The sequence below is a fragment of the Chromobacterium haemolyticum DSM 19808 genome, from assembly GCF_000711885.1.
In the GTDB taxonomy this organism is placed as follows: Bacteria; Pseudomonadota; Gammaproteobacteria; order Burkholderiales; family Chromobacteriaceae; genus Chromobacterium; species Chromobacterium haemolyticum.
The window spans coordinates 1-56,081 of the sequence record NZ_JONK01000021.1 but is presented as its reverse complement, the minus strand read 5'-3'; the positions used below and the strand labels follow the sequence as shown (position 1 = coordinate 56,081).

The 56,081-nt window shown below is 62.2% G+C and carries 53 protein-coding genes (1 of these 53 running past the window's edge); 24 read left to right on the top strand and 29 right to left on the bottom strand.

Features of this window, described 5'->3' with window-relative positions:
• The 4 genes from BR71_RS13585 to BR71_RS13570 all read left to right on the top strand — a co-directional run.
• On the top strand, nt 1–281 hold the 3' end of the coding sequence (locus BR71_RS13585) for a LysE family translocator (protein ID WP_052370563.1). It extends 337 nt beyond the left edge of the window; the window shows 281 of its 618 coding nt (coding positions 338–618); the start codon falls outside the window, past its left edge; it ends in the stop codon at nt 279–281.
• Between the two features lie 57 nt (nt 282–338).
• Nucleotides 339–1,379 carry an allantoicase gene (alc, locus tag BR71_RS13580; RefSeq protein WP_052370562.1) on the top strand — a complete coding sequence of 347 codons (1,041 nt, stop codon included), beginning with the start codon at nt 339–341 and terminating at the stop codon, nt 1,377–1,379.
• 36 nt (nt 1,380–1,415) lie between these two features.
• Nucleotides 1,416–1,925: an ureidoglycolate lyase gene (locus BR71_RS13575; protein ID WP_043638238.1), complete on the top strand. Its 510-nt coding sequence runs from the start codon at nt 1,416–1,418 to the stop codon at nt 1,923–1,925.
• 111 nt (nt 1,926–2,036) lie between these two features.
• Nucleotides 2,037–3,404, top strand: a complete 1,368-nt coding sequence (locus BR71_RS13570) for a nucleobase:cation symporter-2 family protein (RefSeq protein ID WP_081555222.1) — start codon at nt 2,037–2,039, stop codon at nt 3,402–3,404.
• 166 nt (nt 3,405–3,570) lie between these two features.
• Here BR71_RS13570 and BR71_RS13565 read toward each other — a convergent pair whose 3' ends face one another.
• The 18 genes from BR71_RS13565 to BR71_RS13480 form a co-directional block, all read right to left on the bottom strand.
• Nucleotides 3,571–5,028 (bottom strand): sensor domain-containing diguanylate cyclase, encoded by a 1,458-nt coding sequence (locus BR71_RS13565; protein ID WP_052370561.1) that lies wholly within the window; start codon nt 5,026–5,028, stop codon nt 3,571–3,573.
• A gap of 386 nt (nt 5,029–5,414) precedes the next feature.
• A complete protein-coding gene (locus BR71_RS13560) occupies nt 5,415–7,115 on the bottom strand; it encodes a hydrogenase maturation protein (RefSeq protein WP_043638231.1) in 1,701 nt (566 codons plus the stop codon).
• A gap of 220 nt (nt 7,116–7,335) precedes the next feature.
• Entirely contained in the window at nt 7,336–8,076 is a 741-nt protein-coding gene (locus BR71_RS13555) for a LytR/AlgR family response regulator transcription factor (protein WP_043638228.1), read from the bottom strand.
• Nucleotides 8,064–9,776 (bottom strand): tetratricopeptide repeat-containing response regulator, encoded by a 1,713-nt coding sequence (locus tag BR71_RS13550; RefSeq protein ID WP_043638224.1) that lies wholly within the window; start codon nt 9,774–9,776, stop codon nt 8,064–8,066. The genes BR71_RS13555 and BR71_RS13550 overlap by 13 nt, the downstream gene beginning before the upstream one ends.
• 88 nt (nt 9,777–9,864) lie before the next feature.
• Entirely contained in the window at nt 9,865–12,021 is a 2,157-nt protein-coding gene (locus BR71_RS13545) for a UvrD-helicase domain-containing protein (protein WP_043638218.1), read from the bottom strand.
• A 119-nt stretch (nt 12,022–12,140) separates the two neighbouring features.
• On the bottom strand, nt 12,141–14,231 hold the full coding sequence (locus BR71_RS13540; RefSeq protein ID WP_043638213.1) for an acyltransferase family protein: 2,091 nt from the start codon (nt 14,229–14,231) through the stop codon (nt 12,141–12,143).
• A 69-nt stretch (nt 14,232–14,300) separates the two neighbouring features.
• Nucleotides 14,301–14,771, bottom strand: a complete 471-nt coding sequence (locus BR71_RS13535) for a DUF2269 family protein (RefSeq protein WP_043638209.1) — start codon at nt 14,769–14,771, stop codon at nt 14,301–14,303.
• On the bottom strand, nt 14,768–15,136 hold the full coding sequence (locus BR71_RS13530; protein ID WP_043638205.1) for a DoxX-like family protein: 369 nt from the start codon (nt 15,134–15,136) through the stop codon (nt 14,768–14,770). Before BR71_RS13530 ends, BR71_RS13535 begins: the two co-directional genes overlap by 4 nt.
• Complete coding sequence (locus tag BR71_RS13525) at nt 15,133–15,972, bottom strand: complex I NDUFA9 subunit family protein (protein WP_043638202.1); 840 nt, start codon at nt 15,970–15,972, stop codon at nt 15,133–15,135. The genes BR71_RS13530 and BR71_RS13525 overlap by 4 nt, the downstream gene beginning before the upstream one ends.
• A complete protein-coding gene (locus BR71_RS24475) occupies nt 15,969–16,340 on the bottom strand; it encodes a hypothetical protein (protein WP_052370560.1) in 372 nt (123 codons plus the stop codon). Before BR71_RS24475 ends, BR71_RS13525 begins: the two co-directional genes overlap by 4 nt.
• Nucleotides 16,341–16,441: 101 nt before the next feature.
• A complete protein-coding gene (locus BR71_RS13515; RefSeq protein ID WP_019102373.1) occupies nt 16,442–16,969 on the bottom strand; it encodes a GbsR/MarR family transcriptional regulator in 528 nt (175 codons plus the stop codon).
• A 119-nt stretch (nt 16,970–17,088) separates the two neighbouring features.
• Nucleotides 17,089–17,319, bottom strand: coding sequence for a DUF2061 domain-containing protein (locus BR71_RS13510; protein WP_019102374.1), 231 nt, complete (start codon nt 17,317–17,319; stop codon nt 17,089–17,091).
• A gap of 157 nt (nt 17,320–17,476) precedes the next feature.
• Nucleotides 17,477–18,319: an isopenicillin N synthase family dioxygenase gene (locus tag BR71_RS13505; RefSeq protein ID WP_019102375.1), complete on the bottom strand. Its 843-nt coding sequence runs from the start codon at nt 18,317–18,319 to the stop codon at nt 17,477–17,479.
• 144 nt (nt 18,320–18,463) lie between these two features.
• A complete protein-coding gene (locus BR71_RS13500; protein WP_043638199.1) occupies nt 18,464–19,270 on the bottom strand; it encodes a DUF3658 domain-containing protein in 807 nt (268 codons plus the stop codon).
• Nucleotides 19,267–20,049: a serine O-acetyltransferase gene (gene cysE, locus BR71_RS13495; protein ID WP_019102377.1), complete on the bottom strand. Its 783-nt coding sequence runs from the start codon at nt 20,047–20,049 to the stop codon at nt 19,267–19,269. Before cysE ends, BR71_RS13500 begins: the two co-directional genes overlap by 4 nt.
• Nucleotides 20,050–20,082: 33 nt before the next feature.
• A complete protein-coding gene (locus BR71_RS13490; RefSeq protein WP_052370559.1) occupies nt 20,083–20,793 on the bottom strand; it encodes a TIGR02117 family protein in 711 nt (236 codons plus the stop codon).
• Nucleotides 20,794–20,799: 6 nt separating this feature from the next.
• Entirely contained in the window at nt 20,800–22,296 is a 1,497-nt protein-coding gene (gene rng, locus BR71_RS13485; RefSeq protein ID WP_039755437.1) for a ribonuclease G, read from the bottom strand.
• A gap of 17 nt (nt 22,297–22,313) precedes the next feature.
• On the bottom strand, nt 22,314–22,910 hold the full coding sequence (locus BR71_RS13480) for a Maf family protein (protein ID WP_043638193.1): 597 nt from the start codon (nt 22,908–22,910) through the stop codon (nt 22,314–22,316).
• Nucleotides 22,911–23,158: 248 nt separating this feature from the next.
• Here BR71_RS13480 and BR71_RS13475 point away from each other — a divergent pair, with 248 nt between their 5' ends.
• The 6 genes from BR71_RS13475 (at nt 23,159) to BR71_RS13450 (ending at nt 28,659) form a co-directional block, all read left to right on the top strand.
• On the top strand, nt 23,159–24,340 hold the full coding sequence (locus BR71_RS13475) for a multidrug effflux MFS transporter (RefSeq protein WP_052370558.1): 1,182 nt from the start codon (nt 23,159–23,161) through the stop codon (nt 24,338–24,340).
• Nucleotides 24,341–24,516: 176 nt separating this feature from the next.
• Nucleotides 24,517–25,314, top strand: coding sequence for a 16S rRNA (adenine(1518)-N(6)/adenine(1519)-N(6))-dimethyltransferase RsmA (rsmA, locus tag BR71_RS13470; RefSeq protein WP_043638189.1), 798 nt, complete (start codon nt 24,517–24,519; stop codon nt 25,312–25,314).
• A 123-nt stretch (nt 25,315–25,437) separates the two neighbouring features.
• Complete coding sequence (locus tag BR71_RS13465; RefSeq protein ID WP_043638185.1) at nt 25,438–26,343, top strand: glutamate/aspartate ABC transporter substrate-binding protein; 906 nt, start codon at nt 25,438–25,440, stop codon at nt 26,341–26,343.
• Nucleotides 26,344–26,507: 164 nt separating this feature from the next.
• Nucleotides 26,508–27,248, top strand: coding sequence for an amino acid ABC transporter permease (locus BR71_RS13460; protein ID WP_043592404.1), 741 nt, complete (start codon nt 26,508–26,510; stop codon nt 27,246–27,248).
• Entirely contained in the window at nt 27,245–27,919 is a 675-nt protein-coding gene (locus BR71_RS13455) for an ABC transporter permease subunit (protein ID WP_196783807.1), read from the top strand. Before BR71_RS13460 ends, BR71_RS13455 begins: the two co-directional genes overlap by 4 nt.
• A 5-nt stretch (nt 27,920–27,924) precedes the next feature.
• Nucleotides 27,925–28,659 carry an amino acid ABC transporter ATP-binding protein gene (locus BR71_RS13450; protein ID WP_019101740.1) on the top strand — a complete coding sequence of 245 codons (735 nt, stop codon included), beginning with the start codon at nt 27,925–27,927 and terminating at the stop codon, nt 28,657–28,659.
• A gap of 190 nt (nt 28,660–28,849) precedes the next feature.
• On the opposite strand, the gene BR71_RS13445 is transcribed toward BR71_RS13450, so the two are convergent.
• From BR71_RS13445 to BR71_RS13420, 6 genes are all read right to left on the bottom strand, one after another.
• Nucleotides 28,850–29,191 carry a hypothetical protein gene (locus BR71_RS13445; RefSeq protein ID WP_043638181.1) on the bottom strand — a complete coding sequence of 114 codons (342 nt, stop codon included), beginning with the start codon at nt 29,189–29,191 and terminating at the stop codon, nt 28,850–28,852.
• A gap of 75 nt (nt 29,192–29,266) precedes the next feature.
• Nucleotides 29,267–29,626, bottom strand: coding sequence for a GIY-YIG nuclease family protein (locus BR71_RS23015; RefSeq protein ID WP_052370557.1), 360 nt, complete (start codon nt 29,624–29,626; stop codon nt 29,267–29,269).
• A complete protein-coding gene (locus BR71_RS13435) occupies nt 29,613–31,193 on the bottom strand; it encodes a TerC family protein (protein WP_043638178.1) in 1,581 nt (526 codons plus the stop codon). The genes BR71_RS23015 and BR71_RS13435 overlap by 14 nt, the downstream gene beginning before the upstream one ends.
• 253 nt (nt 31,194–31,446) lie before the next feature.
• Entirely contained in the window at nt 31,447–32,592 is a 1,146-nt protein-coding gene (gene ccsB / locus BR71_RS13430) for a c-type cytochrome biogenesis protein CcsB (protein WP_043638366.1), read from the bottom strand.
• Nucleotides 32,592–34,610, bottom strand: a complete 2,019-nt coding sequence (locus BR71_RS13425; RefSeq protein WP_043638175.1) for a cytochrome c biogenesis protein ResB — start codon at nt 34,608–34,610, stop codon at nt 32,592–32,594. The genes ccsB and BR71_RS13425 overlap by 1 nt, the downstream gene beginning before the upstream one ends.
• 202 nt (nt 34,611–34,812) lie before the next feature.
• Entirely contained in the window at nt 34,813–35,430 is a 618-nt protein-coding gene (locus BR71_RS13420) for a c-type cytochrome (protein WP_043638172.1), read from the bottom strand.
• Between the two features lie 91 nt (nt 35,431–35,521).
• Between BR71_RS13420 and yihA the strand changes: the two genes are divergently transcribed.
• On the top strand, nt 35,522–36,154 hold the full coding sequence (gene yihA, locus BR71_RS13415; protein WP_043638169.1) for a ribosome biogenesis GTP-binding protein YihA/YsxC: 633 nt from the start codon (nt 35,522–35,524) through the stop codon (nt 36,152–36,154).
• A gap of 312 nt (nt 36,155–36,466) precedes the next feature.
• On the opposite strand, the gene BR71_RS13410 is transcribed toward yihA, so the two are convergent.
• The 3 genes from BR71_RS13410 to BR71_RS13400 form a co-directional block, all read right to left on the bottom strand.
• Complete coding sequence (locus BR71_RS13410) at nt 36,467–37,339, bottom strand: septal ring lytic transglycosylase RlpA family protein (RefSeq protein ID WP_043638166.1); 873 nt, start codon at nt 37,337–37,339, stop codon at nt 36,467–36,469.
• Nucleotides 37,340–37,470: 131 nt separating this feature from the next.
• Nucleotides 37,471–37,935, bottom strand: coding sequence for a tRNA (cytidine(34)-2'-O)-methyltransferase (locus BR71_RS23610; RefSeq protein WP_081862658.1), 465 nt, complete (start codon nt 37,933–37,935; stop codon nt 37,471–37,473).
• A gap of 40 nt (nt 37,936–37,975) precedes the next feature.
• Entirely contained in the window at nt 37,976–38,686 is a 711-nt protein-coding gene (locus BR71_RS13400; protein ID WP_043638159.1) for a ComF family protein, read from the bottom strand.
• A gap of 144 nt (nt 38,687–38,830) precedes the next feature.
• Between BR71_RS13400 and bioB the strand changes: the two genes are divergently transcribed.
• From bioB to BR71_RS13350, 10 genes are all read left to right on the top strand, one after another.
• Entirely contained in the window at nt 38,831–39,814 is a 984-nt protein-coding gene (bioB, locus tag BR71_RS13395; protein ID WP_043638155.1) for a biotin synthase BioB, read from the top strand.
• Nucleotides 39,815–39,930: 116 nt separating this feature from the next.
• Complete coding sequence (bioF, locus tag BR71_RS13390; RefSeq protein WP_043638151.1) at nt 39,931–41,085, top strand: 8-amino-7-oxononanoate synthase; 1,155 nt, start codon at nt 39,931–39,933, stop codon at nt 41,083–41,085.
• A gap of 72 nt (nt 41,086–41,157) precedes the next feature.
• Nucleotides 41,158–44,007: a bifunctional diguanylate cyclase/phosphodiesterase gene (locus tag BR71_RS13385; RefSeq protein WP_081862657.1), complete on the top strand. Its 2,850-nt coding sequence runs from the start codon at nt 41,158–41,160 to the stop codon at nt 44,005–44,007.
• Nucleotides 43,997–44,626 carry a class I SAM-dependent methyltransferase gene (locus BR71_RS13380; RefSeq protein ID WP_043638145.1) on the top strand — a complete coding sequence of 210 codons (630 nt, stop codon included), beginning with the start codon at nt 43,997–43,999 and terminating at the stop codon, nt 44,624–44,626. Before BR71_RS13385 ends, BR71_RS13380 begins: the two co-directional genes overlap by 11 nt.
• Nucleotides 44,627–44,650: 24 nt before the next feature.
• Nucleotides 44,651–45,415 carry a pimeloyl-ACP methyl ester esterase BioH gene (gene bioH / locus BR71_RS13375; RefSeq protein WP_043638142.1) on the top strand — a complete coding sequence of 255 codons (765 nt, stop codon included), beginning with the start codon at nt 44,651–44,653 and terminating at the stop codon, nt 45,413–45,415.
• On the top strand, nt 45,412–46,314 hold the full coding sequence (gene bioC / locus BR71_RS13370) for a malonyl-ACP O-methyltransferase BioC (RefSeq protein WP_043638138.1): 903 nt from the start codon (nt 45,412–45,414) through the stop codon (nt 46,312–46,314). Before bioH ends, bioC begins: the two co-directional genes overlap by 4 nt.
• 4 nt (nt 46,315–46,318) lie before the next feature.
• Entirely contained in the window at nt 46,319–46,864 is a 546-nt protein-coding gene (locus BR71_RS13365; protein WP_052370556.1) for a GNAT family N-acetyltransferase, read from the top strand.
• A gap of 15 nt (nt 46,865–46,879) precedes the next feature.
• Entirely contained in the window at nt 46,880–47,779 is a 900-nt protein-coding gene (locus tag BR71_RS13360) for a patatin-like phospholipase family protein (RefSeq protein ID WP_043638134.1), read from the top strand.
• Between the two features lie 90 nt (nt 47,780–47,869).
• Nucleotides 47,870–48,523 (top strand): glutathione S-transferase family protein, encoded by a 654-nt coding sequence (locus tag BR71_RS13355; protein ID WP_043638132.1) that lies wholly within the window; start codon nt 47,870–47,872, stop codon nt 48,521–48,523.
• 123 nt (nt 48,524–48,646) lie between these two features.
• Nucleotides 48,647–49,504 (top strand): sterol desaturase family protein, encoded by an 858-nt coding sequence (locus BR71_RS13350; RefSeq protein ID WP_043638130.1) that lies wholly within the window; start codon nt 48,647–48,649, stop codon nt 49,502–49,504.
• A 293-nt stretch (nt 49,505–49,797) separates the two neighbouring features.
• On the opposite strand, the gene BR71_RS23605 is transcribed toward BR71_RS13350, so the two are convergent.
• Nucleotides 49,798–50,511, bottom strand: coding sequence for a glycine zipper 2TM domain-containing protein (locus BR71_RS23605; RefSeq protein ID WP_081862656.1), 714 nt, complete (start codon nt 50,509–50,511; stop codon nt 49,798–49,800).
• Between the two features lie 514 nt (nt 50,512–51,025).
• Here BR71_RS23605 and BR71_RS13340 point away from each other — a divergent pair.
• The 3 genes from BR71_RS13340 to BR71_RS13330 all read left to right on the top strand — a co-directional run bounded on the left by BR71_RS13340 (nt 51,026) and on the right by BR71_RS13330 (nt 55,662).
• A complete protein-coding gene (locus BR71_RS13340) occupies nt 51,026–52,402 on the top strand; it encodes an amino acid permease (RefSeq protein ID WP_052370555.1) in 1,377 nt (458 codons plus the stop codon).
• A 353-nt stretch (nt 52,403–52,755) separates the two neighbouring features.
• On the top strand, nt 52,756–54,132 hold the full coding sequence (locus tag BR71_RS13335; protein WP_043638128.1) for an amino acid permease: 1,377 nt from the start codon (nt 52,756–52,758) through the stop codon (nt 54,130–54,132).
• A gap of 216 nt (nt 54,133–54,348) precedes the next feature.
• Nucleotides 54,349–55,662 carry a sodium-dependent transporter gene (locus BR71_RS13330; RefSeq protein WP_043638126.1) on the top strand — a complete coding sequence of 438 codons (1,314 nt, stop codon included), beginning with the start codon at nt 54,349–54,351 and terminating at the stop codon, nt 55,660–55,662.
• Between the two features lie 90 nt (nt 55,663–55,752).
• Here the strand turns inward: BR71_RS13330 and BR71_RS13325 are convergent.
• Nucleotides 55,753–56,081 (bottom strand): transposase (locus BR71_RS13325; RefSeq protein ID WP_043637785.1); only part of this gene is annotated, 329 nt, incomplete at its 5' end.

Genomic DNA, 56,081 nt, shown 5'->3' with positions numbered 1-56,081 from the left:
CCCATGCCTTTCTGCTGGGCATCAGCAATCCCAAGGACATCGCCTTTTTCGTGGCGCTGCTGCCGCAGTTCATCGACGCCCAAGCGCCGCTGGCGCCGCAATTGGGGTGGATGGCGGCTGGCTGGGTGGTGGTTGATTTATCGTGCAAGACCGCTTACGGCGTGTTGGCGCAGTTGTTCTTCCAGCGTATGGCGGTGTTGCGCATCGTGTTTCTCAAGGCTTCGGCCTTGTTTTTCCTCGCCTTGGGGCTGGCGCTGATCTGGGGCCGGCTAGCGGCGTGAACGGCGGACGGCGCGGCCTGCCGGCGCGCGTCGACGCACTGAGAAGGAGAAAATCTGATGGCGCTTGTCAATCACCCGGCGGGAACGGTGCTGCACGCACCGGCGGCCGATGTGCCGGAGTTCGCTCGGCGTTACGCTAACTTGGCCGCCGCCGATTTCGGCGCCAGGGTCCTGACCTGTTCTGATCAGTGGTTCGCCGCGGCGGAGCGGATGCTGCAAGCGTCCGAGCCGGTGTTTATCGTCGGCGAGTTCGACGATCACGGCAAATGGATGGACGGCTGGGAAACCCGTCGCCGCCGCAACGGAGGCTACGACCACGCGGTGATCAAGCTGGGCCTGCCCGGCGTGATCAAAGGGCTGGACATCGATACCAGCCATTTCAGCGGCAACTATCCGCCGGCGGCTTCGGTGGAGGCCTGCCGATCGGCCGACGATCCTGACGAACGGACAGAGTGGGTGGAGATTCTGCCGGCCGTGTCCTTGGGCCCCAGCGCTCATCATTTCATCGCGATTGAGGATGCGCGCGACTGGACCCATTTGCGCTTGAATATCTATCCAGACGGCGGTGTGGCGCGCTTCCGCGTATACGGACAACCCGCCTGCGACTGGGCGCGGCAGGACCCGGCCGCGCTGCATGAGGTGTCGGCGCTGGCAAAGGGCGGCCGCGTCGTCGCTTATAACGATGCCCATTTCGGCGTGCCCTTCCGGCTGATCATGCCGGGGCGCGGCGTCAATATGGGCGACGGCTGGGAAACCCGCCGTCGGCGGGAGCCGGGCAACGATTGGTGCATCGTTGAGCTGGGGCATGCGGCGCTGGTGGAGAGCATCGAAGTCGACACCGCTCACTTCAAGGGCAATTACCCGGACCGGATCTCTGTACAGGCCGCCTATGTCCACCATGGCACCGACCAGTCCGTCGTGACCCAAGCAATGTTTTGGGACGTTTTGCTGCCGGAGCAGAAAACGGAAATGGATCGGCAGCATTTTTACGGCAAGGAGTTGCTGCGCGATCTGGGCGCTGTCACGCATGTGCGCCTGAACATTTTCCCTGACGGCGGGGTCAGCCGGCTGCGAATCTGGGGACGGTTGGCGGATTGAGCCGCCTTGGTCCGCCACCCCACGAAGGAGCGCGGCATGACGATTTTAAGCTTGGAGCCTTTGACCAAACAGGCTTTCGCCCCGTTTGGCGATGTGATTGAAGCCGATGGCAGCGATTGGTTTCCCATCAACCAGGGCAGTACTCGCCGCTATCACCGGCTGGGTCTGATCGATGTCGCCGGCGACGGCGGCCTGCCCGGCATCAGCATGGCGCGCGGTGACGCGCATCATCTGCCGCTGGAGATCCGCATGCTGGAGCGGCACCCGCTGGGCAGCCAGGCTTTCATCCCTTGCAACGGCGTCCCTTGCGTGGTGGTGGTGGCGCCGGCTTGCGTCGGCGACCGGCCGGACGAAAGCCGGATCCGAGCCTTTCTGGCGCGCGGCGATCAGGGCGTCAACTACCATCGCGGCACTTGGCATCACCCGCTGACTTGTCTGGAGCGGGCCGGAGATTTCATCCTGCTGGACCGCATCGGCGCCGGCGACAATTGCGACGAGGCAATGTTGTCGCAGTCCTATCTCATCCAATCGGTCGGCGCGGGCTAGCCTGCGTCGACCTCTTTTTTTAGCGGTCAAGGAGTCGATTGTGTAATACCAGCAAGTCGTCAGGGCGGCGATGTTTTAAAAAGCGGCCCGACATCTACAAAGGAGACGAGCATGGATTCCAAGCTGTCGGTGCACCCGGTGGATCAACGCCTGCCCTTGGGCAAGCTGTTCACCCTGGGCCTGCAACATGTGTTGGTGATGTACGCCGGTGCGGTGGCGGTGCCGCTGATCATTGGCAGCTCCCTGGGCTTGCCCAAGGAGCAAATCGCGCTCTTGATCAGCGCGGACCTGTTCTGTTGCGGGGTGGTGACCTTATTGCAGTGCGTGGGCGTCCGCGGGCTGGGCATCCGCCTGCCGGTCATCATGGCGGTGACTTTCGCCGCGGTGGGGCCGATGGTGGCCATTGGCAGCAATCCGGCATTGGGCCTGCCCGGCATTTTCGGCGCCACCATCGGCGCCGGAGTGCTCAGCTTGTTGGCGGTACCGCTGATGGGGCGGTTGATCGGCCTGTTTCCGCCGCTGGTCACCGGGGTGGTGATCACGGCCATCGGTCTGTCCATCATCCCCGTTGGCATTGACTGGGCCGCCGGCGGCAGAGGCAACCCGGACTACGGCCATCCGCTCTATCTTGGGGTATCGGTGGCGGTGCTGGTGTTCATTCTGTTAGTCACCCGTTATCTGAAGGGCTTTTTCTGCAATATCGCGGTATTGCTGGGTTTGTTGTTCGGCTTTGCCCTGGCCCTGCTGCTGGGAAAGGTTAATTTGGGCGGCTTGGGCGAGGCGTCCTGGTTCGCGCCCATCACGCCCTTCCATTTCGGCATGCCCCGCTTTGAGCTATGGTCCATCCTGACGTTGACCGTGGTGATGCTGATCATTTTTGTGGAGTCCATGGGCATGTTCCTGGCCCTTGGGGACATTGTGGAGCGTCCGGTGGACAGGGCTGCCTTGGTGAGCGGTTTGCGGGTGGATGCGTTGGGCACGGTGATAAGCGGTCTATTCAATTCCTTCCCGCATACTTCGTTTTCCCAGAACGTGGGCCTGGTGGGCGTCACCGGCGTCAGCAGCCGCTGGGTGTGTGTAATGGCCGGCGGCATTCTGGTCGTATTTGGCTTGGTGCCCAAGATGTCGCTGATCGTGGCGTCGATTCCGCCCTTTGTGCTGGGCGGGGCCGGCCTGGTGATGTTTGGCATGGTGCTGGCCACCGGGATCAAGATTCTGGGCAAGGTGGATTATCAGACGCAGCGGCATAATTTACTGGTGGTGGCCATCAGCCTGGGCTTGGGCATGATTCCGACGGTGTCGCCCGGATTTTTTCGGCACTTGCCGGAAGTGCTGGCGCCCTTGCTGCATAGCGGCATCCTGTTGGCCACGGTCAGCGCGGTGGTGCTGAATGTCTGGTTCAACGGCCTGGCGCGGCCACGGGAAACAGCGTCGAAAGGTGCCGCGCTTGGGGAGGCCGCATGCCAGCGGCCGTGTTGAGACGGCCCGGGTTCAGAGCCTGTTCAAAGTCTGCTGCGCTTTATCGGGATGAATAGAAGAAGGCGTTGAAACCCGCTTCGACATGCTAATGTGCCCTGTGCGCATTCCGCTTTCTCAGGGTTTTTCGCCTTATCTTGTCTTTGCTCGCGAGATCGTAAACAGGCTCTTAGGCGGTTTCAGCGCCGGCCGCCGCGATCTCGCGCTTATTCCCGTACATCTTCCGGTCCGCCACCGTCAGCAGCTCATCGATCAACAAGCCGTCCTCCGGGTAATAGGCGATGCCGATGCTGACGCCCACCGAAATTAAATGATCGTTGACCTCGTAGGGTTGATGGATCACCTGCTTCAGGCGATTGACGATTTTGTCCGCCTCGCGGTTGGATTCGATATCTTCCATCAATACCACGAATTCGTCGCCGCCCAGCCGGGCCACCGTGTCTTCGCTGCGCAATTCTTCCTTGATGCGGGCTGCGATCAGTTGCAGGATGCGGTCGCCTGTGATGTGGCCGTAGGTGTCGTTGACCGGCTTGAAGCGGTCCAAGTCAAGGAACAGCAGCGCCAGCCGCTTGCCGCTGCGATCCACGCGCGAGATGGCGTGCTGCAGCCGGTCGTAGAACAGGTTGCGGTTGGCCAGTCCGGTCAGGCGGTCGTGGTTGGCCAGGTAGAATAGCTGGTTTTCCCGCTGGCGGCGGCCATGCGCCAATTGCAGATAGTGATGGGACACCAACAGCAGGCCGGTCAGCAGAGCCAGTGACAGGACCAGCAGCATGCCCCATTCGAATGTGCCGATCTGCCGCCAGCCCAGTTGCTGGTTGATGGTGAGCAAGAGCGGCTGGTTGGCGCCGCCCAGCGGGTGGCGGGCTTCCAAGCGTGGGAACAGCAGGGTTTCCAAGGCACTGGCGCGCTCGGGGCCGCGCAGCAGCGCGGGTTGGCCAGGGGGCGGATCGTTGCGGTGGAACAGGCGAACTTCCACGCCTTCCCGTAGCGATAGCGGGCTGGGCAGCAGGCTGTCGGCGCGTATCGCCATGGCGGCGAAGTGCGCTGGCGCCAAGGAGGCGGCCAGGGGCTTGCTCAGCATATCGTCCACGGCGCGGATGAGCAGGTAGCCGGCCGGGAGGCCGGGCAGTTTGATCTGACTGGAGATTTCCATCCGGCCGCTTTCCAGCGCGTTCTGTAGGGTCTGACGCGCGGCTTGCAGCCGGCCCAGGTCCGCGGCCAGCAGGTTGGGCTGGGGCATGGGTTCGATGAAGGCGAGCGGGAACAGGCCAAAGCGGCTTTCCCAGCCGTCGCCGCTGGCCGCGGGCATGGGGAGCGTTTGGCCGTATAGTTGCTTCAGACGTTGGCCGAACATTGGCAACTGGTCGGGGCTGATGCGTTCGATGTGACCCAGCCACTGGATTTGCGGATAGCGGCGCAGTAATTGCCGGGCAAGCCTTTTTTCGGATGGCAGATCCTGGCGGCGATCCAACGCGCTAAAGGTGGCGTAGCTGTCCAGCACGGTTTCATGGCTTTGCAGTTTTTGATTGAGCTGTTCGGACAGCAGCAGAGCGTCGCGGTTGAATTGTTGTTCGGCGCCTAGCAGCGCGTGACTGGCGATCGACAGAGCGACTAGCGCACTCAGCACCAGCCATATCGCGATGCATCCTGCATAAACCAGCCGTGTCCGCATGTAGCAACCGTTAGGAAGGGGGAAAGAGGGGATGTCAGATTTTATAAGAAGGCGCGGTTATTTTTTAGCTTTGACTGATGAAAAAGCGGTTTTTAAGTAGTTGTACGTAAAACAATGCTGTTGTTTTTCGTCATGAAATTGAAATCAAACGGCCCGTTGAGGCGGGCCGTTTTGAGGGTGGGAACAGCGTGATGGGTTTTAGACCCTGTTTACGATCTCGCGAGCAAGGGCGGGAGAGGGCGAAAACGGCTGAGAAAGCGGAATGTACGAGTGGCACATGAGCATTTCGAAGACGGTTTCAACGCCGTATCGCCAACGCGCGGCAGATTATGAACAGGTTCTTAGCGCGTCCGGGCCCAATCGGCGACCAGACGCTGCGGCGTGCCGCAGGCTTTACGCTTGAGCACGAAGTTGCGGCATTTTTCCAAAAACTGGCCGCGGTTTTCCACCATGTCCTGGCGCATTTCCAGCAGCTCGGTCTGGCGGCAGCGTTCCATCCGCTCCAAGTCCAGCTCGGCCTTGCGCGCGCGCTGCGGGCGGAAGCGGTCGTCGTTCAACGCCAGCCCGGCGGCTTGCCGCAACCAGACGCCAAAGTCGTGCGGGTCGTGCGGGCCGATGTCGTGAACCATGCCCAGGCGCCAGGCTTCGCGCGCGCTCAGCGGCAGGCAGGCGTCGGTGAGCAGGCGGGCCTGTTCTTCGCCTACTGCGCGCGGCAGGCTGTAGGTCCAGTATTCCGAGCCGTACAGGCCCATGGTCTTGTAGTGGGGGTTAAGCACCACGCCGCCGCGGGCGAACACCAGGTCGGCGGCCAAGGCCAGCATCACGCCGCCGGCGCCGGCGTTGCCGGTCAGGCCGGACACCACCAGCTGGCGCGCGGTCAACATTTCCTGGCAGACGTCGTCGATGGCCTGGATATTGGCCCATGCCTCCAAGCCAGGTTCGGGCGCGGCCTGGATCACGTTGAGGTGGACGCCGTTGCTGAAGCTGCCGCGGCCGCCGCGCACCAGCAGCACGCTGGTGTCCTGAGCTTTGGCCCAGCGCAGCGCCTCGCTCAACCGTTGGCATTGTTCGGTGCTCATCGCGCCGTTGTAGAACTCGAAGGTCAGTTCGCCTACGCGGCCGTATTCGCGGTAGCGGATGGGCTGGTAGTTTTCCTCGCAGTGAGGGTGGGTGTTGATGGACCAGTCCAGCCGCGGCACGCCGTCCAGCAAACCGGCCAGCACATGTCGCGCCGGGCGCTTGAAGGTTTCCTCGCCGGCCTCCGGTTTGCGGCGCAGCGCGCCCAGCCACAGGCTGTGCTCGCCGGCGCCCACCAGCACGGCGTCGTCGTGCACCGCCAGCAGTTGACCCGGCTGGCCGGCGCGGTAGTCCAGATGGGCGTCGTAGACGTAGTAGTCCCCGCCGGCCAATTGCGTCAGCACGCCGGGCTGGCCGTCGGCGGCGTCGATGCGGCGCTTGATCTCTACGGCGGGCTGTTGCCACAGGAAAGCGCGGTCGCTTTGCTTCATATTGGGTTGCAGCCGGCCGCGCACATGCGCTTGGCCGTAGTCCAGCGGCGCCGGTTCGAAGCCGGTGCCGAATTTTTCCACCACGTCGCGGATGCAATACATGGCGGCGTCGCTCACCGGGCCGTTGTAGAGCTCGGATTTACGCGTTTCCGGCGGCATGTCGAACTCGCAGCTGGACCAGATCGGACCCGCGTCCATTTCCGCCACCGCTTGCAGCGCGGTGACGCCCCAGCGTTTTTCTCGCAGGGTGATGGCCCAATCCAGCGCTGAAGCGCCGCGGTCGCCGACGATGCCGGGGTGGATGATGACCACCGGCCGGCTGCTGTCGCGCCACAGGGTTTCCGGCACCCGGTCCTTGAGGAAGGGGCAGATGACGATGTCGGCGCCGGATTGCTGAATATTGGTGCTGACTTCCTGCTCGTTGGTGAACAGTTGCACGCTGACTTGGTGGCCGGACTGGCGCAATTCCAGCCAGGCGCGCTGGGTGAGTCCGTTGAACGCCGACGATAACAGGATGATTTTCAATGACCGCATGACCGCTCCTTGCCCTAAATGGAATGCATGGCCGGCGGCGGAGCGCCAGTTCGGCCATGTGCTTGGGCGAGGATGATAGTTTTAGTCCGAATAATGACAAATGATTAATGTCAAGCTTGATGCGATTGAAAATCAGAACGCATTATTCTGTCGAAAATAATGACAGATGCTGTGTTTTTGTGAGCTGTGTATTTTTGCGGCGGATTGAGAGGGAGGGGGCCTAGTCCTGCTGGTTCAGGCATTGCTTGATGCCGGCCAGTTGCCGCCGGCTGACCGGCAGAGGTTGGCCGATATCGGCCAGGCGTACTTGCCATTGTTCTTCGCCGTCGGCGTTGGCGCGGAACAGTTCGCGCAGCGCGTGACGCATTACCAGGCAATTGCGATGGATGCGCACGGCGGCGTCGCCCAGTCTTTGCTCCAGCGCGATCAGGGTTTCGTCCAGAAGGTATTCCGCGTCCGGGGTCACCAGGGTCACGTATTTGAGTTCGGCTTTGAGATAGCGGGCCTGGGAGAAAGGGATGGGCAGCAGGCGGTCGCGCTGGCGCACGGTGAAACTGGCTTCCGGCTGCGGCGCTTCGCCGCGCTGGCGGCAGGCGCGTTCCAGCGCCTGGCGCAGCCGTTCGCGACGCACCGGTTTGAGCAGGTAGTCTATGGCTTCCAGTTCAAAGGCGTTGACCGCGTACTGTTCATGGGCGGTGGTGAAGATCAGTTGCGGCGCCAACGGCTGGCGGCGCAGCTGCTGGGCCAGTTCCAGGCCGGAAACGCCGGGCATGGAAATATCGGCCAGCACGATATCGGCCAGGTTCTGCGCCAGCCAGGCCATGGCCTGGCGGCTATCGGTCAGGCAGTAGACGTGTTGCAGCCCTTGTTCCCGCAAGAGCTGGCGCAGTCGTTCACAGGCCAGCGGCTCGTCGTCCACCACCAGTGCGCGCCAGTCTTGCCAGGGGCTTACAGCACCCATTGCGGCTTGCCCAGCTTTTCCACCAGCATGCGCCAGGCTTGAAGGATTTTCTGGAACTTGTTGTTGGTGGGGGCGATGTCGCGCACCTTGCCCAGCATGTCGTGGGCGCGGCGCATATGGCTTTCGTGCCAGCCTTGACGGTGGACGTAGGCCATGGTGGCGTTGATCAGGTTGAGCATGACCTGAATGTTTTGCGGCATTTCCTCGTGGGCTTTGACGAAGCGTTCGATGGCGGAGTCGAACTGGCCGGCCTGGGCTTCCCGCACCGCTTGGTTGTTGAGCTCCAGCACCGATTGCACGTTGTCCGCGATCAGTTGGCGGCCGTCTTCGCCCAGGCCCACTTCTTCGAACATGTCCCCGAAGCGAGCGAGCAGTTCCTCGTCGTCGTGATGGTTGCGCACCAGATCGCGCATCACATTGTTGCCGGCGTCCTTGTGCCCCTGGGCGTAGCAGGCGCGGGCGAACTCCATCTGCGCGTCGCTGCTGAGCTTGGGCGCCAGTTGGCGGAATTTCGCTTCGGCGTCGCTGAACAACTGCCGGGCCTTGTCGCGGTTGCCTTTCTTGTTTTGCAACTGGCTGTCCACTACGGAAGCCATCCATTCGCCTTCTTCGTTGTAGCGGTAGTCACGGCGGAGGTTGGACAAGGTGCGGCCGACATTGGCGGTGTCGCCGCGCGCCAGTTGCACCCGCGCCAGCGCGGCGTAGTGGGTGGGGCTGCGGTGCCAAGTGTATTTGGCGATGTCCAGCGTGGTCTGGCAAGCGCCTTCCGCCACTTCCAGCTGATTGTTGAGCAGGGCCACTTCCGCCAGCTGTTGCTGGCGGCGGAATACTACCGGGGAGATGTCGGTGGCCTGCTTCAAGGTGGCCTGGGCTTCGTCCAGGTTATGGTTGCTGCGGTAAAGTTTGGCCAGCCAGTCGTAGGCTTCCATCACCCGGTCGTTGTCGGTGAGCACTTCTTCGAACAGCAGCCTCGCTTCGTCGTAGGCTTTCAGCCCGGTCAGCGATTTGGCCAGACCCATCTTGGCCCAGGGCACCGGCTTGATGCGCAGCACGTCCATGTACAAGGAGCGCGCGCTGTCGAAGTCGCCAATCTTCAGCGCCAGCGAGCCCTTGAGTTTCATGAAGTCCAGCGTGAACTCTCCGCGCTCGCTGATCAGACGCGAGCAGACTTCGATGGCGCTCAGGTATTCGTGGCGCATGATGGCCTCGTCCACGAGACGGAAGGCTTCGCGGCGGCGCATCGCCTTCTCCAGCCGTTCGCGCAGCACTTCGCCGGTGAAGGGTTTGAGCAGGTAGTCGTCCGGCCCCAGTTCCGCGGCGGAGATGACGCGCTGGGAGCGGCGCTCGCCGGTGACGATCATGAAGACGCAAGACTGTTTGATCAGGTTGCGTTCCTTGACCTCTTCAAACAGGTAGAGGCCGTCATAGCCGTTGCCCAGATCGTAGTCGCACAGGACCACGTCGAACTCGTATTTTCCCATCTTGGCCAGCGCGTCGCCGGCCTTGCTGGCGTACTCCACCTTGTCGGCGCCGAAGGAGGATAGGGTCATCGCCAGCGCGCGCTGCATTTCCGGCAGGCTGTCGATGATCAGGAACAGGCGCTTGCTGTACGGGTCATCGTAGCCTTTTCGCGGCGAGGCGCCGGTCTTGCCCGCGGCGACGCTTTGGAAAGTGGTCGAGTTTGTGTTGGCTGTGCTCATCTCGCTATCTTTGACGATTCTCCGCAAACTGTCATTAGTGTGACTTATAAAAATCGCTCAAGCGGCCGCCGCTGCGGCGGGAAGAGGCTCAGCCGGCGCTTAGTTTGGCGTAGCGCAGATCCAGCCACTTCACGCCGTGTTCGGCGAAGTTGATTTGCAGACGCACATCCTCGCCGCCGCCTTCGGCGTTGATCACCACGCCGCTGCCGAACTTGGCGTGCTCGACGGATTGGCCGATGCGGAAGCCCTGGCTGTTGTCAGCGGCCACGCGGCCGACTTTGGGGACCGTGCGCCAGGATGTGTTTGTCGATGCATTTGTCTTGGCCGGCGCTTTCACTTTAGCAGATAGGTCGTGGGTGAGCTCCGTCGGGATTTCGTCGACGAAGCGAGAGCGGATCGGATAGCGGCTCTGGCCGTGCAACATGCGGCTTTGCGCGTTGGACAGATAGAGCCGCTGGCGGGCGCGGGTGATGGCCACGTACATCAGCCGGCGTTCCTCCTGCAGGCCCTTGCCGTCATTCATGCTGTTTTCGTGCGGGAACAGGCCTTCTTCCAGGCCGGAGACGAATACGGCGTCGAACTCCAGTCCCTTGGCGGCGTGGACCGTCATTAGCTGCAACGCGTCGCTACCGGCTTCGGCCTGGTGCTCGCCGGCTTCCAGGCTGGCGGCGCTGAGGAATTCGGTCAGCGCCTGCGCCGGATCGTCCGGCATGAAGCCCGCGGCGGCGTTGATCAATTCGTCCAGGTTGGCCAGCCGTTCTTCGCCTTCCTTCTTGTCCTGTTCGTACATTGCGCGCAGGCCGGAGTCGTCTATGGCCAGGCTGACGGCCTCGGCCAGCTTCAGTTCGCGGCTGCGCTCGCGCATGCGCTCCACCAGCAGTACGAATTCGCCCAGCTTGGCGGCGGTGCGGCCGCCGCCGGAGGCGCAGGCGGCCTGCCACAGCGTGACGCCTTGCTCGCGGCTGACCGCCTGCAGGCCTTCCACCGTGCGCGCGCCGATGCCGCGCGCCGGCACATTGATCACGCGCAACAGCGCGTTGTCGTCTTCCGGGTTGGCGATCAGACGCAGATAGGCCAGCGCGTGCTTGACTTCCTGACGCTCGAAAAAGCGCAGGCCGCCGTAGATGCGGTAGGGAATCTGGGCGTTGACCAGCACATGCTCCAGCAGTCGCGACTGGGCGTTGGAGCGGTAGAGAATGGCCATGTCGGAGAGGTTGAAACCATCGCGCTTGAGGCTGCGCACCTCGTCGGTGATGAATTCGGCTTCCTCGCCGTCGGAATAGGCCTCGAACAGACGGATCTTTTCACCCTCGCCGGCGTCGGTCCACAGATTCTTGCCCAGCCGGCCGTCATTCTGCTCAATCAGCGCGTTGGCGGCGTTGAGGATATTACCCATCGAGCGGTAGTTTTGCTCCAGGCGCACCGGCTCGCTGACCGAGAAATCGTTGAGAAGGGAACGCATATTGCCCACTTCCGCGCCGCGGAAAGCGTAGATGCTCTGGTCGTCGTCACCGACGGCGAACAAGGAACCGTCGTCGCCGGCCAGGAGCTTGAGCCAGGCGTATTGCAGATGGTTGGTGTCCTGAAACTCGTCCACCAGGATGTGGCGGAAGCGGCTGCAGTAGTGCTGGCGCAGGGCCTGATTGGCGTTCAGCAGTTCGTAGCTGCGCAGCAGTAGCTCGGCGAAGTCCACCACGCCTTCGCGGCGACACTGGGCGTCGTAGGCGGCGTACAGTTCCACCAGTTTGGCTTCGTAGGGATTGAGCGCCGGCGGCAGCTTGTCGGCGCGCAGGCCGGCTTCCTTGCTGCCGTTGATGAAGCTTTGCACCGCGCGCGGCGGAAATTTCTCGTCGGACAGTTCCAGGCTTTTCAGCAGGCGCTTGATGGCCGCTTGTTGGTCGGCGGAGTCCAGGATCTGGAAGGTCTGCGGCAGGCCGGCGTCGCGGTAGTGCGAGCGCAGAAAGCGGTTGCACAGGCCGTGGAAGGTGCCTATCCACATGGTGCGCACGTTCACCGGCACCATGCTCGCCAGCCGGGTTTGCATCTCGCGCGCGGCCTTGTTGGTGAAGGTCACCGCCAAAACGCCGCTGGGGCTGGTTTGCCCGGTGGACAGCAGCCAGGCGATGCGGGTGGTCAGCACCCGGGTTTTGCCGCTGCCCGCGCCGGCCAGCACCAGCGCGCTCTTGTCGGGCCAGGTGACGGCGCGCAGTTGTTCTGGATTGAGGCCGGCGAGGAGATCTGTCATGGCGAGGTGTCTATCTGGTTCAGGCAAAACGCCATTTTACACTAGGCGTCGACGTCGTCGGCATTGCGTGGGGAAAAGCGAAAATGGCAGCCAAGAGGCTGCCATTCGCAGGGGCGGGTTTAGCGCTCGGCGCTTCTTGCCCAGTCGAAGCTGGGACGGAAGCTTTCCGTCAAGGTCAGCGCCATGCTGGCGGTGATGTGGTCCTTGTCTTGATAGCGCACTTTGCCATCACGGCTGGCGAAGCAGGTTTTGGCGTCGCAGAACTGGTCCAAAGGCTCCCACAGGCGGATATTCGCGTGACGGGCGGCGACGCGTTGCAATAGCTGAACAATTTGCAGGCGACGGCTCTCAACTTCAGCACGCCGAACATCGCAGGCCGCAGCGCCCAAGCGGGCGACGCATTCCGGCGGCGACTTGCTCATCTCCGCTTCCGGCAGCACCAGGACGATCTTCAGTCCCAGGCCGGCCATGTCTTGCGCGTTGCGGTTCAACGATTGTTCCAGGACTTGCAGCGAGGTGGCGCGGTCTAGCGGAGCGACGCCGGCCTTCATGCCGCCGGATAGGTTGGGAGTGCCGTCAAGGCCTGCGGCAACCAGCCCGGTCATGGCGGGCCTGCCCGGCAAGTCTTGGGCGGTGTAGCTGTTCCAGCGCGCATTGAGGAGTACGCCGGTGACGCCTTGGGCCGCCAACTGAGGTAGTTCCGCGCGCACGGCTCGGGCGAAGTTGAGGCACCAACTACGTTTTTTGCCTTCGCCCACGGGCATGGCGTCGGCCAGGGGCGGGCAGCCGTGGTAGACCCGGCGCAGGACGGCGACGCCGCTCTCTTTGGCCAGTGTGTCGTACAGCGGCATCAGATGATCGGTATGGGAGTCGCCCCAGGCCAGCAGTTTAAGCGGAGCGCCGGGCGAGCCGATCAGGCATTGCGAGCGTGAGGGCAAAGGGGCACCGTCGGCCGGCATGCCGCAATCGCCAACAAAATGAAAAGCGTCGCGTTTGGCCTGCAGAATATTTTGCTGCCCCGGCCAAGGGAAGCGCTTGGGCAGGTACATAGCGGCAGTCCCCAGCAGCCACAGGCCGAGAGTGATGCTCAGGCCGGTCCGCAGCGTGGATTTGACGTCGCGCAGCTTTCGCCATTGCCCTCGGCGCAGTGGTTGCTCCACATAGCGGTAGCTCAGCCAGGCCAGAGCCAGCGCCAGGACGCCGCCCAAGAGCATGTCGCGGGTGAGGTCGCGCTCGCCCAGGCCCCAGTAGCGGCCCAGCGCCAGCAGTGGCCAATGCCACAGATAAAAGCCGTAGGACAGCAGACCGATGCTGGTCCACGGACGAGAGCCGATGCAGCGGCTTATCGGGTTGGATGCGTCCAGCATGCCGGCCAGAATGAATAGCACGCTGCCGATGACCGGCAGTAACACAATGACGCCGGGAAAGACCATACGCTCATTCAGCAGCGCGATTGACCCCAGCAACAGCGCCAGGCCGAGAGCAGCGATGGGCAAAGCCAGACGCCGGCCTCCGCGCGGGGGCGGTAGCAAAGCCAGCAAGGAGCCGGCGGCGAATTCCCAGGCGCGGGCGGGCATCAGATAAAAGGCTTGCGGCGTATCGCGATAGCTTAGCCATAAGCTCAAGCACAGTGATCCAAGCAGGACCGCACCCAGCGCCAAGCGCATTCGCGAGTCGGTAACATGGCGATCCGCCTTGCTCAGACGGAAAACGGCCCATAGCAGCAAGGGCCAGACCAGATAATATTGCTCCTCCACCGCCAGCGACCAAGTGTGAAGGAAGACTTTGAGGTCGGCGTCGGAGTCGAAATAATCGAAGGCGTGCTTGAGAAAGTGATGGTTAGCGGACAATGTGGCAACCGCACGCACTTCTCGTCCCAGTTTTATCTGGTCGTCCGGCAGCATCACGAAATAGGCTACAACCAGGCTGGCGGCCAGCACCAGCGCTAGGGCCGGAGCCAGTCTGCGGATGCGACGCGCGTAGAATGCCTTGAAGTCAATGCGGCCTTGCGCCAGCAATTCCTGACGTAGCAGGCCGCTGATCAGAAAACCGGAAATGACGAAAAAAATGTCTACGCCGACAAAGCCGCCGCCGAATCCAGGCAGGCCGATGTGGAAGGCGACCACGCTGAGCACGGCCAGTGCGCGCAAGCCGTCGATGTCCGGCCGGTAAGCTTTGGCATCGATGCAGGAATGAGGAGTGAGCGACATATTGCAGAGAGATCAAGCCGTGATTCGGGCTTGAATAATAAAAACCAGGCATTTTATCTGCTTTTCAACTCAACCAGCCGGTTTTATCACCATAAGGGAGTATGTGCTAAGCATGGCCAGAAAGGCCGGATAGCCCAGGCATTCCCAATAGCGGGCGTAACGCCAGTAGCGCGCCGGCAGCGGTTGGCCGGCGGCGACGGCGGCGCGCGCCATCGTCGCCATGCGGATTTGCAGCCGCAGTACCGGCAGCCAGCACAGGCCGGCGAACAGGAACAGTCCTATGGAGGTGAGCAGCCAGCCGCTGGCCAGAGGCCAACCGGCCTGCCGCGCCAGCCACAGACCGGACAGCGGCTGAAAAATCACTGCTGGAGTGGTGAACCACCAGTCGGCGCGCACCACAAGCCGCGCTACCTCGGCCTGGGCTGCGCTCTGGCGGCCGCGGTTGACGAAGAACATGTAGAAGGCGGAGCCGAAGCCGGTGCCCACCATCAGGGTGGCGGACAGGATATGCAAGGTTTTGACCACGAGATAGACGTTCATGAGAGAGTCTCCCGGCGAGCGCCCAGCCAAAGCAGCATGGCCAGAATGGGCAGGTTTTTCATTAATGGCGCGAACGGATGCAGCCAGTTTTCCGGCAGCCAGATCGCCAGCGTAAGGCTATAGCCGGCGACCGCGGCGGCCTGGGCCCGCCACAAGGCGCGGCAGGGGCGCAGTAGGGTCAGCAGACCGAAGGCGAGGTCCAGGCCGCAGGCGGCGAGAAAGAGCGGCGCTGCCCAGCCGACGGGTAGCGGCAAACGCTGCAGCATGACGATGGACGCGTCCCAGGCGCTGAGCGGCGGCTGTAGGCCGCTCCACAGCCACAGCGCCGCCAGCGCGTATTCAATATTGCGTGTGGACGGATTCATGGCGCTTCCCGGAATTGGCTGCTGGCCAGCGGGGCGCGTTGCAGCAGCGCGCCGAGGGCGGCCGGGTCGCCGCAGCTGCCGCGGTTCAGCATGGTCAGGGTATCGCGGCTGATCAGGCTGGCCGGCCAGCGTTCGGCCAGCGTCGCCAGCGCCCGGCTGGCTTGAGGCGGCAGGTTGAGTATGTAGGCGGGCGAGGGCAGACCTTGCAGTTGGCGCAGCTGGCGCAGATAGTCAGCCAGCGTCAGCGCTTCGGCGCCGACGAAATCGACGACGCCCTCCGGCGCTTCATCGGCCGCGGCCAGCCTCGCCAGACCGTCGATCACGTCGTCGCGCGCGACCGGCTGCACCTGTTGGCTGCCGCCATCGGGCAGCAGCCACAGCGGCAGCCGCGCCAGTTGCAGCAGCAGACGGCTGCTGGCGCCTTGTGGACCGTAGATCAGCGAGGGGCGCGCGATGCGCGCCTCCAGGCCGCTGGCCAGCAGGGCGGCGTCGCCGCGGCCCTTGCCGGCCAGGAACAGGGTGTCCGCTTGCGGATCCGCGCCGAGGGCCGACAATTGCACCCAGCGGCGGACATCGGCCTGATAGGCCATGCTGGCCAACTGCAGCGGCCCCAGGTGATGAATGGCTTCCAGCGCGCCGGCCGGGCGGTCCAGCAGTTGGCCGGCGGCGTTGACCACCACGTCGACGTTTTCCAGCCAGTAACGCCAGTCGGCGCGCGGCTGGCGCAGATCCAACTGGCGACGGCTGGGCGCGCTGACGTGATGACCGTCTTGTTCCAGGCGCTGACGCAGCGGCCGGCCGATGAAGCCGCTGCCGCCCAAGAGCAGTATCTTCATTGCGTAGCCTCCCGGGGAGCGGCCGGCGCGGTTTGGACCTGATGGGCGCCGGGACGCGGCGCCACTTGTCGCCACACCAGACGCAACAGCACCAGCATTTGCGCCACTACGCCCAGCAAGGCCCACATCAGGATGCCGCGGATGTCCAGCCATAAGGAGGCGGAGGGGACGTCAGGCGCGAACAGCAGCACGGCTAGCAGCGGGCCGGCCAGGATCAGGATCAAGAAGGCGCGTTGCCAGAACGGGCCGCCAGCGCCGTGCTCGCAAAGCGCTTGGGTCACTTGCCGCAAAGGCCCGGCCAGCAGCCACCAGCACAGCAGGCCGCACAACAGGGGGATGATGATCATGCTGATGATGAATCCGCTCATGGTGTTCTCCTTGGTTTCTGAAATTTCTGTCAAAACAGAAATATAGTGGCAAAAAAAAGGGCGGGCATTGTGGCTGCGCCGATCCAACCCGCGCCGTGTGTTTACTTGTCCCGGCCCAGCAGCTTCTGGATGCTGGCGCCCATCTTCAATACCCGGCTCAGGGTGGCGGTGGACAGCCGCAGCATTTCACGGGTCCAGGAGGTCAGCGTGTCCATGAACTGCCAGGTGTTGCGGATGCGTTCCTGCGCCAGCGGGCTTTCCTGCTGAAAGTCCGGGCTGTCCATGCATTCCTTCAGCACCAGCAGCGTGGGTTCGATTTCGCGGCGTTGCCGCTCCGCCACGATGATGCGGAACAGTTCCCAGACATCGCCCGAGGTCTCGAAGTGGTCGCGGCGGTCGCCCAGCACATGCACGGTGCGGATCAGTTGCCAGTTTTGCAGCTCTTTCAGACTATTGCTGATGTTGGAGCGGGCCACGTTGAGGGTGTCGGCCAGTTCCTCGGCGTTCAGCGGGCGTCCGGTAATGAACAGCAGCGCGTGTATTTGAGCAACGGTGCGGTTCACGCCCCAGCGGGTGCCCATTTCGCCCCAGTGCAGCACGAAGCGTTGAGATACGGGTGTCAGTTCCATGGGGTTAACAATATTTGTTTCCGAAATTTCTGTCAACACAGAAATTCATTGGCATGATGAAAAAAAGGGAGCGGAGGGGAAGGGGCCGTGCCCGGTGAGCGGGCACGGCGTCGAAGAAGTCAGTGCTGATGGAACAGGGCGTTGTGCCCGGCAGCGCCGGTTTCGGCGGCTTGGGCCTTGCGGCCGCGGATGCGGTCCCACACTTTTTCGTGGAAGTAATAAGCCACGGTGTTGACCAGCGGTTCCACCAGGGCCAGCAGGCTGGAAACGCCGATATTGCCGGTCAGTAGATAGGCCACGCTGAAGGCGACAGTGAAATGGCAGATGGCGAAGGTGATGGTCTTGAGCATGGCTAGGCTCCTCGGTGAGAATTAACTGAATGATAGTCATTCTCATTTATGTGTGCCAGTTGATTCTTTTGCTCAAGTCGATAGCGTAACACTAATGAATGTTTGATCTTAATTGTGGAATCCGCCGGCGGAGAGTGGGGCTTCCGCCGGCAGGGGCTTACTGTTTGACGCCCAGTTCGCGTAGGCGCTCGTTCAGATAGCTGTCCGCGGTGTAGCGGTTGGACAGCACGACTTCCGGCCGCGGGTGCAGGAACAGCGGCAGCGAGATGCGGCTCTTGGTCGCGCCTTCGCCGGTGGGGTTGACCACGCGGTGCTGGGTGGACGGGTAGTAGCCGCCGGAGGCTTCTTGCAGCATGTCGCCGATATTGACCACCAGGGTGCCGAAATCACAGGGCACGTCCAGCCACTCGCCTTGCTTGTCCTGTACTTGCAGGCCAGGTTCGTTGGCGGCGGGCAGGATGGTCAGCAGATTGATGTCGCCGTGGGCGGCGGCGCGCAGCGAGCCGGCGGGTTCCCGGCCGGTGAGTGGCGGATAGCGCAGCACGCGCAGCAGGGTCTTCTGGCTGTCTGCGATCATGTGGGACAGCGGTTCGGTGTAGCTGGCGGCGATGTGGGCCGGGGTGTATTGCTGCACCCAGGACAGCAGTTCTTGAGCCAACTGGTTGGCGACGGCGTAGTAGCGGTCGGCATCCGCCTTGAGTTCCGGCGGTACACGGCCCCACGGGTAGATGTGGAAGTATTCCTTGATGTCTTTCAGGCTTGAGCCCTTGGCGGTTTCCGACACCTCCGGGGAAAACCAGCCGTCCTGGCGCTCCATGGAGAAGGCGTAGTCGTATTTGGCCTGGCTGTTGAAGAAGGCAAGCCAGTCCGCATAGATTTTTTCGACCAGGTCCTGGGGTACCGGATGATTGACCAGCACGCCGAAGCCGGTTTCGTGCAGCGAACGGGTGAATTGTTCCGCGGCGTCCGGCGCGTGGTAGTCGACAACTCTGACATTCATGGGGTGGGGTTCCTGAGGATGCAGGACGCTGCCATTCAATGGCGGGGCAGGCGTCAAGGGCTGGGATTTTACCCGCGCGGCTGTGCATCACCAAGCGCTTGCTGTAGTCCTTCAGGGCAGATGTCGCGCTGTAGCAACTGGGCTTCAGGCGCAGCGGCGGATTCGCGGGGAAGAACCCGCTGTTCCAGCCGCGCTTTCGGCGCAGAGCCGACCCGCGCGCAGCAGTTGCTGTACGCGCCAGAACAGAAGGTCGGATGAAACCAGTGCGTCCCGGATGCGGATGAACGCGGCGCCGACCAGGCGCTGGATAGCGAGCGGGTCCGCGCCGGCCTGTTCCAGCAGCAGCGCATCGTAATGCTCCAGCGGCGCTTCAACGATGGTGTTGTCCTGCCAGCGGCGTAGTCCCTGGCCGCGTTCGCGCCAGTGGCGCCATTGCGCGGCCAGCGCTTGCCGTTCCGCGGCGCTGAGCGGGCGTTGCAGCGGCCGGCAGGCGGCCAGCTGTTCCAGCGGCAGCATGGCCAGACTCCATTCCGCCATCTCGTCGCCGGCTTGCCATGCCGGTTCCGGCACGGCGATGACGGACAGCGGGCAGTGCGCCGGCAGTTGTTCTGCCAACAGCGCCAGCGTCAGGTGGTCGCCGGCGTTGCGGCCCAGCCAGATGGTGAGCGGGCGCGGCTGTTCCAGAAGCCGCAGCAGCGCCTTGCGGCTGGCCTGGTGGCGGAGCAGCCAGCCGTCCTCGTATTCCGGCAGCCAGGGTTGAGCTTGTAGCAGTTGTTGGTGCCAGGCCAGGCGCAGGCCTTGATCGATGGCGTCGGCGTCCAGAAGCGGGCCGGCGCTTAGATCTTCGATGAAGGGTAGGACTTCGCCGTTGAGCAGGCCGTCGCGTCGCAGCGCGTTCAGCATGCCGGCGGCGGAGTCGCCGACAGCGAGGTGGGCCCGCTCAGCGCTCATACGCGCTGATCCATATCCAGCGCCGGGGTGCCTTCGCAGGCGCGGGCCACCACGCGGGCGGGCACGCCGACCACGGTGGTGTGGGCCGGCACGTCTTCCAGCACCACGCTGCCGGCGCCTATCTTGGCGCAGGCGCCCACCTGGATGTTGCCGAGGATGGAGGTGTTGGCGCCGATCAGCACGCCGTCGGCGATCTTGGGATGGCGGTCGCCGTGTTCCTTGCCGGTTCCGCCCAGGGTCACGCCCTGCAGCATCGAGACGTTATCGCCGATGACGGCGGTTTCGCCCACCACGACGCCCGTGCCGTGGTCCAGCATCACGCCCTGGCCGATGCGGGCGGCCGGGTGGATGTCGGCGCCGGTGACTTCGGAAATGCGGTTTTGCAGAAACAGCGCCAGGGTTTTGCGCTCTTCCCGCCACAGCCAGTGGGTGATGCGCTGGCACTGGATGGCGTGGAAGCCTTTGAAATAGAGCAGCGGGGTGGAGTAGTTGTCGCAGGCCGGATCGCGGTCGAAGCAGGCGCTGATGTCGGCGCGCGTGGCGGCGCTGATGGCCGGGTCGGCGTCCAGCGCTTCTCGGAACAGTTCCATCAGCGCGCGGGCGTCCATCACCGGGCTGGCGAGCTTGCTGGACAGGTGAAAGGCCAGCACGTCTTCCAGGGTATTGTGGCGCAGCACGGTCATGTGCAGGAAACTGGCCAGCATGGGCTCGTCTTGCGCGGCTTGTTCGGCTTCCTGCCGGATGGCGAACCAGAGCGGATCGCCGTTTTCTTCGTTCATTTTGCGAAACTCCCTTACGCCGAGGCGATCGTCTCAGCGGTCTTTCAATTGCCAGAATAGTGCGTGGTCGAATGGGGACCACCAGGCGGTGCGCACGCCGCTGGCCGCCAGCGCGTCGCGCACCCACTGGTTGCAGGTGGTCAACGGGCTATAGCGGCCGTTGGCCAGATAAAACGCATCCTGATCATGATAATGATAGCCCTGCATCCAGAGGGCTTTTCCGATTGCGTCGCGGGCGACGGAGGCCTGGATGAAGCCGGCCAGCCGCCGGTATTGTTCCGGCGCAAGCATCAGGCGCCGAGTGGCGGCGCCTTCGCGCGGCATCGGCAGATATTCCACATGCAGTACGGCGCCGTCCAGCCCGGACAGGGCGTAAAGCGCTTTGCCTGGGGTGAGGTCCGACCAGTCCCGTGTTTCCAGGAAAAAGCTGCGGCTGCCCCAGCCTATGCCCACATAGGGCAGTTTGTCCAGATTGGGCCCGGCGCGCGGATGCTCTGGGGAGAAGGTCTCGTCCCAGTTCATGCCGGGGCCGCTGCGCGGCAGCAGCAGGCCAGCGTGCACACCATTGCTGTCCAGGAAAACCGGAATGCCGGCGTCGCTCTGCCGCCAGTCACGGTTGACCGGGAGCAGCCCAAGCGTCAGCGCGGCGAGCAGGTAGAGCGAAATTAGCGCCAGCAGGCCCAGCGCCGCGCGGGACAACAGGCGCGGCAGCCGGGCCGCCAGACGAAACGGGCGGAATGACATGGCGGCTTACAGCAGGACGACGTCGAATTGCTCCTGGGTGTAGGTGGCTTCCACCGACAGCGAGATCGGCTTGCCGATGAAGTCGATCAGCATCGCCAGGCTTTGCGATTCTTCGTCGATGAACATGTCGATCACCGATTGCGCGGCCAGGATGCGGTAACCCTTGGCGTCGAACTGACGCGCTTCGCGCACAATCTCGCGCTGGATCTCGTAGCACACGGTTTGCGCGGTCTTGATCTCGCCGCGGCCCTGACAGGTGGGGCAGGGCTCGCACAGTACGTGGGCCAGGCTTTCACGGGTGCGCTTGCGGGTGATTTCCACCAGGCCCAGGCTGGTAAAGCCGTTGAGGGTGACGCGGGTACGGTCGCGCGCCATCGCCTTGGCCAGCTCCGCCAGCACCGCGGATTGGTGCTCGTCGTTGTCCATGTCGATGAAGTCGACGATGATGATGCCGCCCAGATTGCGCAGCCGCAGCTGTCGGGCGATGGTCTGGGTGGCTTCCAGATTGGTCTTGAAGATGGTTTCGTCGAAATTGCGGTTGCCGACGAAGCCGCCGGTGTTGACGTCAATGGTGGTCATCGCCTCGGTCTGGTCGATGATCAGATAGCCGCCGAACTTCAGGTTGACGCGGCGCGCCAGCGCCTTGTCGATCTCGGCCTCGATGCCATGCAGCTCGAACAGCGGGCGTTCTCCGCTGTAGCGTTCTATCTTGTCCACGGCGATCTGCACGTATTGCTCGGCGAACTCCACCATGCGGCTGTAGTTTTCCGTGGAGTCCACCACCACCTGGTCGGTGAAGCCGCTGACCATGTCGCGCAGCACGCGCACCGCCAGCGGGAGGTCTTCGTAGAGCAGGCTTTGCGCCGGAAGGTGCTGGGATTTGTGGCGGATGTCGGACCACAGCTTGGACAAGTAGCCGATGTCGGCGGCCAATTCGTCGTCGCGCGCGGTCTCTGCGCTGGTGCGGATGATGTAGCCGCGCGGGCTGTTGGCCGGTAACAGTTTTTCCAGCCTGGATTTCAGATTGTGGCGCTCGCTTTCGCTGTCTATCTTCTGCGATACGCCGATGTGCTCTTCCTGCGGCAAGTGCACGAGGAAGCGTCCGGCCAGCGAGATCTGGGTGGACAGACGCGCGCCCTTGGTGCCAATCGGATCCTTGATCACCTGCACCAGCACGGTCTGCCCCTCGAACAGCATCTTCTCGATGCGTTGGGGTTCGGTCGGGTGCTGGCGCTGTTCCAGCACGTCGGCGATATGCAGAAAGGCGGCGCGTTCCAAGCCGATTTCAATGAAGGCGCTCTGCATGCCGGGCAGCACGCGCTTGACCTGGCCCAGATAGATGTTGCCGACAATGCCGCGGCTGGCTGCGCGCTCCACATGCAGTTCCTGAACCACGGCGTCTTCCAGCACCGCGACTCGGGTTTCCTGCGGGGTGATGTTGACTAGGATTTGTTCCTTGGGGCGCGGCAGATCGCGCGGCAGGGGTATCGATTGATGCAGCATGGTGGTCCCCCGGGCGCTCATGGAAACTGGAAGCCGAATTCGCTCAGCAGCGCCGCGGTTTCGAAGATAGGCAGGCCCATCACGCCGCTGTGGCTGCCGTGGATGCGCTCGACGAAGACGCTGGCTTTGCCCTGGATGCCGTAAGCGCCGGCCTTGTCGAAAGGCTCGCCGCTGTCCAGGTAGCGCTCAATGTCCTGCTCGCTGAGCGGGCGGAAGAACACCTCGGTGACCGAGGTCTTGAGCCGCACCTTGTCGCCTTCGCGCACCGCCACGCTGGTGATGGCTTGATGGCTGCGGCCGGAGAAGGCCCGCAGCATGCGGCGGGCGTCGTCGGCGTTTTCCGGCTTGCCGAAGATTTCGCCGTCCATCGCCACCGTGGTGTCGGCGGCCAGCAAGGGCCGGGACGGCAGTCCGCAAGACACCACGACCTGCCAGCCGGCCTCGGCCTTGGACAGCGCCAGCCGTTCTGTGTAAGCGACGGCGGATTCGCCGGGCCGCACCGATTCGTCGATATCGGCGTGGATGCGCTCCAGGTGCATGCCCAACTGTTCCAGAATTTCGCGGCGGCGAGGGCTGCCGGAGGACAGGTAAATCCGGGTGTCATTTGCGGTCATGATAGTCTGCTCATTTGTTCTTTCGGTCGCTGTCTAGGTTACCAGACGCGTGATGCCGCAACCATCGAATCCATCAGGCGCCAGGCTTTTTCAGGCCGCCGCGGTCCGTGTTACATGGCGTCAATTTGCTGTTTTTAAAGGCGCGGAAGCGGTGCCCAGGCGGGTTTTTTTCCTGCGCCCTGCTGCGGCGGGGCGCTCTCCCCGGTATCATGGCGGCTTGCTTCCCCATCCCCTGTCGTCATACCCCGATGCCCAACCCTAGCGCTTCTCCGTTTGCCCGCGCCGCTACCTTGGCGGCCATCTTGTTGATCTTGTTCAATCCCTTGGGCATCGATCTTTACCTGTCGGCAATGCCGGCGATGCAGCTGCATTTTCAGGCCGATGTCGCGATCAGCCTCAGCGTGTTCATTTTCAGCCTGGGGCTGGGGCAGTTGCTGTTCGGCCCGTTGGCGGACAGGATAGGCCGCAAGCCGGTGGCTTTGGGCGGCCTGCTGCTGTACGCCGCGGCCGCGTTTCTGGCTAGCCGCAGCGACAGTCTGGGCGGTTTTCTGGGCTTGCGCGCGCTGCAGGGCTTGGGCGCTAGCGCCAGTTCGGTGTGCGCGTTCACCCTGGTGCGAGATTGTTTTTCCGGCAATGCCGCCGCGCAGCGCTACAGCCTGCTCAATGCCGCTCTGAACGTGGTGCCGGCGATGGCGCCCTTGCTGGGCGGCTGGCTGACTGTGCGCTGGGGCTGGCAGTCCTGCTTCCTGGCGCTGGCAGGCAGCGCGGTGCTGGCGGCGGCGTGGCTGGCCTGGAAGATGCCGGAAACCCGGCCCGCTGTTGCCAGCGCCGACAGAGGGCCGGCGATCAGCATGCGCCAAGTGCTGTCCACGCAGGCGCTGCGCCGCTATGGGGCTTGCTGCTGCGCGGCGCTGGCTTTGATCGTCAGCTATGTGACGCTGGCGCCGGCGGTGCTGATTGAGCGCGGCGGGGTGGACGCCACCACCTTCGGTTTGCTGTTCGGCGGCAACGCCCTCTTGGTGATGGCGGCCAGCTTCCTTGGCTTGAAGCTGATCGGCCGCTTTGGTCAAAAAGCGATGTTGCGCTACGGTCTCAACATCATGTTGCTGGCGGGGGTCATGTTGTTGTCGCTATCCGGCCTGCCGGGCGCTTGGCACTATATGTTGCCGATAGGCGTGCTGAGCGTGGGCTTCGCCTGGACATTGGGGCCGGCCAGCGGCATGGCGATGGCGCCGTTCTCTCAGGGCGCCGGCCGCGCCGCCGCCTTGTTGGGCTGCGGGCAGATGTTGTTCGCAGCCGGCGTGTCGGCGGGCCTGGCCGCTTTGCCGTTGCCGGGCGAATGGGCGCTGGGCGCGATGGTGTTGCTGTTGGCCGGATTGTGCCGTTGGCTGACCCGGCCCGCCGCGGCGATTCGGGAAAATCCTCACTGATTTTCAAGTGTTTGGCATGTATTGTGAGATTTGTGGCGCAGGGGCGGCTTTAGCTCTTGTCGGGCAGCCTACAATCGGCAGACAATTGGCCAAAACTTGAGAATTGACTTCGACAATGAGGCGCGACGGCAAGCTGTCCGGCGCTTCTCCGTTCTTTGTACTGATTAGCAGATTTCATGAACAAACATATTCCGCGCAAGCGCTTCGGCCAGAATTTCCTGCAGGACGCCAGCGTCATCGCCAACATCGTGCATGCGGTGAATCCGCAGCCGGACGATGTGGTCATCGAGATCGGCCCCGGACTGGGCGCGATCACCAAGCCGCTATTGGCTGCACTCAAGCATCTGCATGTGGTGGAGATCGACCGCGACATCATCAGCCGTTTGCAAACGGAGTTTCCGGCGGAGCGTTTGAGCATTCATGCCGGGGACGCGCTGGCGTTCGACTTCGCCTCGGTGGCGGAGGGCAAGCTGAAGATCGTCGGTAATCTGCCTTACAATATTTCCACGCCCCTGCTGTTCCATCTGGCCACTTACGGTCAGAAAGTCACCGACATGCATTTCATGTTGCAAAAAGAGGTGATCGAACGCATGGTGGCGGAGCCGTCCACCGCCGACTACGGCCGATTGACGGTGATGTTGCAGTATCGCTTTGAAATGGAGAACATCCTGCATGTGCCGCCGGAAGCGTTCTGGCCGCCTCCGAAGGTGGATTCCGCCGTGGTGCGGATGATTCCGGCACCGGGCCGTTGCGGCGTGGCCGACGATGAGGCGCTGCTGGAGCAGGTGGTGACCACGGCGTTTTCGCAGCGGCGCAAGACGCTGAAGAACAATTTGAAGGGTCTGCTGGACGCGGATGGCTTCGCCGCGCTGGCGCTCGATCCCGGGCTGCGGCCGGAGAACCTGCCGGTGGGGGATTACGTCCGCCTGGCCAATTATCTGAGCGCGAAAGGCCTCAAGGCCAAACGCCAGTAACAGGGCGTTGAAAGTAAAAAACACGAGCGGGCGTTCAGCGCCCGCCGCACTACAAAGAGTCGTCTGTCCCCGTCCTTGTTGGCGGGGGCTGTCTATCACAGGAAGTGAAAAAGGAGAAACTTCATGCGTATTCGCTCCACCCTGATCTGTGCCGCCACTTTGGGCGCCTTCTGCGCCGCTCCGGCCATGGCCGCCGAACTGACCGGCACTCTCAAGAAAATCAAGGATTCCGGCGTGATCGTTTTGGGCAACCGCGACGCGTCCATTCCGTTTTCCTACTACGACAATAACCAGAAGCCGGTGGGCTACTCGGTGGATTTGGCCAACAAAGTGGTTGAGCAGGTGAAAAAAGAGCTGAAAATGCCGAACCTGCAGGTCAAATACAATCTGGTGACGTCGCAGACTCGCATCCCGCTGGTGCAAAACGGCACAGTGGATCTGGAGTGCGGTTCCACCACCAATAATGTGGAGCGTCAGAAGCAAGTGGCGTTCTCGGTGGGCATCTTTGAAATCGGCACCCGTCTGTTGACCGCCAAGACCTCCGGCATCAAAGACTTCCCGGATCTGAAGGGCAAGAACGTGGTGACCACCGCCGGCACCACTTCCGAGCGCCTGATCAAGGCGATGAACGCCGATAAGAAGCTGGGCATGAACATTATCTCGGCCAAGGATCACGGTGAATCCTTCCTGATGCTGGAGTCCGGCCGCGCCGCGGCCTTCATGATGGACGACGCGCTGCTGTACGGCGAGATGGCCAAGGCCAAGAACCCGGCCAACTGGGTGGTCACCGGCAAGGCGCAGTCCTACGAGATCTACGGCTGCATGCTGCGCAAGGAAGATCCCGCCTTCAAGAAGGTGGTGGACGCCGCGCTGAGTAACACCTTCAAGTCCGGCGAGGTCAACAAGATCTACGCCAAGTGGTTCACCAGCCCGGTGCCGCCCAAGGGGCTGAACCTGAACTTCCCGATGTCCGATGAATTCAAGGAGCTGATCGCCAAGCCGACCGACAAGTCTGCCGAGCAGATGTAAGTCGCGGTTGGCGCGTCGCCGCCCCGTGCTCCCCGCCGTTTCGCGGGAAGCACGGGGCGTGCGGCCGTACCCGCTTTCTTTGTGTGTGGCCGGGCGTTTAAGCCGGGCCGCGGCCCGCCGGCGCGGATGAGCGCGCCGGCGGGCTGGCGTTGTGGGAGTGAAGCATGAATTACCACTGGGACTGGATGGTGTTTTTCAAGTCCACCGGGGTGGGTAGCGAAATCTATCTGAACTGGTTCGTGTCCGGCCTGGGCTGGACCATCGCCGTGGCGTTGGCCGGCTGGGCGATCGCCCTGGCTTTGGGCTCGGTGCTGGGCGTGATGCGCACGGTATCGAACCGGTGGGTGGCGGGCATCGCCACCGCCTACGTCGAGTTGTTCCGCAATGTGCCCTTGTTGGTGCAGTTGTTCGTCTGGTACTTTCTGATCCCGGATCTGCTGCCCGAGGGTGCGCAAACCTGGTTCAAGCAGGACCTGGCGCCGGCCACTTCCGCCTTTCTGTCGGTAGTGGTGTGTTTGGGGTTGTTCACCGCGGCGCGGGTGTGCGAGCAAGTGCGCACCGGCATCGAGGCTCTACCGCGCGGTCAGCGCAACGCGGCGCAGGCGATGGGCTTCACCTTGCCGCAAGCCTACCGGCACGTGCTGTTGCCCCAGGCCTTCCGCATCATCATTCCGCCGCTGACCAGCGAGTTTTTGAATATTTTCAAGAACTCTTCGGTGGCTTCGCTAATCGGCCTGATGGAGCTGCTGGCGCAAACCAAGCAGACCGCGGAGTTCTCCGCCAACATCTTTGAGGCCTTCACCCTGGCCACCATCATTTATTTCGTGCTCAATATGAGCTTGATGACGCTGATGGCCTGGATCGAGCGGCGCGTGCGCATTCCCGGCATGATGGGGGGCAAATGATGGAATTGGATTTCAGTCAGATCGTTCCGGCGCTGCCGGGTTTGTGGCAAGGCATGCAGCTGACCCTGAAACTGCTGGTGATGGCGGTAGCGGGCGGCGTGGTGTTGGGCACCTTGCTGGCCCTGGCCCGGCTCTCCGAGCACCGGGTGTTGTCGCCGCTGGCCAAGTTCTACGTTAATTACTTCCGCTCCATCCCCTTGCTGCTGGTGATCTCCTGGTTCTATCTGGTGGTGCCGATGGTGCTGAACTGGATTACCGGCAGCCTGGAACCGGTGGGCGCGTTCACCTCGTGCCTGGTGGCCTTCGTGATGTTCGAGGCGGCGTATTTCTCCGAAATCGTCCGCGCGGGCATTCAGGCCATCCCCAAGGGCCAGGCCGGCGCGGCCTACGCGCTGGGGATGAACTACGGCCAGGTGATGCGGCTGGTGATCCTGCCGCAGGCCTTCCGCAAGATGACGCCCTTGCTGCTGCAGCAGTCCATCATTCTGTTCCAGGACACTTCGCTGGTGTACGCTGTGGGTTTGATGGATTTCCTGAACACCGCCCGCTCCAAGGGCGATGTCGTCGGTTTGCCGCATGAGTTCCTGCTATTTGCCGGCGCGGTGTATTTCGTGATCAGTTTCGGCGCTTCCCTTTTGGTGAAGCGCATGCAAAAAAGGTTGGCTGTATGAGCGCAATGATTTCCCTGAAGCAAGTCAGCAAGTGGTACGGACAGTTCCAGGTCCTGACCGATTGCACCACCCAGGTCGCCAAGGGCGAGGTGGTGGTGGTGTGCGGGCCGTCCGGTTCCGGCAAGTCCACCTTGATCAAGTGCGTCAATGCGCTGGAGCCGTTTCAGAAGGGCGAGATCGTTGTCGACGGCATCTCGGTGGGCGATCCCAAAACCGACCTGCCCAAGCTGCGCAGCCGCGTTGGCATGGTGTTCCAGCACTTCGAACTGTTCCCGCACCTGTCCATCACCGAGAACCTGGCCATCGCTCAGGTCAAGGTGCTGGGCCGCGGCCAGGACGAGGCGCGGGACAAGGGCCTGAAGCTGTTGGACCGCGTGGGCTTGAAAGCGCACGCCGACAAGTTTCCCAGCCAGTTGTCCGGCGGCCAACAGCAGCGGGTGGCGATTGCGCGCGCGCTGGCGATGGACCCGATCGCGATGTTGTTCGACGAGCCCACCAGCGCGCTGGACCCGGAGATGATCAACGAGGTGCTGGACGTGATGACCGAGTTGGCGCACGAGGGCATGACCATGATGTGCGTGACCCACGAGATGGGCTTTGCCCGCCGCGTGGCCAACCGCGTGATCTTCATGGATCAGGGCCACATCGTGGAGGATTGCGATAAGGACGAGTTCTTCGGCAATCTGGACGGCCGCTCCGAGCGGGCTCGTCACTTCCTGTCCAAGATCTTGCAGCACTGATTCCAATCCCATTTAACACCGATAACTTTGTCGGCTTCACTACGCGGGGCCTTGCCGTACTCTCTTGTACTGTCTGCGGCCTCGCTTGTTCGCCTTCGCGTTTTCGGTTCTAACTGGAACTGGAGTGAGCCCAGCTAGGCCGCAAAGACAAAGCCCGCCATTTGGCGGGCTTTGTCTTTGGACGAGACGATCAGTTGCCGTTCTTGATCTGCTGGCTGACCTGGTTTTCCTCCTGGTTCAGCGTTTTTTGTTCCTGCTTGGTGATGTGGCCGTGGTCCAGCTTGGCCATGCCTTGTTCTTGCTGGCGGATGTCGCGGTCTTCACCGTGCAGCTTGCGCGCTTCGTCGCGGCTGATCTTGCCTTCCTTCAGTTCGTGGTGGATGCGGCGGTCCTGATGGTGCAGGCGCTGATTGACTTCCTCGCGGCGTGGATGTTCTTTCTGCCATTCTGATTCGGCCCGGGCCTGGGCGGCGAACAATAAACTGGCGGCGAGCAGGCTGGCCAGCATGAGGGGGCGAGCGTTCGTTTTCATCTTGATCTCCTGGAATGGCAATAACTGCCAGATGTCAGCCTAGGGCAGAAGACGGTAAGTATCTGTTAAGGCTGGTTAATCTGTGTTGCCATTGGCGGGCGCCGACATGAAAACCGTGAAATCTCCGTCCGCGGGCGCGTGGAGGTTCAGGAAGTCCAGCTTGGCTGCGCGGTCCAGCCGCTTGAACGCGTACTCGGCCTTCAGGGCGTCGGAGCGTCCGGTGCAGACTAGCACCAGGGCCAGCGCTTGCGGCGGATTGAGCCGAGTGTAGCGCGCGCCCTTGCCGGCGGCGTGCTGGGCGTAGCGGCGCGCCACATCGGTGGTGACGCCGGTGTAAAGCGCGCCGTCCTGGCAGCGCAGCACGTATAAAAACCAGGGCCGGGGGGAAGCCCGGCCCTGAGTGCCTCGCGCGGCGGCGGACTTAGATGCTGGCATCCAGATTGACCAGCGGGCTGATCAGCACCCGCTCGGTGCGGTTGCCCTTTTGCACGGTGACGCGCAGCTTCCATTCGCCGACGGTGATTTCATCGCCCTCGCGCGGAATGCGCTCCAGGCAGTCCATCAGCAGGCCGGCCACGGTGTGGAAGTCTTCGTCCTCGAAGTCCCCCAGCACGATGTGCTGTTCCAGCGTCACCAGTTCCAGGCTGCCTTCCACATCGAAGCTGCCGTCGGCCTGCTGCAGGATGGCCGGCAGTTCGTGACGCTCGTGCTCTTCCGGAAACTCGCCGGCGATGGCCTCCATCAAGTCCTTTTGGGTGACGATGCCTTCCAGGCTGCCGAACTCGTTGACCACGAAGGCCATGTCCGCCGAATGTTGGCGGAAGCTCTCCAGCGCCTTGAGCACGGTGACGGTTTCCGGCAGCACCAGCGGCTGACGCAGGGCGGCGTCGATGTTCATCTCGCCGCCGTCCAGCAACTGGGTCAGCAGGTCTTTGCGCGCGACGATGCCCAGCGGCTCGTCTATGCTGCCGTCCCGGATCACCACCAGCCGGGAGTAGGGGCTATCGCGCAGCACTTTGCGCTGGGCATCCTGGCTCTGGCTCAGGTCCAGGCGGTGGACATCGGCGCGCGGCGTGGCGATCACGCGGATCGGCCGCTCGGCCAGGGTCAGCACGCTGTGTATCATCGCGCGCTCGTTTTGGGCGAAGGCTTCTTGCGGTTCGGCGTCCTTGCTGTCTTCCACCTTGCCTTCATCGGCGCTGGGGCTGGTCAGCTTGCTGCCCATCAGGCTCAGCACCGCGTTGGCGGTGCGTTCGCGCAAGGATTGGTTGCGGTTCAGGTAGCGGATGCGGTTGGCCTGAGAGACCTGGTTAAAGGCCTCGATCAGCACCGAGAAGCCGATCGCCGCGTACAGATAACCCTTGGGAATATGGAAGCCGAAGCCTTCCGCCACCAGGCTGAAACCGATCATCAGCAGGAAGCCCAGGCACAGCATCACCACGGTGGGGTGGGCGTTGACGAAGGCGGTCAGCGGTTTGCTGGCGGCAATCATCATCAGCATGGCGATGATGACTGCCAGCATCATCACCGGCAGGTGTTCGGCCATGCCGATGGCGGTGACCACCGAGTCGATGGAGAATACCGCGTCCAGCACCAGGATCTGGGCGACGACGGTGCCGAAGGCGGCGTAAGCCTTCTGGCCATTGCTCTTCACTTCATCCACGCCTTCCAGGCGTTCGTGCAGTTCCGTGGTGGCTTTGAACAACAGGAATACACCGCCGCCCAGCATGATGAGATCTCGCCCCGAGAAGGGTTGGCTGAGCACATGGAACAGCGGCGAGGTCAGCGTCACTAGCCAGGAGATGCTGGCCAGCAGCACTAGACGCATGATCAGAGCGAGCGACAGGCCGGTGATGCGGGCGCGGTCGCGTTGGTGCGGGGGGAGCTTTTCCGCCAGGATGGCGACGAAGATCAGGTTGTCAACGCCCAGCACCACCTCCAGGATGATCAGCGTGAGGAGGCCAAGCCAGGCGGAAGGGTCAGACAGCCACGAAACGTCCATGATGAAAACGAAGATTCCTTATAAATAAAAACGGGGTAAAAATAGCACAGTCGGAGCGCGATTAACAAAAATCCGTCGCGACCGGCCGCGCCGGCAAGAGAAAAACCCCGCGTCGGCGGGGTGGCTCGGGGGGAGGTTTAGAACACGCTCACGATCTCGCGAGCTTGAGCGAGACACGGTGTTGAGGCGGAGAAAGCGGGGTGTATCTGTTTACACCCCGTGCCACCAAGAGCAGCAGATCGCAAGCAGGCTCTTACAGGCCGCCGTAGGAATGCAGGCCGGCCAGGAACATATTGACGCCGAGGAAGGCGAAGCTGGTGACTAACAAGCCCACCACCGCCCACCAGGCCAGCGGCGCGCCGCGCCAACCCTTGACCAGGCGAATGTGCAGCCAGGCGGCGTAGTTCAGCCACACGATCAAAGCCCAGGTTTCCTTGGGGTCCCAGCTCCAGTAACCGCCCCAGGCGTCTGCGGCCCACATTGCGCCCAAGATGGTGGCGATGGTGAAGAACAGGAAGCCGACGGCGATGGCTTTGTACATCACCTCGTCCAGCACTTCGGCCGGCGGCAGCTTGTCCTTGAGCCAGCCCTTCAGTGAGAGGAGTTCAGCGATGCCGAGCATGGCGGCGATGGCGAAAGCGCCGTAGCCGACGAAGTTGGCCGGCACGTGTATCTTCATCCACCAGGATTGCAGCGCCGGGATCAAGGGTTGGATCTCGTGAGCCTGGCGGTCGAAGGTGTACCACAGGATGAAGCTGACCGAGGCGCAGATCACCAGCAGCACGAAGGCGCCCATCTGACGCGCCGCGTACTTGGCTTCGTAGTACAGATACATCAGCGAGGTGATCAGCGTGAACAAGACGAAAACTTCGTACAGATTGGACACCGGGATGTGGCCGATGTCCGGACTGATCAGGTAGCTTTCGTACCAACGGGTGAACAAGCCGGCCAGGCCCATCACCGACGCGGCCCAGGTCAGGCCGGTGCCCATGCGGTTGAGGGTGTCGGAGCGAGTCAGCAAGCCGATCCAGTACGAGAAGGCGGCTAGGAAAAACAGCGTGCACATCCACATGATGGAGGATTGGCTGGACAGCATGTACTTGAGCAGGAAGGCGGTCTGCCCGCGCGCGAGCTCATGCTGATAAACCTGGATCGCCAGCAACGAGATACAGCCCGCCAGCGGGAAGAACCAGCGCCAGGATTTCCAGAACCAGCCCAGGCCGATCAAGCCCAGCGCCGAGCCGGCCAGGATAGCCTGCTCATAGCCGTCCATGTAATGGTTGTACAGCGCGTAGCTATAGCCGGCGGCGCCCAGCACCAGCAGCGCGTAGAGCCAGTCGGCCAGGCTCAGCCGTTTCAGCAGCGGCTGTTGCGAGAAAGAAGCGTGGGCCAGTTCCATCATGCACCTCGTACCAGCTGTTTGATTAGTTGAGTATGGCGCGCAAAGTCGCCGTCCAGATCGCGATTATGCCGGTTTGACGTCATCGCTACCCGTACTTTGGAACCGTTGACGCGAATCCATAGACGCAGCTCGCGCACGTAGAACATCAGGATGATGCCGAAGACCAGCAGCACCGAGCCCAGATAGACCAGGGTCTTGCCGGGCGAGCGGGTCAGCTGCAGGCCGGAGGCTTGCACCTGCTCGAAGCCTTCCAGTTGCAGGAATACCGGCGCGCCGTAGTCGTGCAGCGAGCTGACCGCCACCAGGCTGTCCAGCAGGAAGCGGTAATGCTCGCTGTCCAGCTTCATCGCCGGCAGGCCGGCTTTTTCGTCCGCCACCGCCATCACGTCCGCCACCGCGCCTTGCAGGATCTTGATATAGGTTTGCGCCACGGCCTGGCGTTTGTCTTGCGGCACGCGGGCGTCCAGGAACTTCTCCAGGCCGACGAAGCCGCTGTCGCCGAAGCGCGCCAATACCCATTTGACGCTGTCGGTGAACTGCTGCTGCATTGCCGGGCTGATAGCGTCGCCTTTCAGCGCCTTGTGCGCGGCGCGGCGGGCGATTTCGTCGTAACGCGCCGGGTCCAGCAAGGCGGCGCGCAGGCGCATGAAGCGCTCCACGCTCATCTCTTCATCCAAGGGGATGCGCACGTATTGGAACGGTTCGGCCACGGTTTTGCGCACGCCGGCCATCTGATAGCTGGCGCCGTCTTGCTGAATCGGGGCCATGTAATGCATGAACTCCACCGCTTGACCCTGGGCGTCGCGCAGTTTGAAACTGATCGACGGCCCCTGGTTTTTCAGCTGCTTGTCTTGCTTTACCTCGCGCGCGTCGTGCATGCGCTGCGACAAAGTGCGCTGCTCGTCCTGAGGCTTGCCGATGTTTTCTATGTTGAATACGCGCAGTTCCCCCACTTCCAGCGTGTAGTCCTTGCCGTTGGCTTTCAGGGGTTGGCTGGACATCGACACCGCTGGAATCTCGGTGGGACGCGCCTGCGGCGCGGCCAGGTTCCAGGCCTTGAACTTGAGCGGGGAGGCGCCGTCGCCGAAGCTGGACTGGTAGATGGCGATGCCGTCGACGATCAGCGGATGGTTGACCTTGACGGTGGCCTCGGTGGTTTTTCCGCTGGCCTTGTCTGTGACGACGATGTCGCTGGCGAACAGCTTGGGCATGCCGTTGCTGTAGTAGTCGACGTGAAACTTCTTCAAGGTGATGATGAAGGGCAGTTCCTGAACCAGGTAGCCGTTGCCGGCGTTGAGGAAGGTAACGTCGGCGCTCTTGTTCTCCGCAATGGTGACATTGCCGCGGAAGGACAGATTGTTCGGGCCCAAGCGGCTGACCGCCGGAATCTGGTTTTGCGGCACATCGCGGGTTTCGGGCACCACTTTGCCGGTCAGTTCGCCTATTTTCAAGGGCAGGTTGCCGTCCAGAAGGCCGCCTATGCAGATCACCACCAGCGCGATGTGGGCGAAGAAATAACCAAGCTTGCCGGCCGCGCCTTTCTTGGCCGCCAGCACCAGGCCGCCGTCGGTGCGCGCTTGCTCCTTGAGGCGGAAGCCTTGCGCCTGCAAGTAGGCGCGGGCGGCCTCGGTGTCGAAGCCTTCCGCCTGGAAGCTGACGCTGTGTTTCATCGCCGCCAGTGAGTTGTCGGAGGCTTTTTCACGGTAAGCGCGCATCTCCTTGATGAAGCCGGGACCGTTGCGCAGAATGCACAAGCTGGTGGACAGCACGAGGAAGGCGAGGATGGTGAGGAACCACGCCGAATGGTAGACGTCGTACAAGCCTAGCCATTCAAACGCTTGAAACCAGAATTGCCCGAATTCGAAGGCATAATTGGGATAGGGTTCGTTCTGTTTCAGAACCGTCCCGATCACCGAGGCGATGGCCAGTATCGTCAGCAGGCCGATGGCGAAGCGCATCGAGCTGAGCAACTCATACCAGGCATGAGCCAGGCCGTTGCGGCTAGTTTTTTTCATAGTGGCGTAAAGTGCAAAAAGGAAAGCCCGTGGACGGGTCTTCCCTTTTGAGCCGGGGGTGCCGGACAAAGTTGCCGGCGCGTCTCGAAGTGCGGACGGCGCCGTCTGGCGCAAGCGGCGCGGAGTTCCCTACACGGCGCGGCCCTGCGGGCCGTCATGCCCGGCCGGCCGCGCAAGCGGCGCGGTCGGGCGGCATCGGTGCTCAGCGCAGGCCGGAAATGTATTCGGCCACGGCCTTCATTTCCGCGTCGCTCATGCGGTTGGCGATATCCTGCATCGGGCCGTTCTTGCGGTCGGCGCCGGCCTTGAAGTCTTGCAACTGCTTGACGATGTAGCCGGCGTGCTGGCTGCCCAGACGCGGGTACTGGTCGGGCAGGCCCTTCCCGGCGGGGCCGTGGCAGGACATACAGGCGGGGACTTGAGTGCCGGCGTTGCCGACGCGGTAGATCTTGGCGCCCAGCGGCATTTGCGTTTTGTCGGAGGCCTCGCGGTCCTTCGACTTTTGCTCGCTGTAGTAGGCGGCGACATTGCGCATATCGTCTTCGGACAGCGTGGAGGCCATGCCCAGCATGGTCGGGTTCTTGCGCACGCCCGCCTTGAACGCCTTCAACTGGGTGTACAGATAGTGCGCGTTCTGACCCGCCAGCGTGGGGTTGGCCGCGGCTACGCTGTTGCCGTCAGTGCCGTGGCAAGCCGCGCAAACCGTTTCTACGATCTGTTTGGCCTTCACCGGGTCCGCCTTGGCGGCAACCGGCGCAGCCGCCAACGCGTTTCCGGCCAGGGTTGCAGCCGCCATCGCCAACAGCATCATACGTTTCATGGTCGCTCCTTTAGGGGCTATCCCTAAATATCTGTAAAAGTGGCAATTTCAAACCTGCTATTCTATACCAACTGATTTCACCCTTACTACTATGTCGACTTTTCAAAACGCCCGATTTTATACCACCGTCAACCACATGAAGGACTTGCCGCCCACCCGAGCGGAGGTCGCCTTCGTGGGCCGCTCCAATGCAGGCAAGTCCAGCGCTATCAACACATTGGCCAATCATGGCCGTCTGGCGCGGGTGTCCAAGACGCCGGGCCGCACTCAGCACATCAATTTTTTTGAGCTGGGTAACGAATGTTTTCTAGTCGATTTGCCCGGTTATGGCTATGCCGAGGTGCCTGAAGCGGTGCGCGCGCACTGGGTGGAGCTGCTGGGACGCTATTTGCAGTCGCGCGAGAGCCTGATCGGCCTACTGTTGATTATGGACGCGCGCCATCCTTTGAAAGAGCTGGACCGCAAGATGCTGGAGTTCTTCCGCATTACCCGACGGCCGGTGCATATCCTGTTGTCCAAAGCCGATAAGCTGTCGCGTCAGGAGCAATCCAAGGTGCTGGCCTTGGTCAAGAGCGAGCTGAAAGACTATCCGGACGTCAGCGTGCAGATGTTTTCCAGCCTGAAGAAAAGCGGGGTAGAGGACGTGGAGCGGGTGGTGAACGGCTGGTTCGACCAGTACATGGGACAGCCGGCTGCGGACGAGTCCGAGCCGCCGGAACTTTAGGAACAGGCCCGCACCTAAACAAGCAGGTGGCCAACACCTCCCGCTTGCCTCCCTGAGCGGGGCCTGGATTGATCAGGCTTGCCCCGGCAGCAGCTTGCCGGGGCTTTTTATTGGCGGCGGAAACGACAAAGGCGAAGGAGGTGTCTCCTTCGCCTTTTTTTGACCGAGCGCTTGTAGAGCCTGTTTACGATCTCGCGAGCTAGAGCGAGACAAGGCGAAAACGGCTGAGAAAGCGGCATGTACATTGGGTACATGAGCATTTCGAAGTCGGTTTCAACGCCGTATCGCCGACGCGCAGCAGATCGTTTGTTCTTACAAGCTGGTGACTACGGTCTCCACGTGCAGGTTCTCTGCGGCGTTGCGCACCGCGTCGCTGGAGCGGAAGGGCCCCAGACGCACTTTGTAGACGCCTTCCTGATTCACGATGCCAAGCTTGGACTCGTATTTATCGTCCATCTCGCCCAGCATTTTCTGCACCATCGCCTCGGCGTTGGCCAGTTTGGAGAAGCTGCCCAGTTGCAGATACTTGGGCGTGTCTTCAACGCGTCGAGCGGTGTTGACGGGACGGGTGCTGGCGATGTTCTCGCCGCCGGCGTCCGGCCATACGCGTTCGATGGCGATCTTAGCGCTGCCTTGCTTGACGAAGCCCAGGCGATAGGCCGCCGCGTAGGACAGGTCCATCAGGCGGTTCTTGTGGAAGGGGCCGCGGTCATTGACGCGCACCACCACGGATTTGCCGTTGTTAAGATTGGTAACCCGGGCATAGCTCGGGATCGGCAGCGTAGGATGGGCGGCGGTCATGGCGAACATATCGTATTTCTCGCCGGAGGACGTTTTGCGGCCGTGGAACTGCTTGCCATACCAAGAGGCGCGGCCCGTGGCTTGGTAGGGTTTTTCGCGCGTGTCGGGGCGGAAGCTCATTCCCAGCGCTGTGTAGGGCAGGTTGGCTGATTTGATCAGCGGCTCTTCCTGGGGCACAGCGTCCGGCACCAGGTTCAGGTTGACCGGAATATGGTCGGCGGGACCATCGTTCTGGAAAAAGGCTCCATTTTTGGCAACGGTTTTCTTGTTGCCGGTCGACGAGGAGGCCGACTGGTTGGTGGCGCTGGCCGTCTTCACGGTGGAACAGGCCACGAGTACGAGACTGACGAACACAAGCCACAGCCATCGGAGTACTGATTGCATAGATCTCCCTTATGCTGTCGGAACCACTGCAAACCTTGGCGCGCCGTTTGAACGTCGGCGCTTCGCGCTTGCTAGCAAGCGCTCGGACCAGGCTTTTCAGAGTCCCTTGTTGGGCCGATCTGCGAACCGCTTCAGCTTCCCCCTGCGAAATCTAGCTGTCGCCAAGCCTCGAACACCGTCACCGCGACCGTGTTCGAAAGATTGAGACTTCTTGATTCTGGACGCATCGGCAAACGAATCCTCTGCTGCGGAGGCAAAGACTCCAGCACTTCAGGCGGCAGACCGCGGGATTCGGGACCGAACAAAAAAACGTCCCCAGGTTGATAGGATATCCGGTCATGGCGCTCGGAGCCCTTGGTGGTGGCGGCAAAAATACGCCGTCCGCGCAAAGTCTCTTGACAAGCCGCCCAATCCTCATGAACCACTACGCGTGCGTACTCGTGATAATCGAGTCCCGCTCGTCGCAGCTTGGCGTCCTCCAAAGGGAAGCCCATGGGTTTGACCAGATGCAGTTCACAGCCGGTGTTGGCACATAAACGAATCACATTGCCCGTGTTGGGCGGTATTTCCGGCTGAAAAAGAATTACAGTGAACATCGTTGGCAGCCTGGATTGTTCCAAAGAATCAAAATCTTGGTCAAGTTTTAGGAGAAAAGGCCCTGGCGAGCACCCAGCCATCGACCCGTTTTGCCCCCTGTTTTTTCAAAATTTCGGCCAGCGCCGACAGGGTGGCGCCGCTGGTGGCGACGTCATCGACAATGGCGATGGAAAGCCCGTCACAGCGGCAATTTACGCCGAAAGCATGGCGGAGGTTTTTCCGGCGTTCGGCGCGTCCGAGGGAGGCTTGGGGAAGAGTGTTGTATTTTCGCCAACAAACCTCGGCGCTCAAACGGCTCGCCATTGTAGCAGCGAATGCTTTTGCCAACTCATGACTTTGATTGAAACCGCGTTCGGCAAGCCGTTCTTTTGCCAGTGGAACAGGAATGACGAGGTGATATTTTGGGCTGAGCGGTAGGGCGAAATCGGCGAGCAAGCCACCCAAGGCCGCGCCCATCTGCAGCTGTTTTCCGTATTTGAAGGCGTGGATCAACGCGGCGAGAGGGTAATCGAACAAATACGGCGCGTACAGCGCGTCAAAGGCGGGAGGCCGGCGTTGGCACTGGCCGCATAAGCCGGAGACGGGCAGCGGTTCCGCGCAGCGCGCGCATTGCGTGGACGGCAGAGCAGGCAACTGTCGGCGACAGTCCTGGCAAAAGCCCCGCTCTGCCCGCCAGTCCCCGCAGAGCAGGCATGGCTGATTAAATATTGTGCACTTGTCAGTTATGATCCTTGTCAGGTTTGACAGCATGGCGCCCTCCCCAGCAAGATGCGCTGATTCGCCCCACGCCCGGCCGGGCGTGGCACTCTGACGGTCCTGACGGCGAAAGCCGGAGTTATCCTTGCCAGATCAAGGTCTTCCATCGCCGGACAGTGACCACAGCCAGGATAGACCATGCATTCTTCCGCTATCGAATTCAAGCCTTCCGCCAACCCGCATCCGGAATCTGCCAGCTGGACTGTGGCGGAAATCGAAACGCTGCTGGCCTTGCCCTTCATGGAGCTGGTATTCCGCGCGGCCGAGATTCATCGCCAGTTTTTCGACCCCACCAAGGTGCAGCTGTCCACGCTGATTTCCATCAAGACCGGCGGCTGTCCGGAAGACTGCGGCTACTGCCCGCAATCGACGCATCACGACACGCCGGTGCCCAATCAGCCGATGCTGACGGTGGACGAGGTCTTGAGCGCCGCGCGCGCGGCCAAGGCCAACGGGGCCAGCCGCTTTTGCATGGGCGCGGCCTGGCGCGGCCCCAAGGACGCGGACTTGGAAAAAACGTTGGAAATGGTCAAGGAAGTCAAAGCCTTGGGGCTGGAAACCTGCGCCACCTTTGGTTTGCTGAAGGGCGGACAGGCGGAAAAACTGAAGGCGGCCGGCCTGGATTATTACAATCACAATCTGGATACCTCGCCGGACAAATATTCCGATATCATTGCCACGCGGGACTATGAAGATCGGCTGGACACTTTGGGAAAAGTACGCAGTGCGGGTCTATCGGTGTGCTGTGGTGGTATTGTTGGCATGAATGAAACCCGCAACGATCGCGCAGGTCTGATTGCACAGCTAGCGAATCTTGAGCCGCAACCGGAGTCGGTGCCTATCAACAAGCTGGTCAAGGTAGAGGGCACGCCGCTGGAAGGCGCCGAGCCGCTGGACTGGACCGAGTTTGTGCGCACCATCGCGGTGGCCCGCATCGTGATGCCCAAAACCTATGTGCGATTGTCCGCCGGACGCCGCGAAATGGATGAGTCCACGCAGGCTTTGTGCTTCCTTGCCGGTGCCAATTCCATCTTTTACGGCGACAAGCTCTTGACGACCGGCAACCCCGAGGTGGATGCCGACCGGCAGCTGTTGGAAAAGCTTGATCTGACGCCGCTTTGAGCGGATTGGGCGGCGGATTCGCGGGCGATGTAAAAAATGTATATATAAGGAATAGCTTGGGCGGCCGGCGAGGCTGGTTCCGGCCAAGCCCTTTTCACGGGATATTTCGAGCCGATATGCGCCTTCAAGACTTGCCTGCCGCCCTGCTGGACCTTTCCGCCACCCATTGCCGTCGCCAACGCGCGGTCATCGACAGCCCTCAAGGGGTCGAAGTGGTGGTGGACGGGCGTTCCTATGTCTCTTTCGCCAGCAACGATTACCTTGGATTAGCCGATCACCCGGCCCTGGTGCGCGCCGCGCAGCAGGGTCTTGAACGTTGGGGGGTGGGCGGCGGCTCCTCGCATTTGCTGGCCGGTCACTTCAGCGTGCAACAGCAGGCCGAGGAGGCGTTGGCGGAATTCGTCGGCCAGCCTGCGGCATTATTGTTTGGCTCCGGCTACGCGGCCAATCTGGCGATTGTCAGCAGTTTGCTGGGCCGCGGCGACGCGGTGTTCGCCGACCGGCTGAACCATGCCTCGTTGAACGACGCCTGTAGACTGAGCCGCGCCGAGTTCAAGCGCTTTCATCACAACGACCTGACGCAACTGGAACGTTTGCTGGCGGAGTCCAGCGCGCGCTCCAAACTGATCGCGGTGGAGTCGGTGTACAGCATGGACGGCGATGAAGCCCCGCTACCGGCGTTGCTGGCCTTGGCCGAACGCTATGACGCTTGGCTGTATGTGGATGACGCCCATGGCTTCGGCGTGCTGGGCGATGGTCGCGGCGCGCTGGCCGAGCACGGGCTGTCCAGCCCGCGCTTGATTTACATGGCGACCTTGGGCAAGGCCGCTGGGGTGGCCGGCGCCTTCATCTCCGGCGGAGCGGACTTGGTGGAGTGGCTGATCAATTCCGCGCGCAGTTATATTTACACGACCTCCCAGCCGCCGGCGTTGGCCTGTGCGATTCTGGCCAGCCTGCGCTTGATCTCCGAGGCGGATGAGCGGCGCGCGCGGCTGCGTGAATCGATAGAAACTGTCAAATCAGGACTATCTGAATTCAAATACTCCGTAGGGGCTTCCCGAACGCCGATTCAGCCACTTATCATAGGCAGCGAAGAACAGGCGTTGGCCATGGCCGCCCGTCTGCGCGAGCAGGGCTTGTGGGTGCCGGCGATCCGCCCGCCCACGGTAGCGGCCGGGACGGCGCGCTTGCGTCTGTCTTTGTCGGCCATGCATCAGCCGGAACACTTGCAGCGCCTGCTGTCCTGTATTCAGCGCGCCGCGGCGTCCTGAGCCGGCGCGCCCATGGGGAGGGGCGCATCGGCATGGCCGGATTTTCCAGCTAACTCATACTACGATAATCACATGAAGAGCATGGCTGAATATCTGGCGACGCCAGAGCAGGCTGCCGCAATGGCGCTGTCTCTGCTGCAAGAGCAGGGAGGAGTGCGTGTTGCCGCGGTTTGGCGGCAGCTGGGGGCGGCCTGGCAGCTCTTGGCGGCCTTGGGCGCTGCCGACGCTCTGCCTAGCGTGGAAATGCTGGAGGGCGGCGGCAGGTTGCATGCAGGCTGTGAGGCGATGCCCTTGCGCGCCGGGGAGCAGGTGCTGGGATGGTTGGTGTGGCGCGGAGACGCCGGCTCGGCGCTGAATCCTTCCGCCGCCTTGCTCTGCGCGCATCTGCTGTGCGCGCGGCTGGGCGCGGAGCAGGTGGCCGCGCGCGAAGCCAACGAAGCCTTGTTCGATATTTCGCAGTTAGCCGAAGAGTGCGGCACCATCGATCAGGTTCTGCCCGGCTTGCACCGGCAGATGATGCGGCTGATGGACGCCAGCAACTTCTACATCGCCCTATACGATGATGAAGCCCAAGTCATCCACTTTCCCTTCTACATCGACCAACGCGACCCCGCCCCACCCGCCAGCGACGCCATTTTTCCGCTGACTGGCCACGCCCAGTCCTTGACCGCCTGGTTGATCCGCGGCGGCAAGCCGGTGGTGCTGAGCCGGGAGCGCCTGCTGGAAGTGTGTCAGCAGGAGGGGCTGAGCCGGCAGGGACTGCTGCCGGCCAGCTGGATGGGGGCGCCGCTGGTCAATGCCGGCGGCCATGTGATCGGCGCGGTGGTGCTGCAGCTGTACGAGGATCAAACGCCGCTGACATCGGCCGAGCAGCAGTTGTTTCTGTTCGCCGCCCGCCATGTCGGCTTTGTGCTGGAGCGGGTGCTGCATCGCAGCCAGTTGGAGCGCCAGGTTTGGCTGCGCACCAGCGAGCTCGAAGGCGCCAACGCGCGATTGCGCGCGGAGGTGGCCGAACGCAAGCGCGCCGAGCGTTTCCAGGGCGCCTTGTTCCGTATCGCGGAGTTGTCGAATACCAGCTTGTCGCTGGAGGCTTTTCTCGGCGGTCTGCACCGCCTGCTGGCCGAAATGGTGCCGGCGCGCAATTGTCTGGTGGCCTTGTACGATCAGGCCGAGGATTGCATCAGCTTTCCCTACTGCGCCGACGAATACGCGCCGCCGCTCAAGCCGCATCGGCCCGGCAAGGGCTTTGTCGAACAGGTGCTGCACAGCGGACGGCCTTTGCTGATTGATCCCTATTCGCAGCAGAACCGCCAGCCTGAGGCCGATGAGGAGCTGCCCCGGCCCAAGAGCTGGCTGGGCGTGCCCTTGTATTGCGGCACCGATCTCCTGGGCGTGCTGGCGGTGCAGAGCTATGAAGAGGACGTGGTCTACAACTTCCGCGATCAAGAGGTGCTGGAATTCGTCGCCAACCATATCGGGGCGGCGCTGACCCGGGTCAAGGCGCTGGAAAGCCTGCAAACCGCTTACGTGGAGCTGGAGCAAAGGGTGCGGGAGCGGACCAGCGAGCTGGACGCGGTCAACGCCCAGTTGGAGTTCGACAGCCTGCACGATCCGCTGACCAAGCTGCCTAACCGCAGCTATTTTTCCAAGGCCTTGCGCCGGGCTTGGGAGACGTATTCGCATGGCGGAGGCGAGCGCTTTGCGGTGCTGTTCATCGATCTGGATCGCTTCAAGCTGGTCAACGACACCCTGGGTCATCTGGCCGGCGACCATCTTTTGTTCGAGGCCGGCGCGCGCATCCGTTCCTGCTTGCGCCATTACGATTTTCTGGCGCGGCTGGGCGGCGACGAGTTCGCGGTGTTGATGTTCGGCATGGACGGCGGCGGCGACTGCGAGCGCATCGCCCAGCGCATTGTCAGCGAGTTCGAGCGACCGGTGATCCTGGCGGGTCGGGAGGTGTTTTCCACCGCCAGCGTCGGAGTGGTGCTGGCGGACCACGAGCATTACCACAAGGCCGACGATCTGTTGCGCGATGCCGACCACGCGATGTATTGCACCAAGCAGCAGGGGCGGCAGGGTTATACCTTGTTCAACCATGAGCTGCGCATCAATCAGGCGGACCAGTTGGCGTTGGAGAGCGAACTGCGGCGCGCGCTGGAGGAAGAGGGACAGCTGCTGCCGTATTTCCAGCCCTTCATGGAAGGAGACAGCGGCGAGCTGGTCGGCTTCGAAGCCTTGGCCCGCTGGCAGCATCCGCAGCGCGGCCTGATTTCGCCCGGCTTGTTCCTGCCCATCGCCGAGGAGAGCGGGCTGATTACCCGTCTGGACCGCTATATGCTGAACGCCGCCTGCGCTCAATTGAGCGCGTGGCGCGCTCAGGGCCGGGTGGGGCCGGAGGTGGCCCTGCACATCAATCTGTCGTCGGCCCATTTCCACGATCCGGAACTGGCGGTCTGGATAGGCGAGCGCATCCGGCACTACCGGCTGCCGCCGGCGACGCTGCATTTGGAAATCACCGAAAGCGCGCTGATCGATCAGCCGGAAATCGCCGCCACCGTGATGCACGCGTTGCATGAACTGGGGGTTCGGCTGGCCTTGGACGACTTCGGCACCGGTTATTCGGCGCTGTCCTATCTGCATCGCTATCGTTTCGATGTGCTGAAAATAGACCAGTCCTTTGTCTTCGATCTGGATCGCACTCAGGAATCGGCGGCTATTGTGCGGGCTATTCTGGCGTTGGCCAAGGCCCTGGATCTGGAGGTGGTGGCCGAAGGCGTGGAAACGGCCGCTCAACTGGCCATGCTCAAAAAGATGGGCTGCGGCAAACTGCAAGGCTTTTACTTCGCCGCTCCGGCGCCGGCCCAGGGCGTGGACTGGGAGCGGCTGGCCCGCTTCCGCAAGGAGTTCCAAGGTGAGTGTTAGCGGATGGCGGCGCTGGCCGCAGGCATTCAACCGCTGGCGCTACAACCTGTATGCGCCGGTCTACGATAGGGTGGCGCAGGCTTTCGCCGCGCGCCGTCGCCGTTCCATCGCCCTGCTCAATCCGCAGCCGGAGGAGCGCATCCTGCTGGTGGCCGCCGGCACCGGTTTGGACCTGGACTTTATGGTGCGCTGCCGCCATGTGGCCGCCATCGACATCTCGGACGGCATGCTGGCGCGGCTGAGCGCTCACGCCGAGGCCCTGGGCATGGCGGTGGACGCCAGGGTGATGGACGCGCAGGCGATGGATTTCCCCGACGCCAGCTTCGACGCGGTGGTGCTGCATCTGGCGTTGGCGGTGGTGCCGGACCCGCAAGCCTGCATCCGCGAAGTGGAACGCGTGCTCAAGCCCGGCGGCCGGGCGGCGGTGTTCGATAAATTCCTGCCCGACGGCCAGCGGCCGTCCTTGTTGCGCAGCGCCGGCAACCAGCTGTCGCGTCTAATCGCCACCGACATCAACCGTCGGCTTGAAGATATCCTGGCGGCCTGTCGTTTGAGCAAGGTTCATGACGAAGATGCCGGACTAGGTGGTTTCTTTCGCATCGCGATCTTGCGAAAATGATGGTTTCACCCCATCTGGTCGTCCATGAGTCTGTTTGTTGAAACGCTGGGTCAAGGCCCGGACGTCGTCCTGCTGCACGGTTGGGGCTTGCATGGCGGTGTGTTCAGCCGCGTGGCGGCGCAATTGGCTGCCTGTCATTGCGTGCATCTGGTTGACCTGCCTGGTCACGGCGCATCCGCCCCGTTGGCCTCCTTCGATGCCGACGCGGTGGCCGATCTATTGGACCAGGCTTTTCCATTGCCGCTGCAATTGGTGGGCTGGTCGCTGGGCGGGCTGATCGCCCAGCATTGGGCGGCCCGCCATCCCGACAAGATCAAGAGCCTGGCCTTGGTGGCGACCAGCCCGCGCTTCGTGCGCGAGGAGGGCTGGCCGCACGCGCAGGAGCGCAAATCCATTGAAGCCGTGGCCGCCAGTCTGGACGGCGCCTTCGAGCAGACGCTGGAGCGTTTCCTGGCCTTGCAGATGATGGGCGCGCCGTCCGCCCGCGACACGCTGAAGGCCTTGCGCGCGGACCTGTTCGCTCATGGCCGGCCGCAAGGCCTGCTACCTGCGCTGGAACTGTTGCTTATGGCCGACGCGCGCGCGCTGGCCGGCCGCATTCAATGCCCGGTGGGCCTGTTCTACGGCGCCCGCGACGCCATCACGCCGATAGGCGCCGGCCGTTGGCTGGCCGACGCGCTGGGCGATGCCCGGCTTTATGAATTTCCGCAAGCGTCGCATGCGCCGTTTCTGTCGCACGAAGCCGAATTCGTCGCCGCGCTTGCCCTGCATTTGGAAACCCATGCATGACTGAAGCGTTTTACACCGACAAGGCGCGCGTGCGCGCCTCGTTTGAGAAGGCCGCGGCCAGCTACGACTCCGCCGCGGTCTTGCAGCGCGAAGTCTCCGACCGGATGTCCGAGCGGCTGGACTACATCAAGTTTCAGCCGCAAGTGGTGCTGGACGCCGGCGCAGGCACCGGCTACGGCTCGGCCCAATTACGCGCCCGTTATCCAGATGCGCGCGTGGTGGAGCTGGACCTGGCCCAGGCGATGCTGCAAGCCTCCCGCGCCAAGCAGCAGAGCGGCGACGGCCTGTTGAAGAAACTGTTTCGCCCCAGCCTGCCGTGGCAGGTGGTGGCCGACGTCGAGCGCTTGCCGCTGGCGGACGCCAGTGTGGATATGATCTGGTCCAGCCTCACCATCCAGTGGGTCAATGTGCCGGATAGCGTGTTCGCCGAATTCCGCCGTGTGTTGAAGCCCGAAGGCATGCTGATGTTTTCCACCCTGGGCCCGGACACCCTGCATGAATTGCGGGGCGCCTTTGCCGGAGTGGACCGCGCCACCCACGTCAACCAATTCATCGACATGCACGATCTGGGCGACGCGTTGATGCGCGCCGGTTTCGCCGAGCCGGTGATGGACATGGAAAAAATCGTGTTGACCTATGGCCGCGCCCGCGACGTGATGGCGGACCTGAAAGCCATCGGCGCGCACAACGCCACCAGCGGCCGCGGCCGCGGCCTGATGGGCAAGCACGCCTGGCAGCGGGTGGAGGCGGCGTATGAGGATCTGCGCCGCGACGGCAAGCTGCCGGCCACCTACGAGGTGGTGTACGGCCATGCCTGGAAGGGCGGCGACAAGAAACTGGCCAAGTTCAGCGACGATGGCCGTCAGGTGATCGAGTTCGTCAAGAAACGGCCGGAATAAGGCGATGCCGACCATCCGCCCGGCGACGCAGACAGATGCCGCTTGCCTAGCCGCCTTGTCGATTCAAGTGTGGCTGAGCACCTACGTGACCGACGGCGTCCGCCGGGACATGGCCAACTATGTGTTGAGCGAATTCACGCCGGCGAATTTCGAGGCCTTGATTGTCGGTTCCGCGCATCATCTGCTGGTGATGCAGCAGGATGATTTCCTGATTGGCTACGTACTGTTGAAGCGGGACAGCCCATGCCAGGGCTGTGACTTCGCCACCGTGGAAGTCGAGCGGCTCTATCTGGTGGAGAGCCGTACAGGGGAAGGACTGGGCCGGCGCTTGCTAGAAGCGGGACGGCGTTGGGCGTTCGCCCTTCCTGAGCCCGCCCGCCTGTGGCTGACAGTGTGGCACGGCAATGAGCGCGCGATCGCGTTCTACCGCCGGTTGGAAATGGATGTCCACGGCGAATGCTATTTCGAATTGGAGGGCGCGCGGCATCTGAACTATGTGATGCTGGATTCCGCGTCCGTTGGGGCGGCGTTGATTGCCGCCGATGTCTGAAAGCCTGATGGAATCATGATTAGCAAACATACACTCCGGCCCTGGTTGCTGGCGAGCATGGCCGCGCTGCTGGCTGCCTGCTCCACCTTGTCTTCCCCCCCCGCGGCGGTGACGCCCAAGCCGGTGCTGAAGCCCAAGATCGGTTTGGCGCTCGGCGGCGGCGCGGCCAAGGGCTTCGCCCATGTCGGCGTGATCAAGGTATTGGAAGCCGCCGGCCTCACGCCGGACCTGGTGACTGGCACCAGCGCCGGCAGCGTGGTCGGCAGCCTGTACGCATCCGGTCTTAGCGGCATGCAGTTGCAGAGCCGGGCGATTCAATTGGATGAATCCAATCTCACCGACTGGACCTTGTCCAGCAAGGGCGTGATCAAAGGCGAGAAGCTACAGAACTGGATTAACGCCCAGGTGGCCAACAAGACCATGGAACAACTGCCGCGGCCGTTTGGCGCGGTGGCCACCGAACTGGACAGCGGCCGCAAAGTGGTGTTTCGCCTGGGCAACACCGGCCAGGCCGTGCGCGCCTCGGCCAGCATTCCCAATGTGTTTCTGCCGGTGAAGATAGGCAACAAGAGCTATGTGGACGGCGGCCTGGTCAGCCCGGTGCCGGTCAGCGCCGCGCGCGAGATGGGCGCGGACTTCGTCATCGCCGTCGATATCTCGGCGCGGCCGCGCAAGGGCGCCGCCACCGGTTTTCTGTCCATGCTGGACCAGAGTCTGAACATCATGAACGGGCCGGCGCTGGCGCAGGAGCTGAAGCAGGCCGACGTAGTGATACGCCCGCAAGTGCAGGATATCGGCTCCGCCCAGTTCGATGCGCGCCACCAGGCCATCCTGGAGGGCGAGCGCGCGGCGCAAGCGGCGCTGCCCCAGATCCGGCAATTGCTGCAGCAAAAAGCCATTGCCATGAATAAGTAATGGCATAATGCTGCCGGGCTGGTCCTGCATTGCAGCATGGCCGGCCGCCTTCCATCAGCAACCGCAGGCCCGGCCTGCCTGGAGACCTGAATGATCAAGCTTTACGGCGCTGCGCTGTCCCCTTATTACAACAAGGTCAAAATCGCCTTGCTGGAAAAGGGCGTCAACTTCCAAGAAATCCTCACCGCCCCTTCGCAGCAGGAAGAACTGCTGGCGAAGAGCCCGATGGGCAAGATTCCTTTTGTCGAAGTGGGCGGCCACGCCATGGCGGAGTCATCGGTGATCCTGGAATGGCTGGAGGATGCCTATCCCACCGCCTCCTTGCTGCCGCCTACGCCGAACGGCCGCGCTCATGCGCGCCAATTGAGCGCGATGCTGGATTTATACGTGTTGTCGCCGGCGCTGCCGCTGTACCGCCATTGGCTGTTTGGCAGCCCGCTGGAAGCCGGCGCCATTGACGCCGCTCGCCAGCAGATCACTCGAGGCGTGGCGGCCTGCGCGCAGTTGCTGGATTACGGGCCTTGGGCCTGTGGCGAAGATTTCAGCAGCGCCGACATCAGCGCCGCCTGCATCCTGCCGGCGCTGGAGCAGATGAGCAAAGCCTTGCTGGGCGAAGACGTCACCGCCGGTTTTCCCGACCGCGAGGCCTATCTGCAGCGCCTGTCCGGGCGCAGGAGCGTGAACCGGACCTGGAGCGAGAGGGAGGCGGCCTTGACCGCGTTCCGCGCGCGTCAGCAGCAGTAGGGTAGACCGCAGGACAGGGCTGATCCGCTTGCCGGCATTCGGTGTTTGAGTAATTATAGAGCTCAAACTCCAATCAAGTGTTTGCGTTAGCGCGTGGACACAGTTCCCAAGCGGGAGGCGGTGATGAAGTTCGACATTCAACTGCTGCTGTTGGCTTTGGCGCCGGTATTCCTGGCCTGCGTTGCCGGCGAGCTCTGGTATTTGCGCCGCCAGGGCCGGCTCAGCCTTTACGACTGGCGCGACTCGGTGTGCTGCGCCTGTTTGGGTTTGTTGCATCAGGGCGCGGACAAGCTGGCCTGGGTGCTGGTGCTGCCCTTGTACGCATGGATTTATCAGCAGCACCGCTTGTTTCAGTTTTCCGATTCCTGGCTCAGCTTCCTGCTGCTGTTCATCGGTCAGGATTTTCTCTACTACTGGTTCCACCGCGTCAGTCATCGCGTGCGCTGGCTGTGGGCGGCGCACAGCGTTCATCACAGCTCCACCCGCATGAATTTCACCACCGCCTTCCGTCAAAGCCTGATGTATCCATTGGCCGGCATGTGGGCGTTCTGGCTGCCGCTGGCCTGGCTGGGTTTCCCGCCGGAGCAGGTGGTGGGCGTGGTGTTGCTGAACCTGGCGTTCCAGTTCTTTGTGCATACCCAGGCCTGCCCCAAGCTGGGCTGGCTGGAGTACGTGCTCAACACTCCATCCATCCATCGCGGCCATCATGCCAAGAATCCGCGCTACATCGACCATAACTACGCAGGCGTGTTGGTAGTTTGGGACCGTCTGTTCGGCACCTATGTGGAAGAGTGCGAGCAAGATCCCTGCGACTACGGCACGGTCAAGCCGGTGAATAGCTTCAATCCGCTGTGGGTCAGCGTGGTGGAATGGCGCGACATGCTGCGCGAAGCCTGGCGCGCGCCCAACTGGAAAGACCGTTGGACGGTCTTGTTCGGCCCGCCAGAAGAGGCGGAGGCGGTTGCTGCGCGTTGGCGCTGAGCACCTGTTTGTAATCGGCCTCCGCGTCGGTGGTGACATGGCGCGATGCGTATCGGCTTCGAAATGCTCGTATACCGTATTGAGCAAAGCGGGCTGCGCTGCGGCAGCGCCTTGCTTCACTTTAGCTCGCGAGACTTTGAACAGGTTCTGAGGGTATGAAAAAAAGCGGACCGGGAGGTCCGCTTTTGCGTGGCAAGGCTTGGGGGTTAAGCGCGGCCAAAAAATTCAGCTTTTACGGCCGAAGCAAGTCGCGCGGCAAGTCGGTGCAACGCAGCATCAGGATTGTAGCCGCTCTAAACCAGCACCTTGCCGTTCTTGGCCGGCAAGGTTTTACCCTTGGGCTTGCGATCCATGCGTACGGTGCCGGTCTTGCCGTCCAGCGAGTATTTGACGTCGTAGCCGACGACCTTCTCGCTGCTTTCGTTCACTTCATTGCAAATAGTCTGGGTGCTGTTGACCTGATCGCGTTGCTGCATGCCTTCCTGCACCTTGTTGCCAGCCAGACCGCCGGCCAATGCGCCGATCACGGTGGCGGCTTTCTTACCGTTGCCGCCGCCCACTTGATTGCCCAGCACGCCCCCGAGCACGCCGCCTATCACGGAGCCGGCGATGCGATTTTGATCCTGAACCGGCGCTTGATGGGTCACTTGCTCCTGATGGCATACCTGCTTCGGCGCATTGACGGTTTCCTTGATCGGCGTCACCGCCAGAATGCGGGCATGCGTGGCGTGAACCGGCGCCGCCGGCTTGGCCGGCGCGCTTGGTTCGGCGGGCTTCGCAACGGCTTGAGCCGTTTGAGCAGCGGCCGCCGCGACGGTAACCGGAGCGGAGGCCACCGTGGGCGGCAGAACCGCGGCGGCGGATGCTGCGGCCGGCGCGCTGGCGGTTTGCTGAGGCGCGGCCGCGGTTTGCGGGTTGGATTTCACGGCCTGATAGCCGGCCACGCCCAGACCGCCAAGGGCAATGCCGCCGCCCAGCACGCTGGCGATCAACAAGGATTGTTTCATGGTTCGTCTCCAAAAAGCAGGCCGTCTATGCGGCCGTAATCATGATGAGTGAGATGAAATTCAGACACTTTATGGTGGCAGACAGTTGCAAATTAAATGTTTTCCATTTGTTACTAAAAGTGGCGAGTCGTTAGCGTTTACGGGAGCGAGGGCGGGGAGCGACTATCGATAGCGGTTTGATTTAAATCAAGATATCGGCAAGCAAACGCTTGCTTATGTGTCATTGTACTGATACGGGCGGAGGAGAGGGCGCGTGGCAGAAATTTGCAGTAGTCTGCAGCTTGTTGAGCAATTTGAGCAAAGTATTTGTTTAAATAATCGAATTTAATTTCATTGTATTCAATATATGACGTGATCGAGGCATAAAAATCCAATGTCGTCGTTTGACTCAGTCTGCGCTTAGGTGCTTAATGTTCAGCTTGTCGATGTTTGCAACAGGAACGACGCGGCTTGCCTGAATTGTCATGCTGTTGGTATTAATGTTGCTGGAAAATGATGATTTGAGGGGGCAGCCTTGACTGATATCTCCACTGAAGCCGGTTTGAAACGCGGCTTGAAAAACCGCCACATACAATTGATCGCGCTGGGCGGCGCGGTAGGCACCGGACTGTTCCTCGGTTCGGCCAGCGTGCTGAAAGCCGCCGGCCCGTCGATGATTCTGGGCTACGCCATCGCCGGCCTGATCGCCTTCATGATCATGCGCCAACTGGGCGAAATGGTGGCACAGGAGCCGGTGGCCGGCTCGTTCAGCCACTTCGCCTATCGTTACTGGGGCGATTTCGCCGGTTTCCTGTCCGGCTGGAACTACTGGGTGTTGTACATCCTGGTCAGCATGGCCGAGCTCACCGCCGTAGGCGCCTATGTCCAGTACTGGTGGCCTCATGTGCCCACCTGGGTGTCTGCGCTGGTGTTCTTCGTCTGTATCAACGGCATCAACCTGGCCAACGTCAAGGTTTACGGCGAAGCGGAGTTTTGGTTCGCCTTGATCAAGGTGGTGGCGGTGATCGCGATGATTCTGTTTGGCGGCTATCTGCTGCTGACGGGCACCGGCGGTCCGCAGGCCTCGGTGAGCAATTTGTGGAGCGACGGCGGCTTCTTCCCGCACGGCTTTGGCGGCTTGTTCATGATGATGGCGGTGATCATGTTCTCCTTCGGCGGTCTGGAGCTGATTGGCTTGACTGCGGCTGAGGCGGACAATCCGCGCACCACCATCCCCAAGGCGGTGAATCAGGTGATTTACCGTATCCTGATCTTCTACATCGGTTCGCTGGTGGTGCTGCTGTCCTTGTATCCGTGGAGCAAGGTGGCGTCCGGCGGCAGCCCTTTCGTGATGATTTTCCAGCAGATTGGCTCCGGCCTCACCGCCAACCTGCTTAACTTTGTGGTGTTGACCGCGGCGCTGTCGGTGTACAACAGCAGCGTCTACGCCAATAGCCGCATGCTGTACGGGCTGGCCAAGCAAGGCAACGCGCCCAAGGCCTTGATGCAGGTGGACAAGCGCGGCGTGCCGGTGATGGCGATCCTGGTTTCGGCGGCGGCGACTTTCGCCTGCGTGATCCTCAACTATGTGTTGCCGGGCGAGGCGCTGGGCATATTGATGTCGCTGGTGGTGGCCGCCTTGGTGACCAACTGGGCGATGATCAGTCTGACGCACTTGAAGTTCCGTCGCGCCAAGATCGAGGCCGGCGAACAGCTGGTGTTCAAATCCTTCTGGTTCCCGCTGACCAACTGGGTCTGCCTGGCCTTCATGGCGATGATTTTGCTGATCCTGTTGCTGACGCCGGGTGCCGCTGTATCGGTCTATGTGTTGCCGATATGGTTGGGGCTGTTGTGGGTGGGTTATCGCGCCAAGGGCACACCGACGGCGGAGCCCGCGCGTCAAACGCCTTGAGGATGACTTCATCGGTCGCCGCTCTGGCGAGACCGTAATCGGCAGGGCCGCCTCCGCAGGCGGCCCTGCTCTTTTACGCCGGCTTCTCCGATATTAAAATTTTTTTGGACAAAGTGTCCGATAATTTGAAGCTATAGCATTGGTCGGCAATTCTTTGCTAAATGCAGTGAAATGCTTTTTGACCTTATGTCTTGTTTTGTTTAATCTGGTCGTGGTTTGTTTGAAGTTGATGTATGTAATAGGGATGTCCTGCTGGTTTTATTGGACTTATTGTCCAGTTTTGAGTGGTAAGGGCCTTGCTGCATTGATGAAGCAATACCGTTCCATTCACTCAATCAGCAGGAGGCGCCAAGGTGAGCGTTACCCCCACTTCCACCGGTTTGAAGCGCGAGCTGAAAAACCGCCATATTCAGTTGATCGCGCTGGGCGGCGCGATCGGCACTGGTCTGTTCCTGGGCTCGGCCAGCGTGTTGAAAGCGGCCGGACCGGCTATGATTCTCGGCTACGCCGTCGCCGGCTTCATCATTTTCCTGATCATGCGCCAATTGGGCGAGATGTTGGCCGAGGAGCCGGTGGCCGGCTCGCTCAGCCATTTCGCCGATCGCTACTGGGGCAAGTTTCCCGCCTTCCTGTCTGGCTGGAATTACTGGGCGCTGTATGTGCTGGCCGGCATGGCCGAACTGACGGCCGCCGGCGAATACGTGCGCTACTGGTGGCCGGATGTGCCCACTTGGGTCACCGCGCTGGTCTTCTTCACGGTGATCACCGGCGTCAATCTGAGCAGCGTCAAATATTACGGCGAGACGGAGTTCTGGTTCGCGCTGATCAAGGTGGGCGCGGTCATCGCGATGATCGTGTTCGGCGGCTATCTGCTCTTGTCCGGAAACGGCGGTCCGCAGGCCTCGGTGAGCAATCTGTGGCGCGATGGCGGCTTCTTCCCGCACGGTGTCGGAGGCCTGTTCATGACGATGGCGGTGATCATGTTCTCCTTTGGCGGCCTGGAACTGATAGGCATGGCGGCGGCGGAGACCCAGGACCCGCAGAAAACCATCCCCAAGGCGGTGAATCAGGTGATCTACCGCGTGCTGATTTTTTACATCGGCTCGCTGTTGGTGCTGCTGTCTTTGTATCCGTGGAGCAAGGTGGCTGCCGGCGGCAGCCCCTTTGTGATGATTTTTGAGCAGATCGGGGCCGGTTTCGCCGCGCACGGGCTTAATTTCGTGGTGCTGACCGCAGCCTTGTCGGTGTACAACGGCGGCGTCTACGCCACCAGCCGCATGTTGTTCAGCCTGGCTCAGCAGGGCAATGCGCCCACGCGCATGGCCAAGCTGGACAAGCGGGGGGTGCCGGTCAACGCCACCTTGTTCTCGGCTCTGGCGACTTTCGCCGGCGTGGTGCTTAACTACCTGTTGCCCAACGGCGCGCTGGCGCTGCTGATGTCGTTGGTGGTAACCGCGCTGGTGATCAACTGGGCGATGATCAGCCTCACGCATTTGAAGTTTCGCCGCGCCCAGGGTGGTCGCAAGCTGGTGTTCGCTTCCCTGTGGCATCCGTTCGCCAACTGGCTGTGCCTGGCCTTCATGCTGATGATTCTGGGCGTGATGTTGTTCACGCCGGGCATCGCGGTGTCGGTGTATGTGCTGCCGGCCTGGTTGCTGGCGTTGTGGCTAGGTTTTCGGCTGAAGAAGGCGGGGATGGCGGAGGCCGGCTTGGCTGTCGACAAGGCGTGAGCGCGCATGCCGGGCTTGACGTACTGGGGCGTGAACCGGCATGCTGGCGAACTTATGAAGCAGAAGATCCCATTCCAGACCAAATCGTGGTGGTGGCGCAGCTAATCGGCGCGCCAGGGATTTTAGCATCTGTTTTCCGGGCCGCCGTCATGGGCGGCCTTGTTGTATCCAGCGTTACCCCGTGCGGCGGCAAATTGTTCTGACTCAGGAGTTGTCATGTCTCGCACGCAATGGGGTTCCCGCCTCGGTTTCATTCTGGCTTCGGCCGGCGCCACGGTCGGCCTGGGCTCCATCTGGAAGTTTCCCTACGTCACCGCGATGAACGGCGGCGGCGCCTTTCTACTGATCTATCTATTGCTCACCTTCACCTTGGGCATCGCCTTGCTGTTGGCCGAGATCGCCATCGGCCGCGCGGCCGCTTGCGGCGCGGTGAGCGCTTTCGCCCGGCTGGGCTCGCGCCGCTGGAAGCTGGTGGGCTATGCCGGCGTGTTGTGCGGCTTCCTGGTGTTTTCCTTCTACAGCGTGGTGGGCGGCTGGACTCTGGGTTATCTGCTGCGCGCCCTCGACGGCCGGGTGATGAGCAACGACCCGGCGGCGCTGGCGCGGCTGTTCGGCGATTACGTGTCCAATCCCTTCGAATCGCTGCTGACTCACGCCTTGTTCACCGGGCTGACCTTGCTAGTGGTGATGTGCGGGGTGCAGAAGGGGATTGAGCGGGCGGGCAAGGTGTTGATGCCGCTATTGTTCCTGCTGATGCTGGGCTTGATTGCGCGCTCGCTGACTTTGCCGGGCGCGGAGGCCGGCGTGGCGGCCCTGCTGACGCCGGATTTCTCCAAAGTGACGCCGGGCATGCTGGTGGAGGCCTTGGGTTTGGCCTTCTTCTCCTTGTCGGTGGGCGCCGGCTGCATGATCGCCTACGGTTCCTACCTGGGCAGGGACGCGAAATTGGCGAGCGCGGCATTGTGGGTCACCGGCCTGACCACGCTGACCTCGGTCCTGGCCGGTCTGATGATCTTCCCGGCGATCTACGCTTTCGGTCTGGATCCGCAGGCCGGTCCGGGCCTGACCTATATGACCATGCCGGTGGTGTTCAACCACCTGCCTTTCGGCCAAGGCTTGGCGGCGGCTTTCTTTCTGCTGCTGCTGATGGCGGCGCTGACTTCTTCGGTGTCTCTGCTGGAGTTGGTGGCGGTGTTTCCCATCGATGAGTGGGGCGTCGGCCGACGCAAGGCGACGCTGCTCATTTGTCTGCTGGTGTTTTGCGCCGGGGTGCCGGCGGCGTTGTCCTTTGGGCCGCTGGCGGGTTGGAAGCTGTTCGGCCGCAATGTGTTCGAGCTGATGGACTACACCGCGTCCAACATCCTGCTGCCGCTGGGCGGCATCGGCACCGCCTGCTTCGCCGGCTGGGTGATCTGGCCGACCATGCGAGCCGAGTTGAAATTGCCCAGCGCCTTGGCCTCCGGCGTGCGCTTTATTTATTGCTGGGCGGCTCCGGTCCTGATCGGCTTGGTGCTGGTCTACAATATCTGAGCCGAGGTTCCGCGCGCGGCCCGCGGCCCATTGCCGGCCGCGCGCCGCGAAGCGGCGCATGCAGGCTCCGAGCAGGTTCTTAGAACCTGTTTACGATCTCCGGAGCAATAGAGCCAGGAAAGCCAAGTGGATGAACTGCAAGCTGGTATTGAGTTTCCGCTCACAGTTCTTCCACAGCCTTCTGCTCTTTTCCAACCAAGCGAAGCTGCGCTCCACAATCCATCGTTTTGGCATCACCTTGAACGTATGCAGCTCGCTTCTCTTCGCGATCTGTACCGTCACATACCCGCCCAGAATCTCCCGCACTCCCTGCGCGAAGGGCTGGCCCACGTAACCGCTGTCGCACAGCAGGCTTTGCACCCGCTTGAGCCCACTCTGGCAGCGCGCCAGCGCTGTGAGGGCTCCTTTGCGATCAGTCA

What these genes read in the sequence shown, in the direction of transcription:
- alc (WP_052370562.1), top strand. Translation starts at nt 339, where the DNA reads ATGGCGCTTGTCAATCACCCGGCGGGAACGGTGCTGCACGCACCGGCG.
- BR71_RS13575 (WP_043638238.1), top strand. Translation starts at nt 1,416, where the DNA reads ATGACGATTTTAAGCTTGGAGCCTTTGACCAAACAGGCTTTCGCCCCG.
- BR71_RS13570 (WP_081555222.1), top strand. Translation starts at nt 2,037, where the DNA reads ATGGATTCCAAGCTGTCGGTGCACCCGGTGGATCAACGCCTGCCCTTG.
- BR71_RS13560 (WP_043638231.1), bottom strand. Translation starts at nt 7,115, where the DNA reads ATGCGGTCATTGAAAATCATCCTGTTATCGTCGGCGTTCAACGGACTC.
- BR71_RS13555 (WP_043638228.1), bottom strand. Translation starts at nt 8,076, where the DNA reads ATGGGTGCTGTAAGCCCCTGGCAAGACTGGCGCGCACTGGTGGTGGAC.
- BR71_RS13550 (WP_043638224.1), bottom strand. Translation starts at nt 9,776, where the DNA reads ATGAGCACAGCCAACACAAACTCGACCACTTTCCAAAGCGTCGCCGCG.
- BR71_RS13545 (WP_043638218.1), bottom strand. Translation starts at nt 12,021, where the DNA reads ATGACAGATCTCCTCGCCGGCCTCAATCCAGAACAACTGCGCGCCGTC.
- BR71_RS13540 (WP_043638213.1), bottom strand. Translation starts at nt 14,231, where the DNA reads ATGTCGCTCACTCCTCATTCCTGCATCGATGCCAAAGCTTACCGGCCG.
- BR71_RS13535 (WP_043638209.1), bottom strand. Translation starts at nt 14,771, where the DNA reads ATGAACGTCTATCTCGTGGTCAAAACCTTGCATATCCTGTCCGCCACC.
- BR71_RS13530 (WP_043638205.1), bottom strand. Translation starts at nt 15,136, where the DNA reads ATGAATCCGTCCACACGCAATATTGAATACGCGCTGGCGGCGCTGTGG.
- BR71_RS13525 (WP_043638202.1), bottom strand. Translation starts at nt 15,972, where the DNA reads ATGAAGATACTGCTCTTGGGCGGCAGCGGCTTCATCGGCCGGCCGCTG.
- BR71_RS24475 (WP_052370560.1), bottom strand. Translation starts at nt 16,340, where the DNA reads ATGAGCGGATTCATCATCAGCATGATCATCATCCCCCTGTTGTGCGGC.
- BR71_RS13515 (WP_019102373.1), bottom strand. Translation starts at nt 16,969, where the DNA reads ATGGAACTGACACCCGTATCTCAACGCTTCGTGCTGCACTGGGGCGAA.
- BR71_RS13510 (WP_019102374.1), bottom strand. Translation starts at nt 17,319, where the DNA reads ATGCTCAAGACCATCACCTTCGCCATCTGCCATTTCACTGTCGCCTTC.
- BR71_RS13505 (WP_019102375.1), bottom strand. Translation starts at nt 18,319, where the DNA reads ATGAATGTCAGAGTTGTCGACTACCACGCGCCGGACGCCGCGGAACAA.
- BR71_RS13500 (WP_043638199.1), bottom strand. Translation starts at nt 19,270, where the DNA reads ATGAGCGCTGAGCGGGCCCACCTCGCTGTCGGCGACTCCGCCGCCGGC.
- cysE (WP_019102377.1), bottom strand. Translation starts at nt 20,049, where the DNA reads ATGAACGAAGAAAACGGCGATCCGCTCTGGTTCGCCATCCGGCAGGAA.
- BR71_RS13490 (WP_052370559.1), bottom strand. Translation starts at nt 20,793, where the DNA reads ATGTCATTCCGCCCGTTTCGTCTGGCGGCCCGGCTGCCGCGCCTGTTG.
- rng (WP_039755437.1), bottom strand. Translation starts at nt 22,296, where the DNA reads ATGCTGCATCAATCGATACCCCTGCCGCGCGATCTGCCGCGCCCCAAG.
- BR71_RS13480 (WP_043638193.1), bottom strand. Translation starts at nt 22,910, where the DNA reads ATGACCGCAAATGACACCCGGATTTACCTGTCCTCCGGCAGCCCTCGC.
- BR71_RS13475 (WP_052370558.1), top strand. Translation starts at nt 23,159, where the DNA reads ATGCCCAACCCTAGCGCTTCTCCGTTTGCCCGCGCCGCTACCTTGGCG.
- rsmA (WP_043638189.1), top strand. Translation starts at nt 24,517, where the DNA reads ATGAACAAACATATTCCGCGCAAGCGCTTCGGCCAGAATTTCCTGCAG.
- BR71_RS13465 (WP_043638185.1), top strand. Translation starts at nt 25,438, where the DNA reads ATGCGTATTCGCTCCACCCTGATCTGTGCCGCCACTTTGGGCGCCTTC.
- BR71_RS13460 (WP_043592404.1), top strand. Translation starts at nt 26,508, where the DNA reads ATGAATTACCACTGGGACTGGATGGTGTTTTTCAAGTCCACCGGGGTG.
- BR71_RS13455 (WP_196783807.1), top strand. Translation starts at nt 27,245, where the DNA reads ATGATGGAATTGGATTTCAGTCAGATCGTTCCGGCGCTGCCGGGTTTG.
- BR71_RS13450 (WP_019101740.1), top strand. Translation starts at nt 27,925, where the DNA reads ATGATTTCCCTGAAGCAAGTCAGCAAGTGGTACGGACAGTTCCAGGTC.
- BR71_RS13445 (WP_043638181.1), bottom strand. Translation starts at nt 29,191, where the DNA reads ATGAAAACGAACGCTCGCCCCCTCATGCTGGCCAGCCTGCTCGCCGCC.
- BR71_RS23015 (WP_052370557.1), bottom strand. Translation starts at nt 29,626, where the DNA reads ATGCCAGCATCTAAGTCCGCCGCCGCGCGAGGCACTCAGGGCCGGGCT.
- BR71_RS13435 (WP_043638178.1), bottom strand. Translation starts at nt 31,193, where the DNA reads ATGGACGTTTCGTGGCTGTCTGACCCTTCCGCCTGGCTTGGCCTCCTC.
- ccsB (WP_043638366.1), bottom strand. Translation starts at nt 32,592, where the DNA reads ATGGAACTGGCCCACGCTTCTTTCTCGCAACAGCCGCTGCTGAAACGG.
- BR71_RS13425 (WP_043638175.1), bottom strand. Translation starts at nt 34,610, where the DNA reads ATGAAAAAAACTAGCCGCAACGGCCTGGCTCATGCCTGGTATGAGTTG.
- BR71_RS13420 (WP_043638172.1), bottom strand. Translation starts at nt 35,430, where the DNA reads ATGAAACGTATGATGCTGTTGGCGATGGCGGCTGCAACCCTGGCCGGA.
- yihA (WP_043638169.1), top strand. Translation starts at nt 35,522, where the DNA reads ATGTCGACTTTTCAAAACGCCCGATTTTATACCACCGTCAACCACATG.
- BR71_RS13410 (WP_043638166.1), bottom strand. Translation starts at nt 37,339, where the DNA reads ATGCAATCAGTACTCCGATGGCTGTGGCTTGTGTTCGTCAGTCTCGTA.
- BR71_RS23610 (WP_081862658.1), bottom strand. Translation starts at nt 37,935, where the DNA reads ATGTTCACTGTAATTCTTTTTCAGCCGGAAATACCGCCCAACACGGGC.
- BR71_RS13400 (WP_043638159.1), bottom strand. Translation starts at nt 38,686, where the DNA reads ATGCTGTCAAACCTGACAAGGATCATAACTGACAAGTGCACAATATTT.
- bioB (WP_043638155.1), top strand. Translation starts at nt 38,831, where the DNA reads ATGCATTCTTCCGCTATCGAATTCAAGCCTTCCGCCAACCCGCATCCG.
- bioF (WP_043638151.1), top strand. Translation starts at nt 39,931, where the DNA reads ATGCGCCTTCAAGACTTGCCTGCCGCCCTGCTGGACCTTTCCGCCACC.
- BR71_RS13385 (WP_081862657.1), top strand. Translation starts at nt 41,158, where the DNA reads ATGAAGAGCATGGCTGAATATCTGGCGACGCCAGAGCAGGCTGCCGCA.
- bioH (WP_043638142.1), top strand. Translation starts at nt 44,651, where the DNA reads ATGAGTCTGTTTGTTGAAACGCTGGGTCAAGGCCCGGACGTCGTCCTG.
- bioC (WP_043638138.1), top strand. Translation starts at nt 45,412, where the DNA reads ATGACTGAAGCGTTTTACACCGACAAGGCGCGCGTGCGCGCCTCGTTT.
- BR71_RS13365 (WP_052370556.1), top strand. Translation starts at nt 46,319, where the DNA reads ATGCCGACCATCCGCCCGGCGACGCAGACAGATGCCGCTTGCCTAGCC.
- BR71_RS13360 (WP_043638134.1), top strand. Translation starts at nt 46,880, where the DNA reads ATGATTAGCAAACATACACTCCGGCCCTGGTTGCTGGCGAGCATGGCC.
- BR71_RS13355 (WP_043638132.1), top strand. Translation starts at nt 47,870, where the DNA reads ATGATCAAGCTTTACGGCGCTGCGCTGTCCCCTTATTACAACAAGGTC.
- BR71_RS13350 (WP_043638130.1), top strand. Translation starts at nt 48,647, where the DNA reads ATGAAGTTCGACATTCAACTGCTGCTGTTGGCTTTGGCGCCGGTATTC.
- BR71_RS23605 (WP_081862656.1), bottom strand. Translation starts at nt 50,511, where the DNA reads ATGAAACAATCCTTGTTGATCGCCAGCGTGCTGGGCGGCGGCATTGCC.
- BR71_RS13330 (WP_043638126.1), top strand. Translation starts at nt 54,349, where the DNA reads ATGTCTCGCACGCAATGGGGTTCCCGCCTCGGTTTCATTCTGGCTTCG.